Origin of the sequence: Streptomyces omiyaensis (genome assembly GCF_014650895.1) — a bacterium.
GTDB lineage: Bacteria > Actinomycetota > Actinomycetes > Streptomycetales > Streptomycetaceae > Streptomyces > Streptomyces omiyaensis.
On the sequence record NZ_BMVV01000006.1, the window covers coordinates 336,903 to 378,839 of the forward strand.

Annotated in this window: 37 protein-coding genes and 1 pseudogene (1 of these 38 cut by a window edge); 23 read left to right on the forward strand and 15 right to left on the reverse strand. The window is 73.4% G+C overall.

Features of this window, described 5'->3' with window-relative positions; all coding sequences use genetic code 11:
* The 8 genes from IE287_RS13295 to IE287_RS13330 all read left to right on the forward strand — a co-directional run.
* Window positions 1-1,263, forward strand: the 3' portion of a protein-coding gene (locus IE287_RS13295) for an L-aspartate oxidase (RefSeq protein WP_189849189.1). Its footprint begins 429 nt before the window's first position; 1,263 of the gene's 1,692 nt are visible here — the last part of the coding sequence; its start codon lies beyond the left edge, outside the window; its stop codon occupies window positions 1,261-1,263.
* Complete coding sequence (gene nadC / locus IE287_RS13300) at window positions 1,260-2,273, forward strand: carboxylating nicotinate-nucleotide diphosphorylase (protein WP_189849190.1); 1,014 nt, start codon at window positions 1,260-1,262, stop codon at window positions 2,271-2,273. Before IE287_RS13295 ends, nadC begins: the two co-directional genes overlap by 4 nt.
* Window positions 2,273-3,079 (forward strand): type III pantothenate kinase, encoded by an 807-nt coding sequence (locus tag IE287_RS13305; protein ID WP_189849191.1) that lies wholly within the window; start codon window positions 2,273-2,275, stop codon window positions 3,077-3,079. Before nadC ends, IE287_RS13305 begins: the two co-directional genes overlap by 1 nt.
* Window positions 3,080-3,260: 181 nt before the next feature.
* Entirely contained in the window at window positions 3,261-3,839 is a 579-nt protein-coding gene (locus tag IE287_RS13310) for a hypothetical protein (protein ID WP_189849254.1), read from the forward strand.
* A gap of 14 nt (window positions 3,840-3,853) precedes the next feature.
* A complete protein-coding gene (locus IE287_RS13315; RefSeq protein WP_189849192.1) occupies window positions 3,854-4,030 on the forward strand; it encodes a hypothetical protein in 177 nt (58 codons plus the stop codon).
* A gap of 127 nt (window positions 4,031-4,157) precedes the next feature.
* Window positions 4,158-4,571: a BlaI/MecI/CopY family transcriptional regulator gene (locus tag IE287_RS13320; RefSeq protein WP_189849193.1), complete on the forward strand. Its 414-nt coding sequence runs from the start codon at window positions 4,158-4,160 to the stop codon at window positions 4,569-4,571.
* Window positions 4,572-4,587: 16 nt separating this feature from the next.
* Window positions 4,588-5,097: an amino-acid N-acetyltransferase gene (locus IE287_RS13325; RefSeq protein WP_189849194.1), complete on the forward strand. Its 510-nt coding sequence runs from the start codon at window positions 4,588-4,590 to the stop codon at window positions 5,095-5,097.
* Between the two features lie 198 nt (window positions 5,098-5,295).
* Window positions 5,296-5,634: a histone-like nucleoid-structuring protein Lsr2 gene (locus IE287_RS13330; protein ID WP_189849195.1), complete on the forward strand. Its 339-nt coding sequence runs from the start codon at window positions 5,296-5,298 to the stop codon at window positions 5,632-5,634.
* Here the strand turns inward: IE287_RS13330 and IE287_RS13335 are convergent.
* Window positions 5,613-6,209: an SCO3374 family protein gene (locus IE287_RS13335; RefSeq protein ID WP_189849196.1), complete on the reverse strand. Its 597-nt coding sequence runs from the start codon at window positions 6,207-6,209 to the stop codon at window positions 5,613-5,615. The two genes, IE287_RS13330 and IE287_RS13335, sit on opposite strands and share 22 nt — an antisense overlap.
* A 473-nt stretch (window positions 6,210-6,682) precedes the next feature.
* Between IE287_RS13335 and IE287_RS13340 the strand changes: the two genes are divergently transcribed.
* Entirely contained in the window at window positions 6,683-9,202 is a 2,520-nt protein-coding gene (locus tag IE287_RS13340) for an ATP-dependent Clp protease ATP-binding subunit (RefSeq protein ID WP_189849197.1), read from the forward strand.
* An 81-nt stretch (window positions 9,203-9,283) separates the two neighbouring features.
* Here IE287_RS13340 and IE287_RS13345 read toward each other — a convergent pair whose 3' ends face one another.
* Entirely contained in the window at window positions 9,284-12,280 is a 2,997-nt protein-coding gene (locus IE287_RS13345) for an NACHT N-terminal Helical domain 1-containing protein (RefSeq protein WP_189849198.1), read from the reverse strand.
* Between the two features lie 476 nt (window positions 12,281-12,756).
* Between IE287_RS13345 and IE287_RS13350 the strand changes: the two genes are divergently transcribed.
* Window positions 12,757-13,473: a M23 family metallopeptidase gene (locus IE287_RS13350; RefSeq protein WP_189849199.1), complete on the forward strand. Its 717-nt coding sequence runs from the start codon at window positions 12,757-12,759 to the stop codon at window positions 13,471-13,473.
* A gap of 11 nt (window positions 13,474-13,484) precedes the next feature.
* Here the strand turns inward: IE287_RS13350 and IE287_RS13355 are convergent, their stop codons facing one another.
* Entirely contained in the window at window positions 13,485-14,042 is a 558-nt protein-coding gene (locus IE287_RS13355; RefSeq protein ID WP_189849200.1) for a TetR/AcrR family transcriptional regulator, read from the reverse strand.
* A gap of 104 nt (window positions 14,043-14,146) precedes the next feature.
* Between IE287_RS13355 and IE287_RS13360 the strand changes: the two genes are divergently transcribed.
* Window positions 14,147-15,721: an MDR family MFS transporter gene (locus IE287_RS13360; protein ID WP_189849201.1), complete on the forward strand. Its 1,575-nt coding sequence runs from the start codon at window positions 14,147-14,149 to the stop codon at window positions 15,719-15,721.
* 69 nt (window positions 15,722-15,790) lie between these two features.
* On the opposite strand, the gene cseC is transcribed toward IE287_RS13360, so the two are convergent.
* From cseC to IE287_RS13390, 6 genes are all read right to left on the reverse strand, one after another.
* Window positions 15,791-17,107, reverse strand: a complete 1,317-nt coding sequence (cseC, locus tag IE287_RS13365; RefSeq protein ID WP_189849202.1) for a two-component system sensor histidine kinase CseC — start codon at window positions 17,105-17,107, stop codon at window positions 15,791-15,793.
* A 3-nt stretch (window positions 17,108-17,110) separates the two neighbouring features.
* A complete protein-coding gene (gene cseB / locus IE287_RS13370) occupies window positions 17,111-17,818 on the reverse strand; it encodes a two-component system response regulator CseB (RefSeq protein ID WP_189849203.1) in 708 nt (235 codons plus the stop codon).
* Between the two features lie 48 nt (window positions 17,819-17,866).
* Entirely contained in the window at window positions 17,867-18,664 is a 798-nt protein-coding gene (locus IE287_RS13375; protein ID WP_373307844.1) for a hypothetical protein, read from the reverse strand.
* The gene (locus tag IE287_RS13380) at window positions 18,652-19,248 is read right to left on the reverse strand and encodes a SigE family RNA polymerase sigma factor (RefSeq protein ID WP_189849205.1); all 597 of its coding nucleotides are present in this window, start codon (window positions 19,246-19,248) and stop codon (window positions 18,652-18,654) included. Before IE287_RS13380 ends, IE287_RS13375 begins: the two co-directional genes overlap by 13 nt.
* Before the next feature lie 150 nt (window positions 19,249-19,398).
* A complete protein-coding gene (locus IE287_RS13385) occupies window positions 19,399-20,349 on the reverse strand; it encodes an iron-sulfur binding domain-containing protein (protein WP_189849206.1) in 951 nt (316 codons plus the stop codon).
* Window positions 20,350-20,382: 33 nt separating this feature from the next.
* Window positions 20,383-21,060 (reverse strand): phosphatase PAP2 family protein, encoded by a 678-nt coding sequence (locus IE287_RS13390; RefSeq protein ID WP_189849207.1) that lies wholly within the window; start codon window positions 21,058-21,060, stop codon window positions 20,383-20,385.
* 213 nt (window positions 21,061-21,273) lie between these two features.
* Between IE287_RS13390 and IE287_RS13395 the strand changes: the two genes are divergently transcribed.
* Window positions 21,274-22,128 (forward strand): hypothetical protein, encoded by an 855-nt coding sequence (locus IE287_RS13395; RefSeq protein ID WP_189849208.1) that lies wholly within the window; start codon window positions 21,274-21,276, stop codon window positions 22,126-22,128.
* Between the two features lie 133 nt (window positions 22,129-22,261).
* On the opposite strand, the gene disA is transcribed toward IE287_RS13395, so the two are convergent.
* Window positions 22,262-23,386: a DNA integrity scanning diadenylate cyclase DisA gene (gene disA, locus IE287_RS13400; RefSeq protein ID WP_189849209.1), complete on the reverse strand. Its 1,125-nt coding sequence runs from the start codon at window positions 23,384-23,386 to the stop codon at window positions 22,262-22,264.
* A 366-nt stretch (window positions 23,387-23,752) separates the two neighbouring features.
* Window positions 23,753-25,159, reverse strand: coding sequence for a DNA repair protein RadA (radA, locus tag IE287_RS13405; RefSeq protein WP_189849210.1), 1,407 nt, complete (start codon window positions 25,157-25,159; stop codon window positions 23,753-23,755).
* A 206-nt stretch (window positions 25,160-25,365) separates the two neighbouring features.
* On the opposite strand from radA, the gene IE287_RS13410 reads away from it, so the two are divergent.
* The gene (locus tag IE287_RS13410) at window positions 25,366-27,192 is read left to right on the forward strand and encodes a sigma-70 family RNA polymerase sigma factor (protein WP_189849211.1); all 1,827 of its coding nucleotides are present in this window, start codon (window positions 25,366-25,368) and stop codon (window positions 27,190-27,192) included.
* Between the two features lie 10 nt (window positions 27,193-27,202).
* Here the strand turns inward: IE287_RS13410 and IE287_RS13415 are convergent, their stop codons facing one another.
* Window positions 27,203-28,105 (reverse strand): DUF3109 family protein, encoded by a 903-nt coding sequence (locus tag IE287_RS13415; RefSeq protein WP_373307845.1) that lies wholly within the window; start codon window positions 28,103-28,105, stop codon window positions 27,203-27,205.
* A gap of 41 nt (window positions 28,106-28,146) precedes the next feature.
* On the opposite strand from IE287_RS13415, the gene IE287_RS13420 reads away from it, so the two are divergent.
* The 4 genes from IE287_RS13420 to ilvD all read left to right on the forward strand — a co-directional run bounded on the left by IE287_RS13420 (window position 28,147) and on the right by ilvD (window position 32,752).
* Entirely contained in the window at window positions 28,147-29,091 is a 945-nt protein-coding gene (locus tag IE287_RS13420) for a Ppx/GppA family phosphatase (protein ID WP_189849212.1), read from the forward strand.
* Window positions 29,092-29,345: 254 nt separating this feature from the next.
* Window positions 29,346-30,170 (forward strand): sugar phosphate isomerase/epimerase family protein, encoded by an 825-nt coding sequence (locus tag IE287_RS13425; RefSeq protein WP_189849213.1) that lies wholly within the window; start codon window positions 29,346-29,348, stop codon window positions 30,168-30,170.
* Window positions 30,167-30,781 (forward strand): TetR/AcrR family transcriptional regulator, encoded by a 615-nt coding sequence (locus tag IE287_RS13430; protein WP_189849214.1) that lies wholly within the window; start codon window positions 30,167-30,169, stop codon window positions 30,779-30,781. The genes IE287_RS13425 and IE287_RS13430 overlap by 4 nt, the downstream gene beginning before the upstream one ends.
* Before the next feature lie 117 nt (window positions 30,782-30,898).
* Window positions 30,899-32,752, forward strand: coding sequence for a dihydroxy-acid dehydratase (gene ilvD, locus IE287_RS13435; protein ID WP_189849215.1), 1,854 nt, complete (start codon window positions 30,899-30,901; stop codon window positions 32,750-32,752).
* A gap of 230 nt (window positions 32,753-32,982) precedes the next feature.
* On the opposite strand, the gene IE287_RS13440 is transcribed toward ilvD, so the two are convergent.
* Window positions 32,983-35,205, reverse strand: coding sequence for a serine/threonine-protein kinase (locus IE287_RS13440; RefSeq protein ID WP_189849216.1), 2,223 nt, complete (start codon window positions 35,203-35,205; stop codon window positions 32,983-32,985).
* Between the two features lie 148 nt (window positions 35,206-35,353).
* Between IE287_RS13440 and IE287_RS13445 the strand changes: the two are divergent.
* From IE287_RS13445 to proC, 5 genes and pseudogenes are all read left to right on the forward strand, one after another.
* Window positions 35,354-35,596: pseudogene (locus tag IE287_RS13445) on the forward strand (SH3 domain-containing protein); the annotation flags it as partial.
* Between the two features lie 49 nt (window positions 35,597-35,645).
* On the forward strand, window positions 35,646-36,152 hold the full coding sequence (locus IE287_RS13450) for a hypothetical protein (RefSeq protein WP_189849218.1): 507 nt from the start codon (window positions 35,646-35,648) through the stop codon (window positions 36,150-36,152).
* A gap of 85 nt (window positions 36,153-36,237) precedes the next feature.
* Complete coding sequence (locus IE287_RS13455; protein WP_189849219.1) at window positions 36,238-37,059, forward strand: ABC transporter ATP-binding protein; 822 nt, start codon at window positions 36,238-36,240, stop codon at window positions 37,057-37,059.
* Window positions 37,056-37,793, forward strand: a complete 738-nt coding sequence (locus tag IE287_RS13460; RefSeq protein WP_189849220.1) for an ABC transporter permease — start codon at window positions 37,056-37,058, stop codon at window positions 37,791-37,793. Before IE287_RS13455 ends, IE287_RS13460 begins: the two co-directional genes overlap by 4 nt.
* Window positions 37,794-37,878: 85 nt before the next feature.
* Window positions 37,879-38,688 (forward strand): pyrroline-5-carboxylate reductase, encoded by an 810-nt coding sequence (proC, locus tag IE287_RS13465; RefSeq protein WP_189849221.1) that lies wholly within the window; start codon window positions 37,879-37,881, stop codon window positions 38,686-38,688.
* 3 nt (window positions 38,689-38,691) lie between these two features.
* Here proC and IE287_RS13470 read toward each other — a convergent pair whose 3' ends face one another.
* On the reverse strand, window positions 38,692-39,273 hold the full coding sequence (locus IE287_RS13470; RefSeq protein ID WP_189849222.1) for a cysteine hydrolase family protein: 582 nt from the start codon (window positions 39,271-39,273) through the stop codon (window positions 38,692-38,694).
* Between the two features lie 76 nt (window positions 39,274-39,349).
* Here IE287_RS13470 and IE287_RS13475 point away from each other — a divergent pair, with 76 nt between their 5' ends.
* Window positions 39,350-40,348 carry a GlxA family transcriptional regulator gene (locus IE287_RS13475; protein WP_189849223.1) on the forward strand — a complete coding sequence of 333 codons (999 nt, stop codon included), beginning with the start codon at window positions 39,350-39,352 and terminating at the stop codon, window positions 40,346-40,348.
* Here the strand turns inward: IE287_RS13475 and trpS are convergent.
* Window positions 40,315-41,313, reverse strand: a complete 999-nt coding sequence (trpS, locus tag IE287_RS13480) for a tryptophan--tRNA ligase (protein WP_189849224.1) — start codon at window positions 41,311-41,313, stop codon at window positions 40,315-40,317. The genes IE287_RS13475 and trpS overlap by 34 nt on opposite strands.
* Between the last annotated feature and the right edge of the window lie 624 nt (window positions 41,314-41,937).

The following is a 41,937-nucleotide window of genomic DNA, read 5'->3' on the forward strand; positions in this document are numbered from 1 at the left end:
GCGGAGATCTCCCGGGCCCTGGTCGAGGCCATCCGCGAGCGGGGCGTCCACACCATCGAGCACGCGCTCGTCCTCGACCTCCTGAAGGACGCCGAGGGCCGCACGGCCGGCGTCACCCTGCACGTCATGGGCGAGGGCCAGCACGACGGCGTCGGCGCCGTCCGCGCCCCCGCCGTGGTCCTCGCCACCGGCGGCATGGGGCAGGTCTACTCCGCTACCACCAACCCGTCCGTCTCCACCGGCGACGGCGTCGCCCTCGCGCTCCGCGCCGGCGCCGAGGTCTCCGACCTGGAGTTCGTGCAGTTCCACCCGACCGTGCTCTTCCTCGGCGCCGGCGCCGAGGGCCAGCAGCCGCTGGTCTCCGAGGCGGTACGCGGCGAGGGCGCCCACCTGGTCGACGCGGACGGCGTCCGCTTCATGCTCGGGCAGCACGAGCTGGCCGAGCTGGCGCCCCGGGACATCGTCGCCAAGGCGATCACCCGCCGCATGCAGGAGCGGGGGGCCGAGCACATGTACCTCGACGCCCGGCACTTCGGCGCCGAGATGTGGGAGCAGCGCTTCCCGACGATCCTGGCCGCCTGCCGGGCGCACGGCATCGACCCGGTCACCGACCCGATCCCGGTCGCCCCGGCCGCCCACTACGCCTCCGGCGGCGTCCGCACCGACCTGCACGGCCGCACCACGGTCCCCGGCCTGTACGCCTGCGGCGAGGTCGCCTGCACGGGCGTGCACGGCGCCAACCGCCTCGCCTCGAACTCCCTCCTGGAGGGCCTGGTCTTCGCCGAGCGGATCGCCGCGGACATCGCCGAGCACGGCCCGCACCGCGAGGGCGTGCCGCGGACCGAGCCCGGCCAGACGGTGCTGACGCTGCTCGCGCCCGAGGTCCGCCGGGAGATCCAGCGGATCATGACCCGGGACGCGGGCGTGCTGCGCTCGGCCGCCTCCCTGACGGCCGCCGCCGACGCCCTGGAGGCCCTCCGGCAGGACGCCGAGGAGGAGCGCAAGGCCGCGGAGCCGGGCGTCGACTCCTGGGAGACCACCAACCTGCTGTGCGTGGCCAGGGTCCTGGCCGCGGCCGCCCTGGCGCGCGAGGAGACCCGCGGCTGCCACTGGCGCGAGGACCGTCCGGACCGGGACGACGAGCGGTGGCGCCGCCACCTGGTCGTCCGCCTCACGCCCGACCGCCGGCCGGTGGTGCGCACCACCGAGACCGCGGACTTTCCGCCCGTAACCCCCGAAGCCCCCAGGGAGCCGCAGCCGTGAGCACGCCCGAGGAAGCCCGTCCCGAGCCCGTGGACGTCCCTCTCATCCAGATCAGCTCCTACGAGGAGTCCGGCGGCTGCGGCGACGGCTGCGGCTGCGGCGGCGAGGAGGAGTACGAGTGCGGGCTCGACCCCGCGCTCGCCCAGCTGCTCGCCGACGCCGGCCTCGACCCCGTCCAGGTCGAGGACATCGCCCACCTGGCGATCGCCGAGGACCTCGACGGCGGCGTGGACGTGACGACCGTGGCGACCGTCCCCGAGGACGCCGTCGCGACGGCCGACTTCGTGGCCCGCGAGGCCGGTGTGGTCGCCGGCCTGCGGGTGGCGGAGGCGGTCCTGTCGATCGTCTGCACCGAGGAGTTCGAGGTCGAGCGGCACCGCGAGGACGGCGAGCGCGTCGAGCCGGGCGACCTGCTCCTCAGCGTCACCGCCCGCACCCGCGACCTGCTGACCGGCGAGCGCAGCGCGCTGAACATCCTGTGCCGCCTCTCCGGCATCGCCACCGCCACGCGCGCGTGGGCGGACGCCCTGGAGGGCACCGCGGCCAAGGTCCGCGACACCCGCAAGACGACGCCGGGCCTGCGCGCCCTGGAGAAGTACGCGGTCCGCTGCGGCGGCGGCGTCAACCACCGGATGTCGCTCTCGGACGCCGCGCTGGTGAAGGACAACCACGTGGTGGCGGCCGGCGGGGTCGCCGAGGCCTTCAAGGCCGTCCGCGAGGCCTTCCCCGAGGTGCCGATCGAGGTCGAGGTCGACACCATGCACCAGGTCCGCGAGGTGCTGGACGCGGGCGCCGACCTGATCCTGCTGGACAACTTCACCCCGGGCGAGACCGAGGAGGCCGTGGCCCTGGTCGCCGGCCGCGCGGTCCTGGAGTCCTCCGGCCGGCTGACGCTGGAGAACGCCGCCGCCTACGCGGCGACCGGGGTGGACTACCTGGCGGTCGGCGGTCTCACGCACTCCTCCCCGATCCTGGACGTCGGCCTCGACCTGCGCGAGGTGCGCGGCTGATGCTGCTCACCATCGACGTCGGCAACACGCACACGGTCCTCGGGCTCTTCGACGGCGAGGAGATCGTCGAGCACTGGCGGATCTCCACGGATCCCAGCAGGACCGCCGACGAGATGGCGGTCCTGCTCCAGGGCCTGATGGGCATGCACCCGCTGCTCGGCGCCGAGCTGAGCGACGGCATCGAGGGGATCGCGATCTGCGCCACGGTCCCCTCGGTCCTGCACGAGCTGCGCGAGGTGACCCGCCGCTACTACGGGGACGTGCCCGCCGTTCTCGTGGAGCCCGGGGTGAAGACGGGCGTGCCGATCCTCACCGACAACCCCAAGGAGGTCGGGGCGGACCGCATCATCAACGCGGTCGCGGCGGTCGAGCTCTACGGCGGTCCGGCGATCGTCGTCGACTTCGGCACGGCGACCACGTACGACGCGGTCACCGCGCGCGGGGAGTACGCGGGCGGCGCGATCGCCCCCGGCATCGAGATCTCGGTCGAGGCGCTGGGCGTGAAGGGCGCGATGCTCCGCAAGATCGAGCTGGTCCGGCCGCGCGGGGTGATCGGGAAGAACACGGTCGAGGCGATGCAGTCCGGCATCGTCTTCGGCTACGCGGGCCAGGTCGACGGCGTCGTCGCCCGCATGAAGCGCGAGCTGGTCGGTCCGAAGGGCGACCCCTCCGACGTCACGGTGATCGCCACCGGCGGTCTCGCGCCGATGGTCCTGCGGGACTCGGCGGAGATCGACCGCCACGAGCCGTGGCTGACCCTGATCGGCCTGCGCCTGGTCTACGAGCGGAACGTCTCCCGCATGTGACGCCCCCGGGCGCCCCGTCGTCGCGGGTGATCGCACCCGCGACGACCCGCCTTCGCGCGGGGGAGGGAATCCGCAGGTGGCGGGGGTCCGGGGCCGACGCGCCGAATGATCGCTAAGCGAAATTTGTCCGATTAGCGCGTATCGTCGGCCCATGCCCACGCCATACGGATCCCGCGGCGGCATGGCGTTCAGCGCGGACGAGCTGCGTGTGCTCCGCCGTGCCCTCGCCAACGCCCTCCACCCCGCCCCCCTCCCGGAGGGGGACGTCCACGACGTCCTCCGCCTGACCGAATCCGTGGACGAGGCCGTGCGCGAGGCCACCCGGTTGCGCGCCTTCCTCCTCGACGACCTCGCCCGCTACCGCGAGGCCCTCCCCGGCTCGCTCCCCGGCTACCTGGACCTCCTGGAGGGCGCCCTGCTCGGCGGGTACGACCCCGGGGCCGACGACCTCGCCGCCCTGCGCGCCCTGCGCGGCAACCCCGCCGCGGCCCGGCTGCTCGCCCGCTGCCAGGTCCTCGCCGAGCGCTCCGTGCGCGCCCGCCTCGCCCGCGTCTCCCAGGCCACCGCGAGCGCCGCCCCGGCCCCCGCCTCGCGGGCCCGGCTGCTCGCCCTGCCCGGCGGGCGCGCCGCCGAGGAGCCCCGCCCCAAGCCGCCCGGCCCGGTCCCCGCCGAGCGCCCGGTGCCCAAGCCCTCCGAGGTCTTCCCGCCGCGCCGCCGTCCCGTCCCGCCGCCCCCGCCCGAGGAGCGGGCCGCGGGCTAGCTACTCTGGTCGCCATGGACTACGTATCCGCGCTTTTGCCCCCCGTCGTGATGGCTGCGTTCTTCATCGCCCTCATCGTCGTGATCGTCAAGACCCAGGGCGGCCCCAACAAGGCCAAGGAGGACGCGGCGGTCGACGCGGCCCTCGCCCGCGCGGAGGCCGCCCGCCGGCCGGACCGCGACGCCGCGTAGGTCCCGGAGGACGCGAGGCCCCGAGGGGCGCACGACCGGTCGCGGTCATGCGCCCCTTTTGTCGTGTCACGGCCGCGCTCGGGGATCAATGACTGGTATTCCCGGTATCTCCCACTAGGGTGAGCCTGTGCCCCGCCCCTTGGGAGAACTCGAAGACGCCGTCATGACGCGCATCTGGCAATGGAACCGGCCGGTGACCGTCCGGGAAGTCCTGGAAGACCTCCAGCAGGAACGCTCCATCGCCTACACCACCGTCATGACCGTCCTGGACAATCTCCATCAGAAGGGCTGGGTGCGCCGGGAAGTCGAAGGCCGCGCCTATCGATATACGGCGGTCTCCACCCGTGCCGCCTACTCGGCCGCACTGATGAACGAAGCCTGGGGGCAGAGCGACAACCCCGCGGCCGCCCTGGTCGCCTTCTTCGGGATGATGTCGCCGGAACAGCGCGAGTCCCTCAACGACGCCATCCGCATCGTCCAGCGCGACAACCCGATCCCCGCCGTGCCGGAGGAGGGCGGAGGGGAACCCGCCGCCTCCTAGCGGTACCGTCCCCCTCATGTCGAAAGCCATCACGGTCCGCCGCGCCCGCACCTCCGACGTGGCCGCCGTCCGGCGCCTGGTCGACCCGTACGTGCGCCGCGGGATCCTGCTCGACAAGGCGACCGTGACGTTTTACGAGCACATCCAGGAGTTCTGGGTCGCGGAACGCGACGAGGACGCCGAGGTCGTCGGAGTCGGCGCCCTGCACGTCATGTGGGAAGACCTCGCGGAAGTCCGCACACTCGCCGTCGATCCCGAGTTCAAGGGCGCCGGCGTCGGTCATCAGCTGCTCGCCAAGTTGTTGCACACCGCACGCTGGCTCGGTGTCCGCCGGGTTTTCTGTCTCACCTTCGAAGTCGACTTCTTCGCGAAGCACGGCTTCGTCGAGATCGGTGAGACCCCGGTCGACGGAGATGTCTACAGCGAGCTCCTCCGTTCCTATGACGAGGGTGTCGCCGAGTTCCTCGGTCTCGAACGAGTGAAGCCGAACACCTTGGGCAACAGCCGGATGCTTCTGCACCTCTGAGCGGAAGCCGGACGGAAGCCGGGCGGGAAGCCCGGCGGAAGCCGGAGGGGAAGCCGGGGGAAGACCGGTGGAACCCTATGTCCGAATCGCGCACGTTTCCCGCGTTGTCGAGGTTCTGAACCTCTGCCAGGGGTTTGTGTTTTTCCGGGAAAAGCGGTTTCCTTTCCGCGTACTGCATTTTCGATGAAAGGAAATCCGGTGGCACAGAAGGTTCAGGTCCTTCTTGTCGACGACCTCGACGGCGTCGAGGCGGACGAGACCGTGACGTTCGCGCTGGACGGCAAGACCTACGAGATCGACCTCACCACCGCCAACGCGGAAAAGCTCCGTGGCCTGCTCGAGCCGTACACCGCGAACGGGCGCCGCACCGGCGGTCGCACCACCACGGGCCGCGGCAAGGGCCGCGTCGCCGCCTCCGGCAGCGGCCAGGACACGGCGAAGATCCGCGCCTGGGCCAAGGAGAACGGCATGGAGGTCAACGACCGCGGCCGCGTTCCCGCCCACGTCAAGGCGGCCTACGAGGACGCGAACCGCTGAGGCGTCCCCCGCTGGGCAGCCGATCCGACGGCGCGCACGCCCAGCAGTCGCAGCCGATGGCACTCCACCGCGGCGGCGGCGACCAGGCGCGTCAGGCACGGGGCCTCCGCACGGCCCCAGGGCCCGGACCTCGACGCCGGCAGCGAGGACTCCACCTCGCGCCCCGGCTCGGGGGCCCGCAGCCACACGGCGGCGCCCGGCGCGCCGGATCCGCCCCGCCCGGGAGGCGGGGGAGCGGTCATCCGGCCGTCGGCGCCCAGTGCCGCGAGATCGAGTGAGATTCCGCCCCACTCCAGCCACTCCAGCAGCCCGGGAAGCTCCTCCGCGCTCCCCGCGGCCACCAGGAGCCGCATGCGGCGCCCCATCAGCGCCACCGGCCCCGTGGCGGCGCCCACCCGGCGCAGCACCCCCCGGCCGGCCGCCGCGGGCAGCTCCAGCACGTCGAAGCGGAGTCCCGTCACCAGCTGCACCGGCGGGCCCGGCACCGTCGCCCACCCGAGCTCCCGCTCGTACCAGAGCGCGAGCGCCCGGTCGCCGTCGAGCGGCGAGCGGGGAGACGGGACGGCGAAGGGCATGCCGGGGGAACTCCCGGGGGGCCGCGTAGGTTACGGCTCCCGGCGCCACCGGTGACGTAACGTTCCGGTCCGGGGACCCGAGGTGTCCGGTAATGGGGCGTACGAGTGCATTCGACGGCGCAACTCTGTTCGCTGGTAGCGGAGGGAACCCGGGTGTGCCGCATGGAGTGTCCGACCCTGCGGGTAAGACATTCCTAGTGGAGAGGGGTGACTCGTCCGGCCGGGCCGTCTCACGTTCGCCATCGGCGTACTCAAGGCGGGGGTAACTACTTGGCCTGCGGGAACATCGTCTCGCACCATCGAGTTGGAGCATTTGTCGGCTGTTCGGCAGCGGCCCACCCCAAGGACATGGGGGTGATCCGGACGGATGTCGGCAGTTGGAATGAGCGGTCCCCGCTTGCGGGACTAAGCTGCGGAAGGACAGGGAGGGGATCGACCCCTAACTGACTGACCGCTCTGAGGAGCGATTAACGATGTTCGAGAGGTTCACCGACCGCGCGCGGCGGGTTGTCGTCCTGGCTCAGGAAGAAGCCCGGATGCTCAACCACAACTACATCGGCACCGAGCACATCCTTCTGGGCCTTATCCACGAGGGTGAGGGTGTCGCCGCTAAGGCCCTGGAGAGCCTCGGGATTTCGCTCGAGGCGGTCCGCCAGCAGGTGGAGGAGATCATCGGCCAGGGCCAGCAGGCCCCGTCCGGCCACATCCCCTTCACCCCTCGTGCCAAGAAGGTCCTGGAGCTCTCGCTCCGCGAGGCCCTCCAGCTCGGCCACAACTACATCGGCACCGAGCACATCCTGCTCGGCCTGATCCGCGAGGGCGAGGGCGTCGCCGCCCAGGTCCTCGTGAAGCTGGGCGCCGATCTGAACCGGGTCCGGCAGCAGGTCATCCAGCTGCTCTCCGGTTACCAGGGCAAGGAAGCCGCCACCGCCGGCGGCCCTGCCGAGGGCACCCCCTCGACGTCCCTGGTCCTCGACCAGTTCGGCCGCAACCTCACCCAGGCGGCCCGCGAGTCCAAGCTCGACCCGGTCATCGGGCGCGAGAAGGAGATCGAGCGGGTCATGCAGGTGCTGTCCCGCCGCACCAAGAACAACCCGGTCCTCATCGGCGAGCCCGGCGTCGGCAAGACCGCCGTCGTCGAGGGCCTGGCGCAGGCCATCGTCAAGGGCGAGGTGCCCGAGACCCTCAAGGACAAGCACCTCTACACCCTGGACCTCGGCGCGCTGGTCGCCGGCTCCCGCTACCGCGGTGACTTCGAGGAGCGCCTGAAGAAGGTCCTCAAGGAGATCCGCACCCGCGGCGACATCATCCTGTTCATCGACGAGCTCCACACCCTCGTGGGTGCGGGCGCCGCCGAGGGCGCGATCGACGCCGCCAGCATCCTCAAGCCGATGCTGGCCCGCGGTGAGCTCCAGACCATCGGTGCCACCACCCTCGACGAGTACCGCAAGTACCTGGAGAAGGACGCCGCGCTCGAGCGCCGCTTCCAGCCCATCCAGGTCGCCGAGCCGTCGCTGCCGCACACCATCGAGATCCTCAAGGGTCTGCGCGACCGTTACGAGGCGCACCACCGCGTCTCCATCACCGACGAGGCCCTCGTCCAGGCCGCGACCCTGGCCGACCGGTACATCTCGGACCGCTTCCTCCCGGACAAGGCGATCGACCTGATCGACGAGGCCGGCTCCCGGATGCGCATCCGCCGGATGACCGCGCCGCCGGACCTCCGCGAGTTCGACGAGAAGATCGCCGGCGTCCGCCGCGACAAGGAGTCCGCGATCGACTCGCAGGACTTCGAGAAGGCCGCGTCCCTGCGCGACAAGGAGAAGCAGCTCCTCGCCGCGAAGGCCAAGCGCGAGAAGGAGTGGAAGGCCGGCGACATGGACGTCGTCGCCGAGGTCGACGGCGAGCTGATCGCCGAGGTCCTCGCGACCGCCACCGGCATCCCGGTCTTCAAGCTGACCGAGGAGGAGTCCTCGCGCCTGCTCCGCATGGAGGACGAGCTCCACAAGCGCGTCATCGGCCAGAAGGACGCCGTCATCGGCCTCTCGCGCGCCATCCGGCGCACGCGGGCCGGTCTGAAGGACCCGAAGCGTCCCGGCGGCTCGTTCATCTTCGCCGGTCCGTCCGGTGTCGGTAAGACCGAGCTTTCGAAGGCCCTCGCCGAATTCCTCTTCGGCGACGAGGACGCGATGATCTCCCTCGACATGTCGGAGTTCAGCGAGAAGCACACGGTTTCGCGTCTCTTCGGCTCGCCGCCCGGATACGTCGGCTACGAAGAGGGCGGCCAGCTCACCGAGAAGGTGCGCCGCAAGCCGTTCTCCGTCGTCCTCTTCGACGAGGTCGAGAAGGCCCACCCCGATATCTTCAATTCCCTGCTCCAGATCCTGGAGGACGGTCGCCTGACCGACTCCCAGGGCCGGGTCGTGGACTTCAAGAACACGGTCATCATCATGACGACCAACCTCGGGACCAGGGACATCTCGAAGGGCTTCAACCTGGGCTTCGCCGCCCAGGGCGACACGAAGTCCAACTACGAGCGGATGAAGGCGAAGGTCAGCGAGGAGCTGAAGCAGCACTTCCGCCCCGAGTTCCTCAACCGTGTGGACGACGTCATCGTCTTCCCGCAGCTGACCCAGGACGACATCCTCCAGATCGTCGACCTGATGATCGGCCGCGTGGACGAGCGCCTCAAGGACCGGGACATGGGCATCGAGCTCTCCCAGTCGGCGAAGGAGCTCCTGGCGAAGAAGGGCTACGACCCGGTCCTGGGTGCCCGCCCGCTCCGCCGGACGATCCAGCGCGAGATCGAGGACACCCTCTCGGAGAAGATCCTCTTCGGCGACCTCCGTCCCGGCCACATCGTGGTCGTCGACACCGAGGGCGAGGGCGAGGAGCGCACGTTCACCTTCCGCGGCGAGGAGAAGTCGGCCCTGCCCGACGCGCCTCCGGTCGCGGCCGGCGAGACGGGCCCGAACCTCTCCAAGGAAGCGTGACGCACGCGCCGAGCGCGTAGCGGTGCCCTGAGGGGCGGCCCCGGAACCGACACGGTTCCGGGGCCGCCCCTTTTCCCGTGCTCAGAGGACGGACAGCACGCGGACGGAAAGCTGCTCGGCCCCCACCACCCGGCGGCCGCCGCCCACGACGCTGATCGCCTTCAGATCGCTGAGCTCCGCCGCGGCGGAGACGTCGAAGGGGCCGGACAGGAAGAGGCTGAGGCCGAGGAGACGAAGGCCGGGGAAGACCTTCACCAGCCGCTCCAGCGAGCCCCCGGAGGCAGGAGGGACGACACAGGTCATCCCCTGGACGCCGGCCAGCACGACGCCCTCGGGGAAGTCGTCCAGCCATCCGATGTCGATCGTCAGCGTGCGAAGCGAGGGCAGAGCGGACAAGGAGCGCCAGAGACCGGACGGCGCCCGATGTCCGGCCGGCAGCCGGAGCTCGTACAGACCGGGGTGGCGAGCCAGCCCCGAGAGATCGTCCCGGGGCCAGGAAGTGGAGTGGAGCTTCCCCAGAGGCGCGCGTGGGGGGAGCTCGGAGACCCGCCACTCCGCGAGCCCGGAGAGCCGCAGGGATTCCAGCCGGGTGAGTCCGGCGGACGCGGCGGGGTCCAGGCGGGTGCCCTCTCCTTGCAGCTCCAGCTCGCGCGGGTCGCACCGGACCAGCAGCTCCGCCACTCGGCCGGTGGAGACGGCGCCGCCGATCTCCAGGCTCTCCGGCGTCAGCCCCAGCCGCAGCAGTTCCGCCGCGCGGTCGTCGTCGGCGGCCTGGTAGCGCAGCTCGGTGGGGTCGAGGCGGGCGATGACGTCCTCCCCGTACGCGCGCGGGTCGAAGCGGTGCCAGGCCCAGACGAGCTGGGCCCGCACCACGAGCGAGGGGTGGTCGGCGTAGCGGGCCAGGAAGGGGACGGCCGCGTCGGAGACGATGTGGCTGGCCGCCGTGACGACCAGGTGGGCCGTGCTCTCGTCCAGGCCCTCCGGGCCCGGCAGCAGGTCCAGGACCATCCGGCCCACCGAGGCCAGCTCCCGGGCCTCGTCGGGGGTGCGGGGCGGGACGACCTCCTCCGTGCGCCGCAGGATCTCCTCCCGCACCTCCGGGGGCACCTCCGTCGCGTGGGCGAGGGCCGTCGCCGCCAGCAGGACGAGTCTCGTCCGGGCCGGGCGGTCCTCCGCCGCGTCCGCCGCGGCCAGCAGCTCGCGCAGGATCTCCGCCGCCTCGCGCGGGCGGCCGTGGCCGACGGCCATGCGGACGACGTCCTCCCAGCGGTCGTCCGTCGCGTGGCGGACGAGGACGCCGATGTCCCAGTGGTCGACCAGGGCCTTGGCCGCCAGGTAGTCCTGGAAGGTGCGGTGGACGAAGGCGATCGTGTCGGCGGTGGGCTCGCGGAGGAGGCCGCTGCGGTGGAGGAGGTGGGTGAGGATCCGGTCCGGCGGGGCGTCGGCGAGACCCAGGGCCGGGAGGGCCTCGGTGACCAGGGCCCGTGCGCGGGAGCGGTCCATGACCAGGCGGTCGTTGAGCGTCAGCCAGTACGCCAGTCGCTGGACGAGCTGGATCTGCGGGGCCTCGTCCAGCGTCACGCCGTAGGGGTCGCCCATGCCCCGCTCGCGGTCGCGGCGGGTGAGGAGCATCGCGAGGGCGGCCTCGTAGAGGGGCTTGCGGCCCCGGGGGAGGTAGCCGCGGCGGTCGCGGTGGAGGGCGCAGATCAGACCGCACATGAGGGGGTTGGTCGCCAGCTGGGCGACGTGTTCCGTGGTCCGGAGGGAGTCGAGGAGCTGCTGCTCGTACGGCGCGGCCGAGGGGCCCGCCGCGCGGTGCCAGCGGCGGACGAAGGTGGTCATCTCGGCGGGGGACATGGGGGAGAGGGTCAGCTCGGTGAAGCCGTCGCGGGCCAGCCAGTCGTCGCGCACGGCGGTGGGGCGGGAGGTCACGAGCCAGCGGTTGCCGTCCCCGTACGCGGCGAGCAGCCCGCGCAGCCAGTCGCGGGCGCGGCCGCGTCCGGCCTCGGGGATCTCGTCGATGCCGTCGACGAGGACGAGGCCCCGGCCGGCGGCGAGGACGCGGTCGGCCCAGCCGTCGGGCGGGGTGAGCGGGCAGTCGGCGGCGGAGAGGAAGCGGTCCGCTTCGGGGAGCCGTTCGCCGTGGCGGGTGAGGGTGCGCAGGGGGAGCACGAAGGGGATGCGGCCGTGGAGGTACCCCATGCCGTCGGCGGGGGGCGTGGCGCAGGCGGCGACGGTCAGCCACTGGACGAGCGTCGACTTGCCGGAGCCGGCCTGCCCGCGGAGCAGGATCCGTTCGTGGGCGGCCGGGGCGAGGTCGGCGCGGAGGGTGACGTACTCCTGGTGGGGGTGGTCCGGGTGGGGCCCGGCCGCCGCCTCCAGGGACAGGTAGGCGACGTCGAGGGGCCAGTCCTCGCCGGAGTCGTGCAGGTCGATGCCGTAGATCGTCAGGTGGCCGTGCCTGCGGGCCAGGTGGGCGAGGTAGCGGCGCTCGAAGGCGGCGTCCTCGGCGAGCGGGGCCGGGTTCGCCGCCGCGACGGCGTCGAGCTTCGCGGCCAGGGCGGCCTGGCCGCGGGTCTGCTCGACGAGGGTGCGGGCGACGAAGGAGGGGCTGCGGGTGAAGGACTCCAGGATGTGGCGGCAGGCCCACTCGGTGGCGGTCTCCAGGTAGAGGACCGAGTCGGAGGAGAGTCCGTCGGGGGCGGGGGCCGCCGCGCGCAGGCGCCGGGCGAGGGCCCGGTGGCCGAGGTGGACGGCCTGGACGTCGTCCATGTCGAGGTCGCCGAGGGCCAGCAGGTGGGCGGCGAGGGCGTCGGTGACGGCCTCGGTCTCGTCGGCGGGGAAGGGCGGCTCGCCGGGGCCGCGGCGGGTCCGGTCCACCAGGGTGGCGGCCAGCCTGCGGACGTCCTTCTCGGTGAGGGAGCGCCGCTCGCCGCGGAAGGAGAGCAGGGAGGAGAGCCGTACGGGCGGGTCCTGGCCGGTGAGCCCGGCCCCTGGTACGTCGCTGACCAGCAGTTTCTTCAGCAGCGGGCCGATCGCGGCCGTCGCGAGACGGGTGGCGATGAGAGCCGGTTCCATGCCTGATCCCCCCAGAGGTCCCCGATGCGGCCAGCGTAGTGCGGGACGGCCTCCGGACGGCTCCGGTTGCGTGACCCAGGTCGCAGTGGCAGGGGCGGGCCGGTGACAAGGCGCACAGGGGTTTCGAGGGGTACTAGACGGGATCGTAGTGATGAAAGGGTGCGAATCGGGACGTTCAGTCGTCAATCACCGGGACCTACGTCCCAAGAGGGTCGAATCGGGTGTCGCGCCGCCTTTCGGGCCTTTCCCGGCCCGGTCGACGTGGGGTTAAACCCGGAAGCTTGGGTTGATATGTCCGATTTCAAGGAGGGTGTCCGGGGGTGTCAAGGGGTGTATTCCGGTGGAGATCGCTACGACCTGGTGTCGTAGATGGGGTGTTTTGGGATGACCTGGGTGGCGGGTTACCAAGGAACGGCCAGCCCGGCGCAACGCACCGATCGCGTCGGGTCCCGTTCTGCCCGGAGGTCTTCCCCCGTATGTCGAAGCGCATCATGAACCCCACCGTCCGCGTCACCGCCGTCGCCCTCGCCACCGCCGGTCTGGGAGCGTCGCTGGTGGCCGGCGCCGGGTCTGCCTTCGCCGCCGAGAGCAAGGCCGCCCCGCTCGCCGGTACCGCGGCCGCCGCCGTCAAGACGCAGGCCGAGACCCAGGCCAAGGTCGCCGCCCTGAAGGCGACCCAGGCCAAGGCCGTCAAGGCGAAGGCCGCGAAGGCCGCCCAGGTGAAGGCCGCGGCCAAGAAGGCCGCCGCCAAGCCGGTCGCCGCGAAGAAGGCGAAGGGCTGGGTCAAGCCGGTCACCTCGTACACCCTCAGCGCCAGCTACAACCAGGGCGGCGCCATGTGGGCCCACAAGCACTCCGGCCAGGACTTCGCCGTCCCGACCGGCACCCCGGTCAAGGCCGCCGGCGCCGGCACCGTCGTGAAGGCCGGCCCGAACGGCGGCGGCGACGGTCCCGCGTACGGCAACGCCATCGTGGTGAAGCACGCCAACGGCACGTACTCGCAGTACGCCCACCTGTCGAAGATCAAGGTCCACATCGGCCAGAAGGTCGCCGCCGGCCAGCAGATCGCCCTCTCGGGCAACACCGGCAACTCCTCCGGCCCCCACCTGCACTTCGAGATCCGTACGACCCCGAACTACGGCTCCTCCGTCAACCCGGCCGCGTTCCTGCGGACCCACGGCGTCTCTCTCTGACGCCCGACGGTCTACCGGCCCCGGTGGGCCTGACCGATCAGATCGAGGGCGACCTCGAGGACGGCCTCGTGCTTCTCCTCGGGGTCGCCCTCGACGTTCTGCATGAAGAAGGTGCCCGCGTGCAGCGTGAAGATCGCGCTCACGCAGCGGACCTTGTCGACCGTGTCGAGGTCCGGCTCCTGGACCAGCTCGGTCACCGCGAGCATGCGCTCCTTGAAGGTGAGCCCGACGCTCAGCTCCCGCACCGTCGCCTGGTTCTCCTGCATGAAGCGGTAGAGGGGGGCGGCGGCGCGCAGGGCCACCTGGTAGCGGCGGAGCACCTCCTCCTTGGTCCCGACCGTCCGCGGCTGCCCCTGGGCCCACTCGATCAGCTCGTCCATGGGGCGGGTGAGGTCCTCGAAGATGCCGACGAGGATGTCCTCCTTGGTCTTGAAGTGGTAGTACAGCGCGGCCTTGGTGACGTCGAGGCGTTCCGCGATCTCCCGGAGCGAGGTCTTCTCGTAGCCCTGTTCGGCGAACAGGTCGAGCGCCACGTCCTGGATGCGCTGGCGGGTGTTGCCTCGGGCCATGGCTGTTCACTCCCACTTTCCACAAAACTTACTTGACGACCGGCAAGTGACGGGCCTACCGTCCCCAGTGTAGTAACTAGCCGGGCGGCAAGTAAGGGACGACGATGACGGACACCGCACCACCGAAGCAGACCGAGGAGGAGCAGGGGCCGCAGCGCAGCGTGCGCGTCGTCCTGCTCGCCCTCATGATCGCGATGCTCCTCGCGATGCTGGACAACATGATCATCGGTACCGCGATGCCGACGATCGTCGGGGAGCTCGGCGGCCTGGAGCACCTCTCCTGGGTCGTCACGGCCTACACCCTCGCCACCGCCGCCTCCACCCCCATCTGGGGCAAGCTCGGCGACATGTACGGCCGCAAGGGCGTCTTCCTCACCTCGATCGTGATCTTCCTGATCGGTTCGGCACTCAGCGGCATGGCCCAGGACATGGGCCAGCTCATCGGCTTCCGCACCGTCCAGGGCCTCGGCGCGGGCGGCCTCATGGTCGGTGTGATGGCGATCATCGGCGACCTGATCCCGCCCCGGGAGCGGGGCAAGTACCAGGGCATGATGGCCGGCGTGATGGCCCTCGCCATGATCGGCGGCCCGCTGGTCGGCGGCACCATCACCGACCACTGGGGCTGGCGCTGGTCCTTCTACATCAACCTGCCGCTGGGCGCGGTCGCCCTCGCCATGGTCACCGCCGTCCTCCACCTGCCCGGGAAGCGGCGGGCGGCCGGCACCCGGATCGACTTCCTCGGCGCCGGACTGCTGACCGTCGGCATCACCGCCATCGTCCTGGTCACCACCTGGGGCGGCACCGAGTACGCCTGGGGCTCGGCCACCATCGTCGGCCTCACCGCCGGCGGCGTCGCCGCCCTCGCGGCCTTCCTGTACGTCGAGACCCGCGCCGACGACCCGATCATGCCGCTGCACATCTTCCGCAGCCGCAACTTCACGCTCATGTCGCTGATCGGCTTCATCACCGGCTTCGTCATGTTCGGCGCGGTCCTCTACCTGCCGATCTTCCAGCAGTCCGTGCAGGGCGCCTCGGCCACCAACTCCGGCCTGCTCCTCCTGCCGATGCTGCTCTCGATGATGGTCGTCTCGCTGGTCGTCGGCCGCGTCACCACCAGCACCGGCAAGTACAAGGCCTTCCCCATCGCGGGCGGCGCCCTGATGATCGCCGGCCTCTTCCTGCTCTCCACCATGGACACCGGCACCTCCCGCCTGGTCTCCGGGGTCCACATGGCGCTGCTCGGCGCCGGCATGGGCTTCCTCATGCAGATCACCATGCTCGTCGCGCAGAACAGCGTCGAGATGAAGGACATGGGCGTGGCCTCCAGCTCCACCACCCTCTTCCGCACCCTCGGCTCCTCCTTCGGCGTCGCCATCATGGGCGCGCTCTTCACCGGCCGGGTCCAGGACGAGATGGCCGCGCGCGGCGGCTCCGCGCTCACCGAGCGGACCGCGCAGCTCGACGCCGCGAGCCTGGCCAAGCTGCCGGAGGCGCTGCGCGAGGCCTACCAGCACGCGGTCGCCGCGGGCACCCACTCCGCCTTCCTCGTCGGCTCGGCGGTCGCGGTCCTCGGCTTCGTCCTCGCCTTCTTCGTCAAGGAGGTGGCGCTCCGCGGCGCCGGCCCGGAGGCGGAGAAGCCCGCGGACGAGGGCACGGCCAAGGTCGCGGAGACGGTCTGACACCCGTCCGCCGCCACGCGCGCGTGGGGCCCGGTCCCTCCTGGGACCGGGCCCCGCGCGCGTACCCGCCTACTCCGCCGGCCGCAGGATCGGGAAGCTCCCCGTGTTCGTCGGCGCGTGGTCCGGCAGCCACAGCACCGCCACCGCGCCGCCGACCCCCTCCGGCGAGGCCTCCGAGGCCACGTTCCGGAAGGTCAGCCGGGCGCCGAGGACCCGCGCCTGACCGGCCGCGATCGTCAGGCCCAGACCGTGGCCCTGCCCCGCGCGGTCGCTTGTGCCGGTACGGAAGCGGCTCGGGCCCTCGCGCAGCAGCGCCTCGGGGAAGCCGGGACCGTGGTCCCGCACCCGCACCACCCGGCCCTCGACGGTGACCTCCACCGGGCCCTTGCCGTGCTTGGCCGCGTTGGCCAGCAGATTGCCGAGGATCCGCTCCAGGCGGCGCGGGTCGGTCGACACCCACGACTCGTGCACCACCCGGACCTCCGCGTCCGGATACACCGACCGCACCCGCCGGTCCACGAACTCGCCGAGCGCGATCTCCTGGAGCTCCGCCCGCTCCGAGGCCCCGTCGAGCCGGGCCACCTCCAGGACGTCCTCCACCAGCGTCCGCATCGCCTGCGCCCGGTCCCGCACCAGCTCGGTCGGGCGGCCGGGCGGCAGCAGCTCGGCCGCCGTGAGCAGCCCGGTCACCGGGGTGCGCAGCTCGTGCGCGATGTCCGCGGTGACCCGCCGTTCCGCCTCGATCCGCTCGTGCAGGGCGTCGGTCAGCGCGTCGATCGCCCACGCCAGGTCGTCGGTCTCGTCCCGTACGACCCCGCCGACGGCGTCCCTGACCCGGACGTCGCCGTTGCCCTGGGCGACCCGCCCGGCCGCCGCCGCGGCCTTCCGCAGCCGCCGGGAGAGCTGCCCGCCGATGAGGATGCCGAGCGCGCAGCCGCCGAACACCACCGAGACCGAGCCGATGACCAGCGCCCGGTCGAGGTCCTTCATGATCGTGGCGCTGCGGTCGGCGAAGGGGAGGTGCAGCGAGAGCACGTCGCCGTTGGCCAGCGGCACCGCCGCCCACACGTCCGGCGGCCCGCCGTGCCGGTGCTCCTGCACGTAGGTGCCCCGCCGCTGGTCGCGCATCAGCTGGTCGAGCTGGTCCGGCAGCGCCGGGTCGTTGAGCTTGGCGCCGAAGCGCGGCTCCTTCGGCTTGGAGGTCTCGTACAGGCGCTGGGCGAAGAGCAGCCGTTCCATCTGCACCTCGCGCGCGTTGTCCAGCATCGAGATGCGCGCGGCGTTGTGCACGACCACGCTGAGCGTGACCGCGATCAGCGCGCCGACCGCCGCGATGGCCAGGGCGATCTTCCAGCGGACGCCGGTGCGGAGCGGGAGCGCTCTCACCGATCAGCCCCTGAGCTTGTAGCCGAAGCCGCGGACCGTCTCGATCCGGTCCTGGCCGATCTTGGCCCGCAGCCGCTGCACGTGCACGTCGACGACCCGGGTGTCGCCGCCCCAGCCGTAGTCCCAGACCCGCTCCAGGAGCTTGTCGCGGGAGAGCACGGTGTTCGGCGCGGACGAGAACTCCAGGAGCAGCCGCATCTCGGTCGGCGTCAGCGCCACCTGCTCGCCGCCCCGGCGCACCTCCATGCCCTCGGTGTCGACCTCCAGCTCTCCGTCGCCGAAGACGAGCGGCCCGCCGTCGCCGGCCCGCTCCTCCGCCTCGCCCGCCCCGCTGCCGGCCGCGTGGCCGAAACGGCGCAGCACGGCCCGGATGCGGGCCATCAGCACGGAGCCGTCGAAGGGCTTGGTCACGTAGTCGTCCGCGCCGGCCTCCAGACCGAGGACGACGTCGATCGAGTCGGCCCGCGCCGACAGCATGATCACCGGGACGGTCGACTCGTCGCGGATGCGGCGGCAGAGGCTGACCCCGTCCATGCCCGGCAGCATCACGTCCAGCAGCGCGATGTCCGGCCGGTGGGCGCGGAAGGCGTCCAGGCCGGAGAGCCCGTCGGGCATCGCGGTGACGCGGAAGCCGTCCCGCTCCAGGGCGAGCTGGGTGGCCTCACGGATGACGTCGTCGTCCTCGACGAACAGGACATGGGTCTCGGCCATCGTGCGGGGGTCCTTCGGTGTGGGAGGCGGGGCGGTCGGTGCGGTGGCTCAGCCGGTCGCGGACGGCTGGGGCGCGGGGGTCGACAGCTCGCCGACCCCGTCGCCCTCGCCGACGGCCCGGCTGTAGTCGTTGTGCACCCAGTCGTGCTGGGTGAACCGGTTCCCCGACCAGCGGTACGTGATGACGTCCTCGCCCGACGGGTAGGCGACCGGGTCGTCCTCCGCGTACACCTGCTTCGTCACGACCAGGTCGCCCCGGTCGATGGTGCCGTAGACCGCCGCGTCCTCGGCCATGAAGACGTTCTCGTAGCCGGCGGTGCTCGCCGCGGCGCCCCCACCGGACTGCTTGCGGTACACGTAGGTGCCGATGCCGACCGCGTCGCCGCAGGTCATCACGTTGACGACGACGTCGGGCGCGGCGCCGTCCGTGAGGTTGCCGTACGAGGTGTCCACCGGGTACGCGTCGGCCGCGCAGGGCTTCAGGTCGGCCTTCATCCGCGCGCCGATCTTCGGGTCCGCCTTGAGGAGCGCGACCGGGTCCACCCGCTCGGCCGCCTTCGACGAGCCCGCGCCGGTGTCCGCGACCGCGGGGGGCGGGGTGGGGGCACCGGCGACGGTCGCGTCGGCGCGCGCCGCGCCCTCGTCGCGCGAACCCGTGCCGCCCGTCGAGCACCCGGCCACGAACAGGCCGAGGGCGGCGAGTCCGGCCACCGCCGTGACACCCGCCGCCTTGGCACCGGCCGTTCGCGGCGCCCCCGTGCGGGGACCGCCGGGCGCACCGGTTCCGGCTCCGACTCCGCCGTCGGATCTGCCGTCGCCGACTTCGCCGTCGTCTAGGCCGCGCACCGCTCGCGCCCTCCCTCGTCACCTCGCACGGCCGCCGCAGCCGACCGCTGTCCACCGGTCCGCTCCACGGGCCGCCCCAGGGAGAGGGCGTCCAGGTCGCGGCTCTCCAGTTCCTGGCGGAGCCGGGCGAGCGCGCGGTGGAGCGTCGACTTCACGGTACCGGTCGACATGCCCAGGGCGGCCGCGGTCTCCTCCGTGCTCATCTGCTCCCAGTGCCGCAGCACCACGACGCTGCGCTGCTTGGGCGCGAGCACCTTCAGGATGTCCATCAGCAGGGCCCGGTCGGCGTGCTGCTCGGTGGGGTCCTCGACGCTCGCGTCCGGAAGCTGCTCGGTGGGCACCTCCTCCAGCCGGCGCGCCCGCCACCACTCCGTCCGCGTGTTGATCATGACGCGGCGGAGGTAGGCGTCGGCCAGCGACTTGTCGGCGATGCCGTCCCACCGGCCGTACGTGCGGACCAGGGCGGTCTGCAGCAGGTCCTGCGCGTCGACCGGGTCCGGGACGAGCCGACGGGCGCTGCGCAGCAGCGCGTCCTGCCGCGTGCGGACGTACTCCTCGAAGTCGAGCACCTCGCCCTGGCTCATCCCGGCTGCCTCCACAATCCCCGTGACCTGCTTGTTCTCCGTGTCGACGACGACGCTACGGAGCAGTTGTCACGAGGCTGTGCGGGGCAGCCGTCGGTGGACGCACGGCTACCCATCGGTTGTGTAACAGCGGCGGCCGGACCCGGCGGCTCAGGTCAGCGGAAGCCGGTACCGTCCGCCGTCCAGCGGCTCCACCAGGCCGTCGGAGACCAGACCGTCCAGGGCCCGGCCGCGCTGCACCGGCTCGTCCCAGACGGCGTCGAGCGCGGACTGCGGGACGGGACCGGGGGAGTCGCGGAGCACGGCGAGCAGCCGGCCGCGGACCTGGCGGTCGGTGCCGGCGTAGGTCTGGCCTCGCCGCGGCGGCCCGTCGTGGGCCGGCTTGCCGGCGCGCAGCCAGGCGCAGCGGTCGGCGAGGGGGCAGCGCCCGCAGTCCTCGTTCTTCGCCGTGCAGACCAGGGCGCCCAGCTCCATGGAGGCGGCGGCCCAGCGGGCCGCGGTGGCCTCGTCCTCGGGGAGCAGGGCGCGGGCGAGGCGCCGCTCGGCGGCGGTGGTCGCGTTCGGCGGGTACTGGACGCCGCTCGCCGCGCGGGCGAGGACGCGGCGCACGTTGGTGTCGAGGACGGCGTGCCGCTGCCCGTAGGCGAAGGAGGCGACGGCCGCGGCGGTGTACTCGCCGATGCCGGGGAGGGCGAGGAGCTGCCCGTGGTCGCTCGGCACGTCGCCCCGGTGCCGGTCCCTTATCGCCACGGCCGCGGCGTGCAGCCGCAGGGCCCGGCGCGGGTAGCCGAGCCGGCCCCAGGCGCGGACGGCCTCGCCGGGCGGTTCGGCGGCCAGGTCCGCCGGGCGGGGCCAGCGCGCCAGCCACTGCTCGTACACGGGGAGCACCCGGACGACGGGGGTCTGCTGGAGCATGAACTCGCTGACCATGACGCCCCAGGCACCGGCCTCGGGGCGGCGCCAGGGCAGGTCGCGGGCGTGCCGGTCGAACCAGGCGAGGACCGGTCCGTGCAGCTCGGCCGGGGGGACGGCGGACGGAGCCGCACCGGCGGGCGGGGACGCGGCGAGGGGCAGGGAGGCGGGGGCATCGATGGAAGTCATGGCACCCCCGATCCTGGCACGTCCGGGGAGTGATCAGTACGCGCCGTGGCGCGCCCGCGCACGGCGCCCGGAGCGCGTGGAGGCGTGCGCCGGGGTCGCGGGCCCCCGTCCCGCGCACCACACGACCGCCGCGCTCCGGCTGGAGCGGGCCGTGTCCACCAGTGCCGTCATCGGCCGGCGCGCGGCCCGCATGAGGAGGAAGGCGACCAGGCCGCCGAGGAGCAGGCCGGCGGTCACGTCGTGCGGGTAGTGGACGCCGACGAAGACGCGGGAGAAGGCCATGAGGATCGCCATGGGCACGGTCAGCCAGACGATCCCGCGCCAGGAGAGGGCGAGGGCGACGGCGGCGGCGCCGGCGATGGCGGAGTGGTTGCTGGGGAAGGACCAGTCGCCGTAGGCGGGGCAGTCGATGAGCGCGGCGGGTGCGCCGGCGACGGCCCGGCAGGGGCGTTCCTCGTCGATCAGTGACTTCAGGCCCTCGCTCACCACGTATCCGAAGGCGGTGGCGAGGGGGGCGAGCAGCGCGAGGGTCATCGCCTGGCTCGATCCGGTCCGCGAGCGCCACCACCCGGCCAGGAACAGTGCGCCGAAGAGCAGCAGTCCGAGCTCCGTCCAGACTTCGGCGAGCCACTGGAACCAGTGGGGTGTGGAGTGCGCGAAGTCGAGGACGTCGAGGTAGAGACGGTCGGAGAGGTCGAGGAGGTTGTCCATGGTGCATGACGCTAACCGGAATCCGCACCCTCGTGCCCCGGGCAGAGGAACGATCCGACCCCTGACGAAAGTGGGGGATGGCCGGATTGGAGGCGATTTCCGGCCGCCCCGGGAGGAGTTCCCGTTCTCCGAGGATGTGATCATCGGCAAAACTTGGGCTCTAGGGCGGCGGGTGGGGCGGGAGTTGGGCCGGATCTCTCGTAAGGTTCGGTCGTGGGATCTTTGCGCAATCCGGTCGGGCCGCTTCCCTCCACCATCTACTGGCGACGGAGGGCGGTCGCGCTGTGCCTGATCGCACTCCTCGCCCTGCTGGCCCTGTGGGTCCTCGCCTCCGGTGACGGCGGCGGCAAGAAGGCGAACGACGCGGCCAACGGCTCGGCCCCCGCGCCCTCCATCACCCCCGGTCCGGCCGGCACCGGACCGGCCATCAGCCAACAGCCGGGCGGTCGCGACGAGTCGGGCGACTCCGGCGACGCGGGCGAGTCCGGTACGGGCGACGGCCCGGGCTCGGGCTCCGGCTCCGACGCCGGATCCGGAGCCGGTACGGACGCGGGCACCGGCGACGGCTCCGGCCCGGCCGGATCCGGCGCGGGGGGCAAGAACGGCGACACCGACGGCGCGGGCGACGGCGGCGCGGGCCGGCGCGTCCCGGCCGGATCCCCGCTCCCGAACTGCCCCTTGGCGTCGCTGGAGTTGGCGCTGAGCAGCGCCAAGCTCACCTACGAGCCCGGCGAGAAGCCCCGCTTCCACCTCGCCGTCAAGAACACCTCGGACACCGACTGCAAGGCCGACCTCGGCCCCCGCACCGCCGTCCTCAAGATCATCGGAACGCCGCAGAGCGACCGGCTGTGGGCCTCCGACGACTGCCCGCGCCCCGGCGACCCGGTGCTGCTGAAGGTCCCCGCGCGCACCACGATCACCCACACCGTGGAGTGGGACCTCCGCCGCAGCGCCCCGCGGTGCGCCACCGCCCCCGCGGGCGAGGCCGCGCCGGGCAACTACCTGGTCGAGGCGACCGTGGCGGGCTCCCGGCCGGTCGCGGCCCCCTTCGCCCTGGCCAAGGACTGAGCGCGGCGGGACCGGTCCCGGGCTCGCCCCGTCCGGCTTCCGGCCGCGGTCCGGGTCACGATTCCGGCCCTGGCCCCGCCCCCGGTCCGGGTCCCGGCCCTGGCCCGGCTCAGGTCACCGTCGCGGCCGTCGGTCAGACGTACCGCTCCAGGATCGACGACTCCGCCAGCCGCGACAGGCCCTCGCGGACGCTGCGGGCCCGCGCCTCGCCGACGCCGTCCACGGTCTGGAGGTCGTCCACGCTCGCCGCGAGCAGCTTCTGCAGCCCGCCGAAGTGCTCCACCAGCCGCTCGATGATCGCGCCGGGCAGCCGCGGCACCTTGGCCAGCAGCCGGTAGCCGCGGGGCGAGACCGCCGAGTCGAGGGTCTCGGGGGAGCCGCTGTAGCCGAGGGCGCGGGCGACGACGGGCAGTTCGAGGAGCTCGGTGTGCGAGAGCGCGTCCAGCTCGGTCAGCGCCTCCGCGACCGTGCGGGAGCGCTTCGCCGTCGGCTCGGGCACGTAGTCCCGGATCACCAGCTCGCGCTCCGGCTCCACGCCCGCGATCAGCTCGTCGAGCTGGAGCGAGAGGAGCCGGCCGTCGGTGCCGAGCTCGACGACGTACTCCGCGATCTCGGTGGCGATCCGGCGGACCATCTCCAGGCGCTGGGCCACCGCCGTGACGTCCCGGACGGTCACCAGGTCCTCGATCTCCAGTGCGGAGAGCGTGCCGGCCACCTCGTCGAGACGGAGCTTGTACCGCTCCAGGGTCGCGAGCGCCTGGTTGGCCCGGGACAGGATCGCCGCCGACTCCTCCAGGACCCGCCGCTCGCCGTTCACGTACAGCGCGATCAGGCGCATCGACTGGGAGACGGAGACGACGGGGAAGTTGCACTGCTTGGAGACCCGGTCCGCGGTGCGGTGGCGGGTGCCGGTCTCCTCGGTGGGGATGGAGGCGTCCGGGACCAGCTGCACACCGGCCCGGTGGATCTTGGTGATGTCCTTGTCGAGGACGATCGCCCCGTCGAGCTTGCACAGCTCGCGCAGGCGCGTCGCGGCGAACTCGACGTCGATCACGAAGCCGCCGGTGCACATCGAGTCGACCGTCTTGTCCATGCCGAGGACGATCAGCCCACCGGTGTTGCCGCGGAGGATCCGCTCCAGGCCGTCGCGCAGGGCGGTGCCGGGCGCGACGGCGCTCAGGGCCGCGCGCATCAGCGCTTCGTTGCCGGAGCCCGCGCCGGACTTTCCGGGAGCTGCTGCCCCGTCCTTGGCTGCCACTGCACTCCTCCGGCTCGTACGGATGGGCGAGACCAGGGCAAAGTCTAGCGACACCACCCCGCGGCCCTGGGCCGCACGCCGGTCCGGGGTGCTCCGGACGGGCACCCGCCGGGGCGGCCCGGTCGCGATCCGCCCTACCCGTTCGGCCGCGCGCCTACCCCTCCGGAACCCCACCGGAGTACCCGCTCCACCGCCGCGCCGCCCGCCGGGCGACCCCCGGTCCCCACCGCACCGCCCCGGGACCTCCCGCGCTCAGTCGCCGGTCAGCCGCCGTGCCCTCCCCGGCCGGCCCCCGGTCACCCGCCACGTCGCCCCCCGGCGGTCTCCGGGCTGCCGGCCGGATCCCTCCCGGCCGGGAGGCCCGGATCACTCCCCGGGCTCCTCCGTCTTCCGGGACGCGCGGCGGCCCTGCGGCAGGACCCGCAGGGCGTCGCCCACGTTCGCCACCTCTGTCACCTTCATGCCGGCCGGGACCTTCCCCGGGTCCCCGGGGACCAGCGCGTGGGTGAAGCCCAGGCGGTGCGCCTCGGCGAGGCGCCGCTGGACGCCGGTGACCCGCCGCACCTCGCCCGCGAGGCCGACCTCGCCGATCGCGACCAGGTTCTTCGGCAGCGGGGTGTCGCTCGCGGCGGAGGCCAGGGCGAGCGCGATGGCCAGGTCGGCGGCCGGCTCGGAGAGCTTCACCCCGCCCACGGTGGCGCTGTAGATGTCCCGCTTGCCCAGCGCGCTGATCCGGCCCCGCTGCTCCAGCACCGCCAGCATCATCGACACCCGGGAGGTCTCCAGGCCGGAGGTGGTCCGGCGCGGGGACGGGATCTGCGAGTCCACGGTCAGCGCCTGCACCTCGGCGACGAGCGGCCGCCGGCCCTCCAGGGTGACCGTGAGGCAGGTCCCCGGCACGGCCACGTCACGACGGGTCAGGAAGAGCCCCGACGGGTCGGCGAGACCGGTGATCCCCTCGTCGTGCAGCTCGAAGCAGCCGACCTCGTCCGTCGCCCCGTACCGGTTCTTCACGCCCCGGACCAGCCGCAGGCGCGCGTGCCGGTCGCCCTCGAAGTGCAGCACGACGTCGACCAGGTGCTCCAGGAGGCGCGGTCCCGCGATCGCCCCGTCCTTCGTCACGTGCCCGACGAGCAGCGTGGACATCCCGCGCTCCTTGGAGGCCCGGATCAGCGCGCCCGCGACCTCGCGGACCTGCGCCATGCCCCCGGGGGCGCCGTCGATCTCCGGCGAGGCGACCGTCTGCACCGAGTCCAGGATCAGCAGGGAGGGCTTCACCTCGTCCAGGTGCCCGAGCACCGCCGACAGGTCGGTCTCGGCCGCCAGGTACAGGTGGTCGCTGAGCGCGTCGATCCGGTCCGCGCGGAGCCGGACCTGGCTCGCGGACTCCTCGCCCGTCACGTACAGCGTGCGGTGCTGCTCGCTGGCGGCCTTGGCGGCGACGTCGAGGAGCAGCGTGGACTTGCCGACGCCCGGCTCCCCGGCGAGCAGCACGACCGCCCCCGGGACCAGCCCGCCGCCGAGGACCCGGTCCAGCTCGGCGACCCCGGTGGTGCGGGCGGTCGCCTGCCGCCCGTCGACCTGGGCGATGGGCAGCGCGGAGGTGGAGACCCGCCCCGCGGCGGTGGTCCGGACGGCGGGCGCGCCGTACTCCTCGACCGTCCCCCACGCCTGGCACTCGGGGCAGCGGCCGAGCCACTTCGCCGTCTGCCAGCCGCACTCGGTGCAGCGGTAGGACGGACGGTCCTTGGCGGATTTCGTACGGGCAGCCATGCCCCACACCGTAGCCGCCGCCACCGACAGCGGACCGCCTTCCGCTCCCGACCTGTGGACGGACCGTCCACGACCTGTGGACAGACCGCCGCCACGGCAGCCGAGCGCCCTCCTCCTGTCCCCTTTCGAGTGATGGCTTCACCCGTAAGGCTGAGAACCGCGGATCCGGTATGAAGAGTGCCCCCCTGCGCGCCTACGGTCGCCCAGTGACGAGCAGCAGGCTGGATTCCTCCCGCACGCCGGGCGCCCATCGGGCGCGCCGCGGCCCGCAGCAGGGCCCGCGCGCGCTCGGCCAGCGCCCTCCCGCCCGTTACGAGGCCGCCCTCGACGGGCTCTTCACGTACTGCCTGTCGGTCCTCTGCGACCACGACACCGCCACCGCCGTCCTCGGCGACGTCCTGGCCGCGGCCGAGCGCCACCACGGCCGCTGCCCCTCCGACGAGGAGGGCCGCACCGCCTGGCTGTACGCGCTGGCCCGATGGGCCTGCCTGCGCAGCCTCGGCGAGCGCCGCCGAAGGCGCCAGGGCGCGCACACCGGCCGGCCCGCGGCGACCCCGCCCGCGCCGGCGGCGGTCTCCGCCGAGACCGCCGACCGCCGCCGCGCCGAGCTCGCCACCCTCGCCTGGCCCGAGGCCGCCGGCACCACCCCCGAGCAGCGCGAGGCCCTCGAACTCGCCGTCCGGCACGGCCTGAGCGCACGGCAGGTCGCCGCCGTCCTCGCCCTCGACCCGCAGGCCGCCCGCGAACTGCTCGCCACCGCCGGCTGCGAGGTCGAGCGCACCCGGGCCGCGCTCGCCGTCGTCTCCACCGGCAGCTGCCCCACCGTGGCCCGGCTCCTCACCGGCGACCGGCAGCTGATCCTCTCGGCCGCCCTCCGCGCCGAACTCGTCCGGCACGTCGACGACTGCCCGGTCTGCCGCCGCACCGCCGAGCGGGTCGGCGCCACCGCCCCGTGGCCCGGCGGCGGGCCGCGCGCCGTGCCGGACCGGCTGCCGCTCGTCGAGGCGCCCCGGGCCGCCGCCTACATGGCGATGCGGCACGTCCCACGCGCGCGTGCCGGCGCCCCCCGCTTCGCCCCGACCGGCTTCCCGATCGACCCCAAGGACCTCGTCGCCCGCCGCGACCGGATGCGGGCCCGCGCGGTGACCACCACCGTGGTCGCCGCGGTCGTCGCGGCCCCGGTGCTCGCCCTGTGGACCTCGTACCGGGGCGTCCCCGCGGGCGCCGAGGCGGGCCGGGACGACTCCCGGGTCAGCGCCGGCGAGCGGGGGGACGGGGCGGGCGCCGGCGGACACCCCAACGACCGGTACGAGAACGCCGGCAACGCCCGTACGACCCCAGGCCCCCGCTCCGCCCCGGGGGGCCGCTCCCCGGACGTCTCCGTCGAGGTCGTCAGCCCGGCCAGGCCCGCCGGGCAGGCCGCCCCCGCGCGGCCCGGGGACCCGGCGCCCGGCTGGATCGACGTCACCGCGCGCTGCCTCGGCGACGTCACCCTGATCACCCTCACCGGAGAGGGCGGCACCCCGGTCGACTGGTCCCTGTGGACCGACGCGCCCTGGCTGTACGTCACCCGGGCCGCCGGCACCCTGGGCCCGGGCGAGAGCGTCACCGTCGCCGTCCGCGTCGACCGCGCCCGGGAGCCGCGCGGCCCCTGGAGCGCGCGGATCGGCGTCGACCCCACCGGGGCGGTCCTGCGGATCAGCGGCCAGGGGCCCGTCGTCCCGATCGACGACCGGGTGATCCCGCCCCCGCCGGTCACCACGGAGCCCACGACGCCGCCGACCGCGCCGCCCACCACCGGCGGGCCGGCCGACCCCGAGCCGACCGGCCCGACGCCCACGGAGCCGACGACGCCGCCGCCGACCGAGGAGCCCACGACCCCGCCCGCGACGACGGAGCCCACGACCCCGCCGCCCACCACCGAGCAGCCGACGACGCCGCCGCCGACCGAGGAGCCCACGACCCCGCCCGCGACGACGGAGCCCACGACCCCGCCGGCCACGGACGAGCCCGCCCCGCAGCCGTCCTCCTGAGCGGGAGGGGCTACCGCTTCGGGTCCGCCGGGTGCGGTGCCACCATCGGCAGCGACGAGGCGAGCCGCGCCTCGCAGAGCCCGACCAGCACGTCGTAGGCCTCCTTGCCCATCATCTCGATCAGCTCCGGCCGGTACGAGACGTAGACCGGCTCCCCGCCGCCGTGCGCCGAGGTCGCCGAGGTGCACCACCAGTGCAGGTCGTGACCGCCCGGGCCCCAGCCCCGCCGGTCGTACTCGCCGATCGACACCTGGAGCACGCGCGTGTCGTCGGGCCGGTCGATCCAGTCGTACGTCCGGCGCACCGGCAGCTGCCAGCACACGTCCGGCTTCGTCTCCAGCGGCTCCCGCCCCTCGCGCAGCGCCAGGATGTGCAGCGAGCAGCCGGCGCCGCCGGCGAAGCCCGGCCGGTTCTGGAAGATGCACGAGCCCTTCCAGCGGCGGGTCTGCCGGTCGCCGTCCTCGTCGACCTGCGTCCAGCCGGTCTCGCTGCCCACGTCGTGGAACTGCCACAGCTCCGGCGTCAGCTTCGCCACGTGCTCCGCGACCCGCTTCTCGTCGTCCTCGTCGGAGAAGTGGGCGCCCAGGGTGCAGCAGCCGTCCGCCGCCCGGCCCGCCTGGATGCCCTGGCAGCCGCTCCCGAAGACGCAGGTCCACCGGGAGGTCAGCCAGGTCAGGTCGCAGCGGAAGACCTGTTCCTCGTCGGCCGGATCAGCGAACTCGACCCACGCGCGCGGGAAGTCGAGCCCCTGCTCGTCCGGCTCCGCGCCCTTGCGCTGCTTCGTCACGCCCCTGACGGGCGGTTTCGCGCCCTCCACGTCGCGCGCGTACTTCACGTCCCGCACGTCGTGCGCGGCCTCGTCGCCGCCGGCGGCACTGTCTTTGCCCGGCTTCGCCTTTTTCGTCTTTGGCACAACGCCAAGCGTATGCGGGCGGGCGCAGTAGCGTTTCCGCCATGAGACTCGGAGTCCTCGACGTCGGTTCGAACACTGTGCACCTGCTCGTGGTGGACGCCCACCCCGGCGCCCGTCCGCTGCCCGCCCACTCCCACAAGGCGGACCTGCGGCTCGCCGAACTCCTCGACGCGCGCGGAGCGATCGCGCCCGACGGCGTCGAGCGGCTCATCGCGACCGTCAGGGACGCCCTGCATGCCGCCGAGGACAAGGGCTGCGAGGAGGTCCTGCCCTTCGCGACCTCCGCCGTCCGCGAGGCCACCAACGCCGACGAGGTCCTCGCCCGGGTCAAGGACGAGACCGGCGTCGACCTCCAGGTCCTCACCGGCGGGGAGGAGGCCCGGCTCACCTTCCTCGCCGCCCGCCGCTGGTTCGGCTGGTCCGCCGGCAAGCTCCTCCTCCTCGACATCGGCGGCGGCTCCCTGGAGGTCGCGTACGGCATCGACGAGGACCCCGACGCCGCCGTCTCGCTGCCGCTCGGCGCCGGCCGGCTCACCGCCGGCTGGCTGCCCGGGGACCCGCCCGACACGGAGGACGTCAAGGCGCTCCGCCGCCACGTCCGCGCCCAGATCGCGCGGACGGTCGGCGAGTTCAGCCGCTTCGGCCGGCCCGACCACGTCGTCGCCACCTCCAAGACCTTCAAGCAGCTCGCCCGGATCGCCGGCGCACCCGGCTCCGGCGAGGGCCTGTACGTCGAGCGGCTCCTGACCCGCGCCTCCCTGGAGGAGTGGGTGCCGCGGCTCGCGGCCATGTCCGGCGGCGAGCGCGCCACCCTGCCCGGCGTCTCCGAGAACCGCGCCGCCCAGCTCCTCGCCGGCGCCCTCGTCGCCGAGGGCGCGATGGACCTGCTCGGCGTGGAGCGGCTGGAGATCTGCCCCTGGGCCCTGCGCGAGGGCGTGATCCTCCGCCGCCTCGACCACCTCCCGGAGCTCCTGGCCGGCACCTGACCGGCAGCCCCCGCCGGCCCCGCGCCCGCACACCGGGGGCGTACGGAGCCCATGCCGGGGAGCATACGGAGCCCGTGTCGGGGGGTGCGGAGCCCGTACCGGGGGCGTATGGAGCCCGTGTCGGGGGGGTGCGGAGCCCGTACCGGGGGCCTAGGGAGCCCGTGCCGGGGGAGCGTGCGGGCCGTGCCGGCGGCGTGCGGGGGGTGACCGGAACCACCCTCCCGCGCCCAGGTGCGCCCCGTACCCTGTCTGTCGTGGCAGAACCAGCGGTGCGCGTCCCGGATGCGAAGGTCGCCCTGTCGACGGCCTCGGTCTATCCGGAGTCAACGGCGACGGCCTTCGAGGTCGCCGCGCGCCTCGGCTACGACGGCGTCGAGGTCATGGTGTGGACCGACCCGGTCAGCCAGGACATCGAGGCCCTGCGCCGGCTCTCCGACCACCACCAGGTGCCGATCCTCGCCGTCCACGCCCCCTGCCTGCTCATCACCCAGCGCGTCTGGTCCACCGACCCCTGGGTCAAGCTCCGGCGCGCCCGGACGGCCGCCGAGAAGCTCGGCGCGTCCACCGTCGTCGTCCACCCGCCCTTCCGCTGGCAGCGCCAGTACGCCCGCGACTTCGTCTCCGGCATCTGGCGGATGGCCGACGAGACCGACGTCCGCTTCGCCGTCGAGAACATGTACCCCTGGCGGTACAAGGACCGCGAGATGCTCGCGTACGCCCCCGAGTGGGACGTCACCAAGGACGACTACCGGCACTTCACGATCGACCTCTCGCACACCGCGACCGCCCGCACGGACACCCTCGCGATGGTCGACCGCATGGGCGACCGGCTCGGCCACGTCCACCTCGCCGACGGGCGCGGCTCCGCCAAGGACGAGCACCTGGTGCCGGGCCGCGGCACCCAGCCGTGCGCCGAGCTCCTGGAGCGGCTGGCCGTGACCGGCTTCGACGGACACGTCGTCATCGAGGTCAACACCCGGCGCGCGATGTCCGCCGCCGAACGGGAGGCCGACCTCGCCGAGGCGCTCGCCTTCACCCGGCTCCACCTCGCCTCGGCGGCCCGGGGCACGCGCGCGTGAGCGGGGAGTCCCCCCGGCGCCGCGGCCGCCCCGCGCGCGCCTCCGCCGACGGCACCGGCCCCGGCGCGCGCGAGCGGATCCTCGCGGCGGCCCGGACCCGGTTCGCCGAGCGCGGCTACGACAAGACCTCGGTCCGCGGCATCGCCGAGGCCGCCGGTGTCGACCCCGCGCTCGTGCACCACTACTTCGGGACCAAGGACGAGGTCTTCGCGGCGGCGATCGAGGTCTCCTTCGAGCCCGCCCTGGTCGTCCCCGCCATCCTCGACGGCCCGCGCGAGGAGGTCGGCGAGCGCCTCGCCCGCTTCTTCATCGGCGTGTGGGAGAACCCGGCGACCCGCGCCCCGCTGCTCGCCGTCATCCGCTCGGCGGTGACCCACGAGGCCGCGGCGACGGTGCTGCGGACCTTCGTGCTGCGCCGGCTCCTGGAGCGGATCGCCGCCGGCCTGGCGGTGCCGGACCCGAGGTTCCGCGCCGAGCTCGCGGCCTCGCAGATGATCGGGATCGTGATCCTGCGGTACGTGATCCGGGTCGAGCCGCTCGCCTCCGCGGACCCGGAGCAGATCGTCGCCGAGGTGGCCCCGACCCTCCAGCGCTATCTGACCGAAGCCTGAACGCCGCCATCTGACCGAAGCCTGAACACTCGTCCCGCATTCCGGACACCCTGTCCAGATCTTGGAGCGGCGGCGTACGCTCGAAGGAAGCACACCCATCACGAGGAGCGAGCGACGATGCCCGAGCTGAGGTCCCGCACAGTCACCCACGGCCGCAACATGGCGGGCGCCCGCGCCCTTATGCGCGCCTCCGGTGTACCGGGCGCGGACATCGGGCGGAAGCCGATCATCGCCGTGGCGAACTCCTTCACCGAGTTCGTCCCCGGCCACACCCACCTCCAGCCGGTCGGCCGGATCGTCTCCGAGGCCATCACGGCCGCCGGCGGCATCGCGCGCGAGTTCAACACCATCGCCGTCGACGACGGCATCGCCATGGGCCACGGCGGCATGCTCTACAGCCTGCCCTCCCGCGACCTGATCGCCGACAGCGTGGAGTACATGGTCGAGGCGCACTGCGCCGACGCCCTGATCTGCATCTCCAACTGCGACAAGATCACCCCCGGCATGCTGAACGCGGCCCTGCGCCTCAACATCCCGACGGTCTTCGTCTCCGGCGGCCCGATGGAGTCCGGCCGCGCCACGCTCGTCGACGGCACGGTCCGCACGCTCGACCTGGTCGACGCGATCTCCGACGCCGTGAACGACCAGATCTCGGACGAGGACATCCTCCGCATCGAGGAGAACGCCTGCCCGACCTGCGGCTCGTGTTCCGGCATGTTCACCGCCAACTCGATGAACTGCCTGACCGAGGCCATCGGCCTCTCCCTCCCCGGCAACGGCTCGATGCTCGCCACCCACACCGGCCGCCGCGCCCTGTACGAGAACGCGGCCCGCACGGTCGTCGAGATCACCCGCCGGTACTACGACGAGGACGACGCCTCGGTCCTGCCGCGCTCCATCGCCACCCGCGCGGCCTTCGAGAACGCCATGGCGCTCGACATCGCCATGGGCGGCTCGACCAACACGATCCTCCACCTGCTCGCCGCCGCCCAGGAGGCCGAGCTCGACTACGGCCTGTCGGACATGAACGAGGTCTCCCGCCGCGTCCCCTGCCTGGCCAAGGTCGCCCCGAACGTCGCCCCGCGCGGCACGTACTACATGGAGGACGTCCACCGGGCCGGCGGCATCCCCGCCATCCTCGGCGAGCTGTACCGCGCCGGGCTGCTCAACGAGGACGTCCACGCGGTCCACTCCCGCTCCGTGAAGGAGTGGCTGGAGGCCTGGGACGTGCGCGGCGGCTCGCCCACCGACGAGGCCGTCGAGCTGTTCCACGCGGCTCCCGGCTGCGTCCGCTCCGCGGAGGCCTTCTCCCAGTCCGAGCGCTGGGAGACCCTCGACCTGGACGCGGCCGGCGGCTGCATCCGCGACGCGGCCCACGCCTACTCCAAGGACGGCGGCCTCGCCGTCCTGCGCGGCAACATCGCCGTCGACGGCTGCGTGGTGAAGACCGCCGGCGTCGACGAGTCGATCTGGACCTTCGAGGGCCCGGCCGTCGTCTGCGAGTCGCAGGAGGAGGCCGTCGAGAAGATCCTCAACAAGCAGGTCAAGGACGGCGACGTGGTCGTCATCCGGTACGAGGGCCCCAAGGGCGGTCCCGGCATGCAGGAGATGCTCTACCCGACCTCCTTCCTCAAGGGCCGCGGCCTCGGCAAGACCTGTGCGCTGGTGACCGACGGCCGCTTCTCCGGCGGCACCTCGGGCCTCTCCATCGGCCACGCCTCCCCGGAGGCGGCCTCGGGCGGCACCATCGCCCTCGTCGAGGACGGCGACCGGATCCGCATCGACATCCCGAACCGCTCGATCGAGCTGCTCGTCGACGACGAGACCCTCGCCGCCCGCCGCGAGGCGCTCGGCGGCGTCTACGCGCCGAAGAACCGCCAGCGCAAGGTGTCGGCCGCCCTGCGCGCCTACGCGGCGATGGCGACCAGCGCCGACAAGGGCGCGGTCCGGGACGTGTCGAAGCTCGGCTGACACGGATGCCGCCCCCCGGGGGACGGCGCCGCCCGGCACACGCGCGGGGGCGCGGATCGGATGATCCGCGCCCCCGCGCGCGTCGCGCCCGGAGGACGCGCACGCCTTCCGCGCACGCCTTCCGGCCACGCTTCCCGGGCGCGCTTCGCGGGCACGTCTCCCGCGCGCGGAAGACGGCGCGGAAAGCGGCGCGGAAAGCGGCGCGGACGGCGTGCGCGGAGGACGTACGACTACCAGGACTCGGCCACGCGCGCGTCCACCGCGAAGACCGAGCCGTCCGGAGCCGTCCCGAACACCCGGTTCCCGGCGACCAGCGGCGCCGGCACCTGCGTCGCGTACCCGAGCCGCCCGTTCCGCAGCCGGGGCCGGGTCTGCCCGACGACCGCGCCGCGCGCGGTGTCCACGGCGAAGAGCCGCCCGTCCGCCGCGGAGAGGTAGAGCCGGTCGTCGGGGCCGAGCACCGGCACCGAGACGTTCGTGGCACCCGTCTCCAGGTCCCACAGCCGGCTCCCCTTCTCCGTGCCCGTGTCGACCGCGAGCAGCCGCCCGTCCAGGGAGAGCAGGTACGCGACCGAGCCCCGCACCACCACGCCGTTGACCTGCATCCGCTCCTGGATCTCGATCCGCCGCTGCGAACCGGCGTCCGGCCCGCTGCCCGGATCGTCGGGGTCGCCCGGGGCGAGCAGCACCAGCGCGTCGACCAGGTCGCCCTGGTAGCGCGAGGCGAGCACCAGCGTCCCGTCGCCCGTGCGGCCCATCGGAGAGACGTCCCCCGGCACCACCCGGCTCCACACGACCTCGCCCGTCGCCGGGAGGACCGCCCCGATCCGACTGCTCCGCCCGTCCGCCGCCGTCTCGGAGACGGTCACCAGCCCCGTCGGGGCGTCGTACGCGCCGAGCACCGGCGCGTCGAAGCCGGGCAGGCGGTGGGCCCACCGCCGCGCCCCGGTCCGCGCGTCGAGCGCCCGGAGCGCGCCGCGCCCGTCGGAGAGGACCACCACCCGGCCCGCCGGGCGGTAGGTCTCGGGCACGTCGCTCCGCGCGGTCCAGCCGGGCGTCCCGCCCTCGGCGGCGTAGGCGCGCAGCGGTCCGATCTTCGGCGCCGCGCCGATCAGCCGGTCCGTCCCGCCGGCCAGCGGCACGGGCGGGTCCGGCGGCTCGGAGTCGACCGGCCCGCTCCGCTTCCACAGCACCTCGCCGGTGACCGGGTCGAGACGGGCGAGCGTCACGCCCCGGGCCGAGCAGTAGAGCGAGCCGGTGTCGTGGACGCAGGCGGGCGCGACGGACTGGCCGTACTGCTGGAGCCGGGACTGCCAGCCGTCGAAGGAGGTCGCCACCTCGGCGGGGTGGGCGGGAGGCTCGGCCGGGGGCCGGGCCGGCGGGCGCAGCGCCGCGTAGGCCCCGGCGCCGGCGAGGACCAGCACGACCGCGGCGGAGACCGTCAGCCGCGGGGCGAGCCGGGAGCGCCGGCGGGGCGCGGGCGGGGCGGGGACGGCCGGCCGGGTCGTGGTGTCGCCGGGCCCGGGCTCGCCGGTGACCCCGGTGGGGACGCGGCCGCCCGGCGCGAAGGGGTCGGCGGGCAGCGCGGGCCGGCGCCGCTGGGACGGTATGAACGCCTCGGCCTCGTAGGAGGGCGGGAGGAGGGCCGCCATGATCTCGGCGGGGGTGGGCCGCTCGGCCGGTTCCTTCGCCAGGCAGCGCGCGACCAGCGGCGCGAGCTCGGCGGGCACCCCGGTGAGGTCCGGCTCGTCGTGGACCACCTGGTAGGCCACGATGTAGGGGCTGTCCGAGTCGAAGGGGCCGTGACCGGTGGCCGCGTGCACCAGGACCGAGCCCAGCGCGAAGACGTCGGCGGACGGCCCGACCTCGCGCGGCCGCTGGAACTGCTCGGGCGCCATGAAGGGCGGTGAGCCGATCAGCTTCCCGGTCTCGGTGCGCAGGTCGCTGTCGACCGGCCGGGAGATCCCGAAGTCGATGACCTTGGGCCCGGAGTCGGTGAGGAGCACGTTGCTGGGCTTGAGGTCCCGGTGGACCACTCCGGCGCGGTGGATGTCGCGCAGCGCCTCCGCGAGGCCGGCGGTCAGCCGGCGCAGCTCGGCGGGGGAGAGGGGGCCGCGGTGGCGGACCTGGTCGGCGAGGGTGGGGCCGGGGACGTAGAGGGTGGCCATCCAGGGACGCTCGGCGTCCGGGTCGGCGTCCACGACGGGGGCGGTGAAGGCGCCGCTGACCCGGCGGGCGGCGGCCACCTCCTGCCGGAACCGGGCCCGGAAGTCGGGATCCTCCGCGTAGCGCGCGTGCACCACCTTCACCGCGAGCCGGAGCCCGGAGGGCGAGGCGGCCAGGTGGACGACGCCCATGCCGCCCGCGCCGAGCACGGCCTGGAGCCGGTACTCCCCGGCGTACTCGGGACCGCCGGCGCCCCTGTCGGCGTCGGTGCTGTTCAACGGCGGCATCTCCCACCCCCGTGTGGTTCCGCTGTCGGCCGCGCGCGCGTGCGCGACGCGAGGAGCCTAGTCGATGGTCCCCGTGAGGGCGGAGGAGCTTGCTAGCCTGCGCGCGTCGCACAGAGTGAAGCCAGGGGGAGACATCATGGCGGTGAAGTACTACGCGGTCGCGCCGGGGTACCGGGTCAACGTCCGCTCCGGTCCGAGCACGCAGTATCCGGTGGTCAAGGTGCTCGCCGAGGGCGTGACCGTCCCGATCCACTGCCAGAAGTCGGGCGAGTGGGTCTCCGGACCGTACGGCACCACCCGCATCTGGGACAGCATCGCGCCGGGGCAGTACGTCTCCGACGCCTACGTCCGGACCGGCAGCGACGACTACGTCGCGCCGCGCTGCGGCTGAGGACCTTCGCCTCGCCGCTCCGGGCGCCGCACCGGGGATAATCGACCTCGTGAGCGAGGACAAGCAGACCCCCGGAACCGGTACGAGCGGACCCCAGCCCGAGGAGATCCGTTTCTTCGGGACGACCTGGGTCGACCACGGCGCCCACTACGGACTGCGGCGCGCCGGCCTCGCCGCCGGCGCGCTCGCCGCGGCCGCCGCCGGCGCCTTCGTCCTCCGCTTCGCCTACCAGGGGCTCCAGGTCGCGGCCGTCGGCGGCATCGTGAACACCCTGGTCATCCTGATGTTCGCGGTCTGCTCGGCCATCGCCTTCACCAAGACCTGGGAGGGCTTCGGCCGCCGCCCCGCCGACCAGGCCCGCGAGGACTCCCTGAAGAGCCTCAAGGCGATCGGCTTCATCGGCGTGCTCCTCGCCTACGCCCTGCGCTGCCTCCTGGAGGCCCCCGGCGAGAAGCTCCGCCGCGCCGAGTACGAGACGGCCCGCGCCCGCCACGAGAAGCGGCGTGGCTCCCGGACCGGCAATCCGGCCGCCCGCAAGAAGCCCAAGCGCTCCTGAGCCCCGGCCCGGCGCGTCCGGACGGCCCTTCCCGAGCCCCCGCGGTCCTTGACGCGGGGGCTTTTCCGTCCCCACTATTCATCACATGATGAATTACGAATCCGGGGAGCCCGGCGACCGCCCCGGCGAGCCCGAACCCCCCGACCCGGCCCCCGCCGTCACCGCCCGCGCCCTCACCGCCGTACGCGGCGACCGCACCGTCCTGCGCGGCTTGGACTTCACCCTCCCCGCGGGCCGCGTCACCGGCCTCCTCGGCCCCTCCGGCTGCGGCAAGACCACCCTCATGCGCGCCGTCGTCGCCACCCAGGCCAAGGTCACCGGCACCCTCACCGTCCTCGGCAGCCCCGCCGGCCACCCCGGCCTCCGCCCCCGCATCGGCTACGTCACCCAGGCCCCCTCCGTCTACGACGACCTCACCGTCCGGCAGAACCTCGACTACTTCGCCGCGGTCCTCCTCCCCGGCCGCGCCCACCGCGCCGGCCGTGCCGCCGCCGTCGACCGGGCCCTCGCCGACGTCGACCTCACCGACCACGCGGACGCCCTCGCCGGACGCCTCTCCGGCGGCCAGCGCAGCCGCGTCTCCCTCGCCGTCGCCCTCCTCGGCACCCCCGACCTGCTCGTCCTCGACGAACCCACCGTCGGCCTCGACCCCGTCCTCCGCCGCGACCTCTGGGACCTCTTCCACCGGCTCGCCGCCGACCGCGGCACCACCCTCCTCGTCTCCTCCCACGTCATGGACGAAGCCGAGCGCTGCCACCGCCTCCTCCTCATGCGCGAGGGCGCGATCCTCGCCGAAGGCACTCCCGAAGCCCTCCGCCGGCAGAGCGGCACCACCACCGTCGAAGAGGCCTTCCTCCACCTGGTCGACACCGCCGCCCACGCCTCCCCCGAGGAGCCCCGCCCATGACGCCCGCACGCACCCTCGCCACGGCCGCCCGCGTCCTGCGCCAGCTCCGCCACGACCCCCGCTCCCTCGCGCTGATGCTCCTCGTCCCCTGCGCGATGCTCTTCCTGCTCCGCTACGTCTTCGACGGCAGCCCCGGCACCTTCGACACCATCGGCGCCTCCCTGCTCGGGATCTTCCCCCTCATCACCATGTTCCTGGTGACCTCCATCGCCACCCTCCGCGAACGCACCTCCGGCACCCTCGAACGCCTCCTCGCGATGCCCCTGGGCAAGGCCGACCTCATCGCCGGCTATGCCCTCGCCTTCGGCCTCGTCGCCGTCGTCCAGTCCGTCCTCGCCACCGGCCTCGCCGTCGGCCTCCTCGGCCTCGACGTCGTCGGCTCCCCCTGGCTCCTCCTCCTGGTCGCCCTCCTCGACGCCCTCCTCGGCACCGCCCTCGGCCTCTTCGTCTCCGCCTTCGCCGCCTCCGAGTTCCAGGCCGTCCAGTTCATGCCGGCCGTGATCTTCCCCCAGCTCCTCCTCTGCGGCCTCTTCACCCCGCGCGAGAACATGGCCCCCGCCCTGGAGGCGATCTCGAACGTCCTGCCCATGTCCTACGCCGTCGACGGCATGAACGAGGTCCTCCGCCACCCCGACGTCACCGGCGCCTTCGTCCGCGACGCCCTCGTCGTCGCCGGGTGCGCCGTCCTCGTCCTCGCCCTCGGCGCCGCCACCCTCCGCCGCCGCACCACGTGACCGGCCCTCGGACACCCCACGCACCGACCGCTCCGCCGGTGCGAGGATGACGGCACGTACCCCCTCCGGCGAGGTGAACAGAGCCATGACCCAGACCGTCGCAGTCCTCGGAACCGGCAAGATCGGTGAAGCCCTCCTCAGCGGCATGATCCGAGCCGGCTGGCGCCCCGCGCACCTCCTCGTCACCACCCGCCGCAGCGAGCGCGCCGAGGAACTCCGCGACCGCTACGGCGTCGAGACCGTCACCAACGCCGAGGCCGCCAAGCGCGCCGACACCCTCATCCTGGCCGTCAAGCCCCAGGACATGGGCCGCCTCCTCGACGAGCTCGGCCCCCACGTCGCCGCCGACCGCCTCGTCATCAGCGCTGCCGCCGGCATCCCCACCTCCTTCATCGAGGAGCGCCTCAGCCCCGGCACCCCCGTCGTCCGCGTCATGCCCAACACCCCCGTCCTCGTCGACGAGGGCATGTCCGTGATCTCCGGCGGCAGCCATGCCACCCCCGCCCACCTCGCCCACACCGAGGAGATCTTCGGCGGCGTCGGCAAGACGCTCCGCGTCCCCGAGTCCCAGCAGGACGCGGCCACCGCCCTCTCCGGCTCCGGGCCGGCGTACTTCTACTTCCTCGTCGAAGCCATGACCGACGCGGGCATCCTGCTCGGCCTGCCGCGCGCCCAGGCCCACGACCTCATCGTCCAGGCCGCCATCGGCGCCGCCGTGATGCTCCGCGACAGCGGCGAGCACCCCGTCAAGCTCCGCGAGGCCGTCACCTCCCCCGCCGGCACCACCATCAGCGCCATCCGCGAGCTGGAGAACCACGGCGTCCGCGCCGCCCTGATCGCCGCCCTGGAAGCCGCCCGCGACCGCAGCCGCGAGCTGGCCTCCGGCAACGGCTGACCCCTACCCGGCCGCCACCAGCACCTCCTCGGTGGTCACGACCCGGGCGAACCCCCCGCCGTGCAGCGACACCGCCGTCGCCCGGGTCAGCTCCTCCGCCGTCCGCGACCAGCCGAACGGCCCCGCGAGGTCGAAGGTGTGCATCGCGTCCACCGGGAACAGCACGTCGTACCCGAGGTTCCCGCCCACCCGGGCCGTCGTCTCGTTGCACATGTTCGTCTGGATCCCGACGATCACCACCTGTCCGACCCCCGCCCCCTTCAGCCACGCGTCCAGGTCCGGCTCCCCGTGGAAGGCGGAGTTCACCGTCTTCGTCACCAGCACCTCGGGCCCGGCGCCCCCGCCCCGCCGCCCCTCGACGAAGTCCTTGAACCCGTTGCCCTCCGCCCCCGGCCGCAGCGGCGAACCCTGCTGCACCGAGTCGTGCCGCACGAACACCACCGGCCGCCCCGTCTCCTGCCACCGGTCGATCAGAGCGGCCATGTTCCCCTCCGCCCCCGGGTTGTCCCGACGACCCCAGGACGGGTCCTCGAAGCCCTTCTGCACGTCGACCACGATCAGCGCCGCGTTCTCCTCGATCTCCATGACCACGATCCTGGTCCCGCCCGGCCCCGCGCCCCAGAGGCCCGGAAGCCGGCGATCGATGGTTTACTGCCACCCCATGGCAGCCCCTCAGCGCATCGCCCTCCTCTCCTTCCCCGGCATCCGCGCCTTCGACGTCTCCGTCGTCACCGAGGTCTGGGGCACCGACCGCAGCGCCCACGGCGTCCCCGCCTTCGAGCTCCGCCGCACCGCCGCCGACCCGGCCACCCCGATCACCCTCAGCGGCGGACTCGGCCTCACCCCCGACCGCCCCCTCGGCTGGATCGACGCCCTCACCCCCACCGACCTCGTCCTCGTCCCCGGCATCGAGGACCCCGACACCGACGTCCCGGCCCCCGTCCTCGACGCCCTCCGCCGCGCCCACACCGCCGGCACCCCCGTCGCCGCCCTCTGCGCCGGCGCCTTCGTCCTCGCCCGCGCCGGGCTGCTCGACGGCCGCCGCGCGGTCACCCACTGGCGGCTCGCCGAGACCCTCGCCGCCCGCCACCCGAAGGTCCGCGTCGAACCCGAGGCGCTCCACATCGAGGACACCGGCATCTGGACCTCGGCCGGTACCGCCGCCGGCATCGATCTCTGTCTCCACCTGGTCCGCACGGCCCACGGGGCCGAGGCCGCCGCCACCGTCGCCCGCTCGATGGTCACCGCCCCCTTCCGCACCGGAAACCAGGCCCAGTTCATCGAGCGCCCCACCCCCAGGACCGACCGCGACGCCGACGCGCTCGCCGCCGTACGCGCCCACGCGCTCGCCCATCTCGACCGGCCCCACACCGTCGCGAGCCTCGCGGCCCGCGCCGGCATGTCCCCCCGCTCCTTCGCCCGCCACTTCCAGGCCACCACCGGCACCACCCCGCTCCACTGGCTCATCACCCAGCGGATCGCCGCCGCCCGGAAACTCCTCGAACTCACCGACCATCCCCTCCCCGAAGTGGCCCGCCGCGCGGGCTTCGGCAGCGAGGTCACGATGCGCCAGCACTTCGCCTCGCACCTCGCCACCAGCCCGCGCGACTACCGCAGCGCCTTCCGTCACGCGGCGGGCAACAGCCCGATCGCCCGGTAGGCCCGATCCACCAGCGGCCGGGCCGTCGCCCGGGCCCGCTCCGCCCCCTCCCTCAGCACCCGGTCCACGAACCCCGGATCCGCCGCGAGCTCGGCATGCCGCTCCCGCACCGGCCGCAGCAGCTCGACGACCGCGTCCGCCGTGTCCTTCTTCAACTGCCCGTACGACTCGTATACACCGGCCAGCTCCTCCGGGTTCCCATTCGTCGCCGCCGCCATCAGATCGAGCAGATTCGCGAGCCCCGGTTTGGCGTCCCGGTCGTAGACGACCTCCCGCCCGCTGTCGGTCACGGCCCGCACGACCTTCCGCCGCACGGTCTCCGCGTCGTCCAGCAGATAGACGATCCCCGCCCCGTTCTCGTGCGACTTCCCCATCTTCGACAGGGGGGCCTGGAGGTCCATCACCCGCGCCGCCACCGCCGGCCGCGTCGCCCGCGGCACGGTGAACGTGTGCCCGTAGCGCTGGTTGAACCGCATCGCCAGGTCCCGCGTCAGCTCGACGTGCTGCGTCTGGTCCTCGCCGACCGGCACCTCCTCGGCCCCGTGGGCCAGGATGTCCGCGGCCATCAGCACGGGATAGGTGAGCAGCGAGAGCCGCACCCCCTGCCCGGCGTCCCGCGCCCGCACGCTCTTCTCCTTGTACTGGATCATCCGCCGCAGCTCGCCGTCGGTGGCCGTGCACTCCAGCAGGTACGACAGCCGGGCGTGCTCGTCCACGTGGCTCTGCACGAACAGCGTGCAGACCTCCGGATCGAGCCCCGCCGCCAGCAGCAGCGTCGCCGCCTGCCGACTGAGCCTGCGCACCCGCGCCGGATCGTGGTCCACGGTCAGCGCGTGCAGATCGACCACGCTGAACAGCGCCTCGCCCCGGTGCTGGTCCACCTCGACCCACCGCCGTACGGCCCCGAGGTAGTTGCCCAGGGTCAGATGCCCGGTCGGCTTGATCCCGCTGAAGATCCTCGTCATCGCGTTCCGCTCCTTCTCCGTCCTGCGCCGGCCCGACGGCCCGGCTCCCGGAGGGGGATACGCGAACGGCCGCCGAGGCGGCGGCCGTCTGCATGCGTGAGTACGGGCCGCCGTCAGGCGGCCCACCACTGGGTGGTGTGCGCATGCGTAGTCATGGGGAGAGCGTACGCCCCAGGACGAGGGTTGACACGGGATTGACCGATCCGTAGTGTTCTCCGAGTTGTCCGACGTGAGCACCGACTCCGGTCGGCCCCGGACAGCGATTCCGCAAGAACCACCGAGCCTGACGGCCGCGATTCGTCGCGCCCTTCTGCTTTCCGTGTGTTTTTGCGAAATGAGGAATCCGCGTTCGAAGTCCGGACGCAGCCCCCGATTCGCATCGGGAGCAGGGAATCCGCTAAAGTCTCACTCGTCGGAACGGCCCAACAGCCGGGAAGGCGAATCCCGCTGACCGGGAATCAGACACCGAAAGGATCTGATAGAGTCGGAAACGCCGGAAGGGCCCGGAGCGAAAGCAAAAGGGACCGGAAAGCACCGAGGAAATCGGGTCGGAAAGATCTGATAGAGTCGGAAACGAAGGAAGCGCCCGGAGGGCCCGGAAACGGGAACGAAGGAAGCGTCCGC

What these genes read in the sequence shown, in the direction of transcription:
- trpS (WP_189849224.1), bottom strand. Translation starts at nt 41,313, where the DNA reads ATGACGAGGATCTTCAGCGGGATCAAGCCGACCGGGCATCTGACCCTG.
- IE287_RS13455 (WP_189849219.1), top strand. Translation starts at nt 36,238, where the DNA reads ATGATGAATTACGAATCCGGGGAGCCCGGCGACCGCCCCGGCGAGCCC.
- ilvD (WP_189849215.1), top strand. Translation starts at nt 30,899, where the DNA reads ATGCCCGAGCTGAGGTCCCGCACAGTCACCCACGGCCGCAACATGGCG.
- IE287_RS13355 (WP_189849200.1), bottom strand. Translation starts at nt 14,042, where the DNA reads ATGGCCCGAGGCAACACCCGCCAGCGCATCCAGGACGTGGCGCTCGAC.
- proC (WP_189849221.1), top strand. Translation starts at nt 37,879, where the DNA reads ATGACCCAGACCGTCGCAGTCCTCGGAACCGGCAAGATCGGTGAAGCC.
- IE287_RS13420 (WP_189849212.1), top strand. Translation starts at nt 28,147, where the DNA reads ATGAGACTCGGAGTCCTCGACGTCGGTTCGAACACTGTGCACCTGCTC.
- IE287_RS13470 (WP_189849222.1), bottom strand. Translation starts at nt 39,273, where the DNA reads ATGGAGATCGAGGAGAACGCGGCGCTGATCGTGGTCGACGTGCAGAAG.
- IE287_RS13350 (WP_189849199.1), top strand. Translation starts at nt 12,757, where the DNA reads ATGTCGAAGCGCATCATGAACCCCACCGTCCGCGTCACCGCCGTCGCC.
- radA (WP_189849210.1), bottom strand. Translation starts at nt 25,159, where the DNA reads ATGGCTGCCCGTACGAAATCCGCCAAGGACCGTCCGTCCTACCGCTGC.
- IE287_RS13475 (WP_189849223.1), top strand. Translation starts at nt 39,350, where the DNA reads ATGGCAGCCCCTCAGCGCATCGCCCTCCTCTCCTTCCCCGGCATCCGC.
- IE287_RS13460 (WP_189849220.1), top strand. Translation starts at nt 37,056, where the DNA reads ATGACGCCCGCACGCACCCTCGCCACGGCCGCCCGCGTCCTGCGCCAG.
- IE287_RS13345 (WP_189849198.1), bottom strand. Translation starts at nt 12,280, where the DNA reads ATGGAACCGGCTCTCATCGCCACCCGTCTCGCGACGGCCGCGATCGGC.
- IE287_RS13360 (WP_189849201.1), top strand. Translation starts at nt 14,147, where the DNA reads ATGACGGACACCGCACCACCGAAGCAGACCGAGGAGGAGCAGGGGCCG.
- IE287_RS13385 (WP_189849206.1), bottom strand. Translation starts at nt 20,349, where the DNA reads ATGACTTCCATCGATGCCCCCGCCTCCCTGCCCCTCGCCGCGTCCCCG.
- cseB (WP_189849203.1), bottom strand. Translation starts at nt 17,818, where the DNA reads ATGGCCGAGACCCATGTCCTGTTCGTCGAGGACGACGACGTCATCCGT.
- IE287_RS13390 (WP_189849207.1), bottom strand. Translation starts at nt 21,060, where the DNA reads ATGGACAACCTCCTCGACCTCTCCGACCGTCTCTACCTCGACGTCCTC.
- IE287_RS13315 (WP_189849192.1), top strand. Translation starts at nt 3,854, where the DNA reads ATGGACTACGTATCCGCGCTTTTGCCCCCCGTCGTGATGGCTGCGTTC.
- IE287_RS13305 (WP_189849191.1), top strand. Translation starts at nt 2,273, where the DNA reads ATGCTGCTCACCATCGACGTCGGCAACACGCACACGGTCCTCGGGCTC.
- IE287_RS13440 (WP_189849216.1), bottom strand. Translation starts at nt 35,205, where the DNA reads ATGCCGCCGTTGAACAGCACCGACGCCGACAGGGGCGCCGGCGGTCCC.
- IE287_RS13335 (WP_189849196.1), bottom strand. Translation starts at nt 6,209, where the DNA reads ATGCCCTTCGCCGTCCCGTCTCCCCGCTCGCCGCTCGACGGCGACCGG.
- IE287_RS13340 (WP_189849197.1), top strand. Translation starts at nt 6,683, where the DNA reads ATGTTCGAGAGGTTCACCGACCGCGCGCGGCGGGTTGTCGTCCTGGCT.
- IE287_RS13325 (WP_189849194.1), top strand. Translation starts at nt 4,588, where the DNA reads ATGTCGAAAGCCATCACGGTCCGCCGCGCCCGCACCTCCGACGTGGCC.
- IE287_RS13380 (WP_189849205.1), bottom strand. Translation starts at nt 19,248, where the DNA reads ATGAGCCAGGGCGAGGTGCTCGACTTCGAGGAGTACGTCCGCACGCGG.
- IE287_RS13310 (WP_189849254.1), top strand. Translation starts at nt 3,261, where the DNA reads ATGGCGTTCAGCGCGGACGAGCTGCGTGTGCTCCGCCGTGCCCTCGCC.